Source organism: Aeromonas sp. 601039, from assembly GCF_049174415.1.
Taxonomy (GTDB): Bacteria; Pseudomonadota; Gammaproteobacteria; order Enterobacterales; family Aeromonadaceae; genus Aeromonas; species Aeromonas veronii_A.
The window spans coordinates 57,672-115,061 of record NZ_JAAKTL010000012.1 but is presented as its reverse complement, the minus strand read 5'-3'; the positions used below and the strand labels follow the sequence as shown (position 1 = coordinate 115,061).

Genomic DNA, 57,390 nt, shown 5'->3' with positions numbered 1-57,390 from the left:
TTGTCAGCAAAGATATCAATGAAGAGATTGTGATAGATAGCAATGGCAACCCTACTCCTGCCCCCGGTGGGAGCGGCGCCTGTATTGCTGACAGGGTGGGCAATAGCAATGGGCTCACATGCACCATTGCCTCATACAACCTAAGCTGGGTAGGAGTTCCGAATTCACCCTTAGAGCAGTATTTTTTTTCTGGGGTTCTCAAAGAACGCCTATATAGTAGCGATGAATTAATAGCCTTCAAATTTGGCCAACAAATCTGGTCGATTCTTTATCCTGGGAGCGAAACTATAGTTAACTCATTAAGGATTAACAACCAACGCGGGACAGAACAGATTAAAGTATTTTTCAATAATGCACTTCTCAAGAGAATGTACAAGCAAAATAAAGTACATTTTGATGACATCGCGGAACTGTATGCCACATATCAAACCGGTTACCTGTATGGTCTATCCATACCTTTTAGGGGAGGGTTTGAGTTTATACCGCGAGCACAGACAGTGAGCATCAAGTCGGCCGATGGTAACCCATCGCCTTATCAGACCGGTGAGGTGGGCAAGGACAATCTGGTGTTTAACTACGAGCTGTCGGAAACCGGTTATACCAATGCGGCCCGACTGGAGGTCAAAGTCACGCAAGATGTCGGTATTCCCCATCAGGGTCGGTGTACCTTCTACCCGGACGGACAAATCGAATCCTCCCGGGCAGTGCCTGTGCCTACCAGCATCATCTTCAGCTCTGTTGGTAACCAGCCGGTATCCACGCCCATAGAGTGTAATGGCCCTCCCATAGACCTGAGGTCCAGAAAGATTATTGAATCACGACCAGCGCAAGAATGGGATGAGGGTGGTATAGGTTATACCCGCTTCTATGACCTGGGCCTGCAATTTTCACTCACTGACAATATGACCAGAAAGACGGTGAGCGGTGATGACTGGGAAGGGCTCGTTCATCAGAGTGGAAAAGTCATTCTTACCGGTCTCTGGAATTGATGCTACCAATATATTAACCAAATTAATGCCTGGCTTTGCCAGGCTGAGATAACACAACAATTAATGAAAATGCCATGATGAATACTATTGCCTCGCGGTGCAGTATTCAATAAAAACAATACCACATCTGCAAACATGGCCTGTCGACTGAAATAAAACATGTCAAAGCATGACTACTTTGAAATATTTAAAACACCCTCGAGAAATTTATGAAAAACCTTGTAAAAATATTCACGCTACTGCTAAGTAGTTCCCAAGTGATGGCCAACACCCCGGTCCGTTATATCGAACGAGCGTCAGACATTGTAATCCTTAGCGTAGAGAACCATCCCGATTTCTTGGCTTATACCCCTGATATAACTTATGTTAACATCACTAATCTGGGCGGTACATCTGATGGTGTATTGGCCTTTAACAATGATGTTCCTTTTCTGCCATCAAGATTACTGGATGGCTACAAACTAGATGTATGGGAGGATGGCCCCATTCCCTTCCCGTATGTGGGTTTGCTGTGTGACAGTAATGGCTCTAATAAGCAGGGATGCATCGGCAAGAATACACGTGTGAGGCCCGCTCAGATAGACTCCAAAGGCTTCTATGGCTTCAGCGACCCTAGCAGTCGTACCGTTGGCTTGCTCAGCAAATTATCGCAAAGTGCATTCTGGTATCTGCGGGATATGCCAGTAGGCACATCGGTAGTGCGTGACCTCAACTATTGCATCTACCAAGATAAGAACAACTCCAATCGTTGCACCGCCCAAACCGGGCCAGTCGACTGGCGCGTGCGTAAATTAACCACCAATAAAGTCGGACACATCAAGCTTGTCAGCAAAGATATCAATGAAGAGATCGTGATAGATAGCAATGGCAATCCGCTCCCAGCCCCCGGTGGAAGCGGCTCCTGTGTTGCCGATACGGTTATTTACGCCAAGGGGATCTCGTGTACCGTTGCCTCATATCAGCTAGATTGGAACGGCACTAGCAGTTCGCCCTTAGCTCCTTTTTTCTTTTCTGCTCGCAAGATCACTCTTTATGATAAAGTGGCTTTTAAGTTTGCCAATGAGGACTGGGTTGGCTTGCAAGGTAGCAACTATTCAAGCTCTCAAAGAGTAAGGCAGCAGCGTGGCACATCACAGATAAAAATGTTTTTAAGTTCAAATTTAATAAAAAACATGGCAAATGACAAAAAATTAAATATAGATAACATAGCCCAACTTATCACTTCATATACTAACTCGCCTTTGGAAGGTTTACGCATACCATTTAAGGGCGGTTTTGAGTTTATACCGCGAGCACAGACAGTGAGCATCAAGTCGGCCGATGGTAACCCATCGCCTTATCAGACCGGTGAGGTGGGCAAGGACAATCTGGTGTTTAACTACGAGCTGTCGGAAACCGGTTATACCAATGCGGCCCGACTGGAGGTCAAAGTCACGCAAGATGTCGGTATTCCCCATCAGGGTCGGTGTACCTTCTACCCGGACGGACAAATCGAATCCTCCCGGGCAGTGCCTGTGCCTACCAGCATCATCTTCAGCTCTGCTGGTAACCAGCCGGTATCCACGCCCATAGAGTGTAATGGTCCTCCCATAGACCTGAGGTCCAGAAAGATTATTGAATCACGACCAGCACAAGAATGGGATGAGGGGGGTATAGGTTATACCCGCTTCTATGACCTGGGCCTGCAATTTTCACTCACTGACAATATGACCAGAAAAACAGTGAGCGGTGATGACTGGGAAGGGCTCGTTCATCAGAGTGGAAAAATCATTCTTACCGGTCTCTGGAATTGATGCTGCCAATATATTAACCAAATTAATACCTGGCTTTGCCAGGCTGAGATAACACAACAATTAAGGCAGATGCCATGATGAAATCATGGCATCTGCCTTAGTATAACATTACTACACATTCTTGTTCTGTATATTTATAAAACCACAGTTATAAATATCTCAAAACTGCGCACCACTCTAAATAAAAGGCAACTATACTATGCTTTTTATGCGTTTAAAAACTCATTTAAAAGTCATCAACATGACAACAACTTAATTGAATAGGCGAGAGTGGTAACATCGGCATAAAAACGCCCAATAGGGAGGGTAGCCTATGCAATAGGCTGAGACTGATTCAGTATAAAATGACGAAAACAATCGCAATATGGCTTTCAATTCATTATAGATTTTATTGTTTTTGCAACAGTAGTCCTTCCTTAAATAGCTGGCGGGCATGTTCAGCATCGATATGTTCAAACAATGCTGGATCAGGACAATGAAGAACCTGAGTACGTAACCGATGAATATCTTGCCCCGCAAAGGCGGGTTTATTTGTAAGAAATAATGCGTAAACATTTTGATAGACAGACGCACTATTTTTCTTTGCCAATTCAGATGCTGTATGCCACAAAGTATTACCCGCAGTATCGATCAGGCATTTCCCACCTTTGGAAAAAACCCGAACCGGCAATTTCAATGGCAACTCAGGGAGACGCTTGCACGACTGTGCCGGCACCTGACCCTTGATTAGTGGCCGTCCTGGCGATGACCAATAGATAGTTTGTTGCGAACTTAATAACTGACAGGATACTGGAATACGCAGGGTAAACAAATCTTCGATTATACCGCCTTGTAATGGCACCAATTTATCATCACCCCGTAAAAATAGCTCTCCCTGGACGCTGGGTGTGATTAGCATCATGCGCAAGAATCCATCCCGATAGCTTTGGAACTGAAATGACTCTGCAGCCCATGACCATTGAAAAATACATAACAACCCTATCACCCGAGCAATCATCTAATACCCCTTTTTCATAAGGGGCATATTTCATTGCACTCAGTTGAACAATAAAAGAGCTCGCCACACAAAAAGGAAAGTTCTTACATGAATAGGTATGGCAAGATCTCTGCACAGATTTTTCTTCCTATCAACAGAACTGGCCAGCCACCCAGCCGGAGGACCAGGCCCACTGGAAGTTGTAGCCACCCAGCCAGCCGGTCACATCCACCACTTCGCCGATGAAGTAGAGGCCGGGCACCTTGCGTGCCTCCATGGTCTTGGAGGAGAGCTCGTTGGTATCGACGCCACCCAAGGTCACTTCTGCGGTGCGATACCCCTCAGTGCCGTTGGGCAGGATCTGCCAGTCACCCAGCAGGTTGGCGATCGCTTCAAGTTCCCGCTCGTTGTACTGGCGCATCGGCTTGCTGACCAGCTGACCCAACTCCACCAGCTTGTCGACGAAACGCTTGGGCAGCTCGCGCCCCAGCACGGTTTTCAGCTCCTGCGCGGGGTGCGCTTGCGCCCATTCGCGCAGGGCGGCCGGAATATCCAGCTCCGGCAGCAGGTTGATGTGGATCTTCTCGCCAGCGTGCCAGTAGGAGGAGATCTGCAGGATGACGGGGCCGGAGAGGCCGCGATGGGTAAACAGCATCGCCTCCTTGAAGCGAGTGCCATCCTCGGCGGTGACCGCTACCGGCAGGCTGATGCCCGCCAGATCGGCAAACGCCTCTTTCTCCGCCTGATGGAGGGTAAAGGGCACCAGACCGGCGCGGGTCGGCAGCACGTTGAGGCCGAACTGCTCCGCCAGCTTGAAGCCATAAGGGGTCGCACCCAGCTTGGGCATGGAGAGACCGCCGGTCGCCACCACCAGCGAGTGACAGCCGATCTCACCCTTGCTGGTCGTCAACACAAAGCCTTCGTCCTGCTTGCTGACGGTGAGGATCTCGGTCTGGAACTGCAGGGTCACCCCGGCCCAGTCGCACTCAGTGAGCAGCACATCGACGATCTCCTTGGCACTCTCGAGACAGAACAGCTGCCCCAGGGTGCGCTCGTGATAGTTGACCCCGTGGCGATCCACCAGATCGATGAAGTCCTGCTGGGTATAGCGAGCCAGCGCCGACTTGCTGAAGTGGGGATTCTCCGACAGGTAGGCGTGAGCGCCCGCCTGATGGTTGGTGAAGTTGCAGCGACCACCGCCACTAATGAGGATCTTGCGGCCCGGCTTCTTGGCGTTATCGAGCACCAGCACGGAGCGGCCACGGTAGCCCGCCTGCGCCGCACACATCAATCCGGCCGCACCGGCCCCGATCACCACCACATCGACCTGCTTCATCATCACTCACTTATCAAAATAGAAACGGCACCTGGCCAGAACCGAGATTGCCTCTGGCTGACATCACAACGGTGACTGCCCACCAGAATAAACAACGGCCCTTAAAAGGGCCGTTATTGTACTGGCTGAACACTAAGTGTCCACGACTATCAGGCGTTGCTGTCCATGATGCTGGCAGGGGCGCCCTTGGCCAGTTCGGCCAGCTCCTTGTCGATGAAGTAGAGGCCCTTGCCATCTTCACCCACCAGACCCAGACGGTCGACGATGCTCTTGAACAGCTTCTCCTCTTCATGCTGCTCGGCCACATACCACTGCAGGAAATTGAAGGTGGAGTAGTCTTGGGTAGTGAAGGCTACGTGAGCCAGACCATTGATGCACTTGGTGATGTGGTACTCGTGCTCCAGGGTGGTACGGAACACGTCACCCAGCGACTTGAACTCGTGGGGAGGGGCATCGATGGCACCCAGCTTGGGCATGGCGCCGGTCTCGCTCACGTAGGTGAACAGACGCTCCATGTGCTGGCGCTCCTCGACCGCGTGCTGGCGCAGGAAGGTCGCCGCCCCTTCAAAGCCCTTGTCTTCGCACCAGGCGCTCATCTGCAGATAGAGATTGGAGGAGTAGAACTCCAGGTTAATCTGCTCGTTCAACTTCTCGATCATGGCTTGGGCCAGCATCTTGTTTCTCCTCAGTGATTTGGTATCGATTGTCGCCACACTCCCGCCGCGAATCAACCCGCCAACGAGAGGGAGATCCCGTTTCTTTCAGCTCAGGGGGTCAGCTCCCCAAGGGAGGCGACATCCACCGGCGCAGCATAATCGACGCCCGGCAGCTCGAAGCCGTTGAGCTGCATGAAGTCCTGCCGCAGCCCGGCAAAGTCCCCCAGCGCGTGGAAATTGTCCGGCGTCACCTTGGGCCAGAGCGCCGAGACGGCGGCCTGAATGGCCGGGTCGAGCTCGTGGTCATCCATCCGGATCAGCCGGTTACCATCGGCCACCACCCCATTGGCCCCGTACATCTTGGCGGCAAACAGTCGCTGCATCTGCTCGATGCAGCCTTCGTGCACACCGCGCTCCTTCATTACCCCCATCAGCAGGCCCAGATAAACCGGCAGCACAGGAATATAGGCGCTCGCCTTGGTTACCAGCGCCTTGCAGACCGACACCCAGGCATGGCCGCCAAGCTCGGCCAGTTGCAGGTTGATGGTCTCGGCGGTGGCGTGCAGATGCTCCTTGGCATAACCGATGGTGCCATCCCGATAGAGGGGATAGGTGGATTCGGGGCCGATGTAGGAGTAGGCCACGGTTAGCGCACCGGGGGCGAGACAATCCGCCTGCTGCAACGCCTGCATCCAGAGCTGCCAATCCTCGCCGCCCATCACGGCGACGGTGTCGCGGATCTCCTCCGGCGTGGCGGGCGCCAGCGACTGCTGCACCAAGGTATCGCGTTCCAGATCCAATCCCCAACCGCTGAACGGCTGGCCGGTGGTCTTGAGCACCGAACGCACCTGCGTGCCATCGGGTAGCACCCGGATGCCGCTCGCGAGCGAATAGATCACCAGATCCACCTGCCCCAGCTGCTGGCGGATAGTGTCGATGGCCTGCTGGCGCATGCCGTCGGAGAAGGCATCACCGATCAGGTTGATGGCGATACGCCCCTCCTGCTCCGCCTCCTTGCGAAACCAGATGTTGTTGTACCAACCGGCACTGCCCAGCCCCTTGTCAGAGGGGCCCCGCTCGAAGGAGATGCCGATAGTGTCGGCCCCCGCGCCGAAGGCGAGCGCAATGCGCGACGCCAGCCCGAAACCGGAGGAGGCCCCCAGCACCAGCACCCGCTTGGGCCCATTGAACGGGCCCGCAGTCTTGATGCGTTCAATCTGCTGCTGCACGGCGGCGCGACAGCCGATGGGGTGACAGTTGCGGGCAACACAACCTTGAATCTGGGGATGAATGATCATGGGAAGGCCTCCAAAGAAATTGGCTACAGCATAACCAAATCGAAAGAGATTAACTTGATGCCGGATCGTTATCAGTCAGAAAAGCCGCGGGAAATGAGGCGGATAAACAAAAGGGAGCACGTGGCTCCCCAAAGCGGTATTCAGATGCTTTTTGTTGTTTTGTGTTCATTGCGAAGCACGGGCCCATCCTATGCCTCTCCCCCCTGATCGGCAAGCCGGGGGGTGTGACCGGCGTCAAACTCCTGTTTAATTTATAGGCAAATGGTGGTTAATAACTGAGTGGCTGACCCTGTGTCACACGTCATTAAACTCATTTAAATCCCAAAACTGTGCCTGAGGCACCATTTTAGTTTCAGCAGAGATTGGTATAGTGGGCTGAAGGATCGGTAAGGAGAACCCCCATGAGTGGAACAACCTATTACAAGCATATTCTGGCCGCGATCGACCTCTCTGAAGACAACCGCAAGGTGATCGACAAAGCAGTCGACAGAGCCCGCTCCAACGGCGCCAAGCTGTCGGTTATCCATGTCGATGTGGACCTCAAGGATCTCTACACCGAGATGATCGATATCGATATCGACAACGTGCAGGATCAGGTGATCGCCGAAGCGAAAGAGAAGCTGGAGGCCTTCCTCGCTTCGGTGGACTACCCCATCGAGAAGAAGCTGGTGATCTGCGGCGATCTGAGCGAGCGGGTCAATCAGGCAGTCAAGGAGTACGAGATCGACCTGCTGGTGTGCGGCCATCGTCAGAGCTTCTGGAGCCTGCTCACCTCCAGCGCCCGTCAGCTGATGAATACGGTGCCCTGCGATCTGCTGGTCGTCCCCTTGCAGAAGTAATGAAACCGGCGTAGTTTGATTTGCTATGAACATGACCTCATTCAATCACAACTACTGGTGGTGCTGCTCCTAAACAGGCGGCACCGCGTTTCTATTGTAAATTTCCCAAAGAAAACACCGTGACCGCCGAGAGGCGGTCAACTGTTTTTATCCCTTTGTCGCCTCCCGGCTCACCCAACTGGAGAGAGTGACATGCACAACCCCGTAATCCTGACTGGCGATCGTCCCACCGGCAAACTGCACATCGGCCACTATGTCGGCTCCCTGCGCCAGCGCGTCGAAGCCCAGCACCACTACCGTCAATTCGTGATGATCGCCGACCTGCAGGCGCTGACCGACAACGGCCACAATCCGGCCAAGGTGACCGACAACGTGCTGGAGGTGATGGCCGACTATCTGGCGGTCGGCCTCGACCCAGCCAAGACAACCTTCTGTCTGCAAAGCGCCCTGCCCGCCCTCGCCGAACTCACCTGCTACTACCTCAATCTGGTCAGCGTCGCCCGGCTGGAGCGCAACCCCACCGTCAAGGCGGAGATCCAGCAGAAAGGGTTCGAACGCACGCTGCCGGCCGGTTTTCTGGTTTATCCGGTGAGTCAGGCAGCCGACATCACCGCCTTTCGCGCCAGCCATGTGCCGGTCGGGGAAGATCAGCTGCCGATGCTGGAGCAGACCAACGAGATCGTCCGCCGCTTCAACTCTCTGGTAGGCAAAGAGGTGCTGACCGAATGCCAGCCGATCCTGAGCGACACCGGCCGCCTGCCCGGCATCGACGGCAAGGCCAAGATGTCCAAATCCCTCGGCAATACCATAGAGCTCGGCATGTCGGCGGAAGAGATCAAACAGGCGGTGTTCGCCATGTATACCGACCCCAACCACCTCAAGGTGAGCGATCCCGGTCAGGTGGAGGGAAATACGGTGTTCGCCTATCTCGATGCTTTCCACCCCGACAAGGCGCTGGTCGCCGAGATGAAAGCCCACTACCGGCGCGGCGGACTGGGGGACATGCGCTGCAAACAGGTGCTCAATGACTGCCTGCAGACCCTGCTCGCCCCGATGCGGGAGCGCCGGGCCGCGGCCATTGCCGACAAGAAGATGCTGCTGGAACTGCTCTATCAGGGCACCGAGCAGGCCCGCATCATCACCGATGAGGTATTGGCGGAGGTGAAAAGCGCCATGGGGCTCGACTACTTCGCCAGCATCCGCTGAGCGGGAGTACCGAGCGCATCGTCGCCGTAGAGGTCGAACACCAGCTGGTGCAGCAGGCTCTTGAACCAGCCGATCGCCTCGTCATGGGCGGTCAGCGGGTGCCCCGCCATCAGGTAGACGATGGGGATGGCGGGGTCGAGTTGATGCATCCGCAGCGGGTAATAGCGGCAGAAGTGGCGCCCGATCATCTCGGGCACCACCACCAGATAGCGGCCGGTCGCCATCAGCGGCGGCACCGCCATAAAGCTCGGCAACCGCACGCCCAGCTCCCGCTCCACCCCGAAACGGGCCAGCCAGAGCTCCACCATCGCCTGACTGTGACCCCAGCTGGAGGTGTGGATGTGGGGACGGCTCACCAGCTCGACCGGAGTCAGCACATCGGGCAATTCGCTGCCGAGCGGCGACAGGCAAACCAGCGGGTTGTTGAACCACTCCTCCCGCCACAAACGGGGTGAGAGATGATTCGCCCCGGCGAAACCGATCACCAGATCCAGCTCCCCCTTCTCCAGCTCCCGCTCGTAGTTGCTGTCGGCCAGCTCGCACACCTCCAGCCGACAGTGAGGGGCCTGCCGATGGAGCCGATCCACCAGCACCGGCACCAGCCCGTGCTCCACCGAGCCCGGGGTGGCGATACGGAAAATCCGCCGCGCGGTGGCGGGATCAAACCCCTTGGCCTGCCGCAATCCCTGCTCCAGCATCGCCAGCGCCTGGCGAACCGGCCCGGCCAGCGCCTTGGCCCGCTCGGTCGGCATCATCTCGCGCCGACTCATCACGAACAGCGGGTCATCCAGCGCCACCCGCAGCCGCCCCAAGGCGTGACTGACGGTGGATTGGGAGAGATGCAGCCGTTCGGCGGCACGGGTGACGTTGCGCTCCTGCATCAGCATGTCGAATACGGCGAGCAGATTGAGGTCGAGACGGGCGAGCGAGCTATCCATCGATATTAGCCATAGCTAAATGCCAACAATTCATTTTTACCATAGTAACAGATTGCCTAGAATGCGCTGGCTTAATACATCGGAGATTCAAATGCGTAGCTATCTGTTATTGCTGGCCATTGGCCTGCTGTGGGGTTCCCAGTTCATTTTCATGCACCAGGCCGTCGCCGAGTTGCCCCCCATTCTGGTGGCTGCCGGTCGTGCCCTGTGCGGCAGCCTGACCCTGGGTCTGCTCTGCCTGTTCATGCGGCTCAAGAGTGAGCACACCCCGTGGCGCACCTATATGCTGATCGCCCTGCTGGATGCCACCATCCCCTTCATCATGGTCGCCTGGGGCCAACAGTATGTGGATAGCGCCATCGCTGCCGTGGTCATGGGTTGTATCCCGTTTGTGACCATTCTGGCTGCACCGCTGTTTATTTCTGGTGAAAGAATCACCAAAACCGGTCTGCTTTCCGTGATCATCGGCTTTGCCGGTGTACTCACCCTGTTCTGGCCGAAACTCTCCCAGGGCATGAACGCCGGCCTGCTCGGTGCCATGGCCATCCTGCTGGGTGCCAGCTGCTTCGCCATCGGCCTGCTGATGATCAAGCGCTTTGCCAAGGACCATCCGGTCGTGGTCGCCCGCAATATCCTGATCTCCTCGGCAATCCAGTTGCTGCTGGTCGCCCCATTCATGGTTGATCTCGGCAGGCTGACCCTGCCGAGCACCCAGGCCCTGAGCGCGATCACTGTACTGGGTACCCTCTGTACCGGTCTGGTCTACTTCCTCTACATGGCGCTGATCCAGAAGGCTGGCCCGACGTTCGCCTCCTTCAGCAACTATCTGGTACCGCTGTTCGGCGTGGTGCTGGGTGCCCTGTTCCTCGGCGAGCAGATCCACCCCACTACAGGTGTTGCTCTGGCACTGATCCTCGGCTCGGTAGCCATGAACCAGTGGGCGCAACAGCGTCGCATGCAGCGCGAGGTCTCCCTATGTCAGGCATCCTGACCACACTGTGCGGTGGTCTGGTACTGATTGCCGGCTGGCAATATCGCCAGCGACTGGCCGGGATCCTGGGCCTGCTGATGGTACTGCTGCCCTGGTTCTTCGATAGCAAGCTGCAAGCCATGCTTAGCTATGCCCTGAATGCCTGAAGTCCATCTCTGAATGTGTGACGAGAGTCTATCTCTCCTGTTTTTGGGACTGTTTTAAAAAACCTCCGATTTGTCCCCCGCTACCGGCGCTCTGCGCCGGTTTTTTTATGCCTGCCAGCCGGCGTCAGATCAGATAGCGATAGCTGAGTCGCTCGTTCTTGCGCGGCCCGGTGATCTGCCAGCTCAGCAGAAAACCGCCGTCGCTCTCGGTCAACTCGGCGCTGTAGTGATCCGCCCCGCATAGATGGGGTTCGGCGGTCAGCCAGCGGCCATCCCCCTGCGGCAGCAGCTCGAACAGTTCGACCGGCGCCTCATAACGCAGATGGGAGAGACGGATCCCCCGTTCACTGCGCTGCCACCAGAAGCGGTTATGCATGGCGAGTTCCCTGCCATGAGGCGTGATGTAACAGCCCTGCTCGTTAAATAGCCAGCCCCCCTGATGATCGGTCACCGCCACAACCCCCTCGCCGCGACCATTCCAGTCGGTCGCCGACCCCTCGCCATTGCTGGCGGTGAAGCCAAATGCTCCGACCTGTGGCAATCGTGCCCATAAACGCTGGATTGCAGCTTCCATCTCGGCCATCATAGCCCCCTTAAAATTGACAACTGACGATAAATCAAACACATGAACTACTTGATAGGGGTCACCCTGCTCTGGTCATTCTCCTTCAGCCTGATCGGGGTCTACCTCGCTGGCCAGGTGGATGCCTACTTCTCGGTGCTGACCCGCATCGCCCTCGCCAGTCTGGTGTTTCTGCCCTTCCTGCGCCGCCGCTGGCTGCGCCCCGATCTGGCGGCCAAGCTGATGGCGCTGGGCGCCATCCAGCTCGGCATCATGTATCTCTTCTACTACCACTCCTTTCTGCTGCTGACGGTGCCGGAAGTGCTGGTCTTTACCATCTTCACTCCCATCTACGTCACCCTGCTGCACGACCTGCTGGAAGGGCGCTTCAAGCCCACCTATCTGTGGGGCGCCCTGCTGGCAGTGATCGGGGCTGCCGTCATCCGTTTCGATGGCCTGACCGAAAGCTATGTGCTGGGATTTCTGGTGGTGCAGGGGGCCAACCTCTGTTTCGCCCTGGGTCAGGTGGGCTACAAGGTACTGCTGGCGCGGGAGGCGGAGCAACCGCCACAACTAGCGGTGTTCGGCTGCTTCTATCTGGGAGCGCTGGTGATCGCATTGCCCGCCTGGTGGCTGCTGGGCAAGCCGCAATATCCGACGTCAGGGTTGCAGTGGGGCATTCTGCTCTGGCTGGGGGTGGGTGCCTCCGGCCTCGGCTACTTCCTCTGGAACAAGGGGGCAACGCTGGTCACCAGTGGGGTGCTGGCCATCATGAACAATGCTCTCATTCCGGCCGGCTTGCTGGTCAATCTGCTGCTCTGGGGCAAGGATACCGACCTGACCCGGCTGACCATCGGCGGCCTGCTGATGCTGGCCTCGCTCTGGGTCTGCCAGCGTGACAAGCGCGGCCAACCCTGACCACACTCAGCCGACGACCGTGTTGTGCTCCCGTCTGGCCTGACTGTGACAGCTGGCCAGCCGGGCCAGCAGATGATCAAGCTGCTCGCCAGCCTGACTCTGCACCAGCCCGATGCTGACGGTGACCGGCCGCTGTGACAGCAGGCTGGCATCGGCAATCTCGAGGCGCAGCCGCTCGGCGATCTCCAGCGCACTCATCCGCTCGGTCTGGGAGAGCATCAGGATAAAACCATCCTGATCCCAGCGGGCGAAGGGATCTTCCCGCCGCAGCTCGTGGCGCACGATACGCGCCAACTTGGCCAGCATGGCATCGCAAGCTGCTTCGCCAAACAGTTGCTGGATTTTGGCCATGTGATCGACCGAGAACTGCAGCAGGCTGAAAGTCCCGCTCTCGGTCGCCAGCCGCTCCTCCAGCAGTTGCTCGAAACGGCCACGACTCTCCAGACCGGTCAGCGGATCGGTGCCGTGCCGCTCTTCCACCAGCACCACGGCGGGATCGAGATGGCGCACCACGCCAAATAGATGACCCCGCTCGTCACGACGCATCCGCTCTTCCAGCCGGATGTAGTGGCCGTGGTGGTGAAGAATGCGGTATTCGAGGCGCAGACCACTGCTGCGGCCGCTCTGGCAGGCGAGCAGGGCATCTTCCAGCCGGGCAACATCGTCGGGGTGAACCCGATCCAGCCAGCCGAGATCATCCGGCCAGCTCTCTCCCAATCCCAACAGGCGCAGGCAGGAGGGATCACGCTGCAGTCCATGTTGGGCTGACCAGCTCCAGATCCCCGCCTCCAGCAGCGCCATGGCATCAGACAGCAGACCCGGATCAAGCCGGGCAGTCACATCGACCAAAGGTGTCTTGAGCATTTCCATGGGGCGCCTCGAAACAGGATCTGAATACCTGCTCAATAAGTAACATTGGCGTTCACGCCGAGCAACAGGGTCAGAGCGCTTTTCCCTGATACCCGTTCATCAAGGTCTGCCAGTTCTCCGGTACGAAGTGGAAACTGGTATGCAGTTGAGACTCTTTATTGAATGAACGAAGCAAGCGTTCCAGATTGGCCTTCTGCCATTCGCCGGGGGAACGGATCGCACCCTTGTCAAAATCGATCACCCACACCTTGCCCTCTTTATCGAGCAGCAGGTTGTGGCTGTTGAGATCGGCGTGATAGACCCCGGCATCGTGCAGCTGGCGCACCGTCTGGCCTATCTTGTGCCACACCTCGGTCGCCACCGGCCCCTGCTTGAGCAGCGCCACCATATCCTTGGCACCGCAAATTCGCTCAATCAGGATATCGGCACGATAGAAGGGGCCCTGTTTGACCATGCGGGCACCAAACGGACGCGGCACCGGCAGCCCCAGCTCGCACAGCTTGGCCAGCAGGGTGTATTCGGCCATGGCGCGGCTCGACTCAACCCCTTCGAACCAAAAGCGATCCCGCACCACCTTGCCCACCATGCCGCCACGATAGTAATGGCGCAGCACCAGATGGCGGGACTCATCCTTAACGAACCAGGTCACTCCCCGTCCGATGGAGGTTCCCACCACCTGACGGTTGTTCTGCCACCAGGCAGGATCGAATAACTGGGGAGAAGGGTCGCGAAAGGCCCCTTCGGCATACCAGCAGATCTGGTTGTGTTCGGTCTGTACTCGCATCGTGGAGATCCCGCTCGGTGGGTCGTTGATCGCCCCTGTTTATGGGCGATGAGGCTGCGACTGTGGCATGCCCGCAACATGTGCCAGCCATGGCGGCTGCTATTCAGGTGGCAAAGCCCGGCTGACGATTGTGCGCAATTTTACAATCCAGAGGGGAGTTTGCATAATGCCATTCACCCTTTTTGCCAGCCGTGCGCCACAACATGCCGCTATTTCAAACGCCTCCCTCCTCCATCTGCATCCTGCGGCTCTCCGCCATCGGGGATTGCTGCCACGCACTGGCGCTGGTGCGCGTCATCCAGCGGGAGTGGCCACAGACCCGTATCACCTGGATCACCGGCAAAATCGAGGCAACCCTGTTTGCCGATCTGCCTGGGGTCGAGGTGATCCCCTTCGACAAGAGCAAGGGGTGGCGCGGCTATCGCGATCTCTGGCATACCCTCAAGGGGCGCAAATTCGATGCCCTGCTCCACCTGCAGGCGGCGATGCGGGCCAGCATCGCAACCCTCGGCATCAAGGCCAAGGTCAAACTCGGGTTTGATCGGGAGCGGGCCAACGACGGCCAGTGGCTGTTCACCAACCACAAGGTGCCATCCCCTGCCTCTCCCCACGTGCTGGACGGTTTCCTCGCCTTTGCCAAAGAGCTCGGCATCAAGGATCTGACCCCGGATTGGCAACTGCCCATCAGCGCCGAACACCAAGCCTGGGCAAAGGAGAAAACTGGCGGCAAACCGACCCTGCTGATCTGCGCCGCCGCCAGCAAGGCGTTCAAAAACTGGACGGCTGCGGGTTATGCCGCACTGGCGGATCACGCTGCCAGCAAGGGTTTTCAGGTCTATCTCTGTGGCGGGCCGGCCAAACTGGAGCGGGATCTGGCTGCCGAGATCCGGCAACTCAGCCAGAGCAAGCCGGTCGATCTGGTTGGCCAGACCAACCTCAAGCAGCTGTTGGCGCTGATTGGCGAGGCGAGTCTGGTACTGGCCCCCGATACCGGCCCAACCCATATGGCCACCATTGTCGGCACGCCGGTGATCGGTCTCTATGCCCACCACAATCCGGCGCGTACCGGCCCATATCTCTGCCGCGACTACGTGGTCAGCGTCTATCAGGAGCTGGTTGAGCAGGAGACCGGCAAGCCGCTGGCCGAATTGAGCTGGCGCACCCGTCTCAAGGACCCGGAGGCCATGCGAAAAATCACCAGCGAGCAGGTGACCGCCGCGTTCGATCGGCTCTGTGCAGATCGTCAACTGCCGTAGTGACAGGGCACCTCGGGAATTCCGAGCCATCAGGCAGGGATAACCTGATAGCCTCTGCCCTCAGCCAAAGGCACAATGCAGGCTGATGTGGGTTACGCTCCCGCAGCAAGCTACGAATACTTTGATCGGCTGGAATATGATTCCGGCCGTTTTTTTATTCGCCGCATTCTGGTAAAATTCGCCGCCTTTACATCCTCCTGACTCAAGAATTTTCCGCGTTTTGCGTTTGGCTGTCTCCCTTTCGGGCACAAGACGGCGGTCTCTGCTACAACCAAAACAGCGGTTTCGCTTAAAGGTAATAATATGGCGCAACAAGGCACTCTCTATATCATCTCTTCTCCGAGCGGCGCGGGTAAATCCAGTCTGCTCAATGCCTTGCTGACCCAACATAACGCTGCGGGCAAGATGCAGCTGTCGGTTTCCCACACCACTCGCGCCACCCGTCCTGGCGAAGAGCACGGCGTCCACTACCACTTCGTTCAGGTGGAAGAGTTCAAGGCGCTGATCGAGCGTGGTGATTTTCTGGAATGGGCCGAAGTGTTCGGCAACTACTACGGCACCTCCCGCGCCGCCATCGAAGCCTGTCTGGCCAAAGGGATCGACGTATTCCTCGACATCGACTGGCAGGGTGCCCGCCAGATCCGCGAGCAGATGCCGACCAAATCCATTTTCATCCTGCCCCCCAGCCGCGAAGAGCTGGAACGCCGCCTGATTGGGCGCGGTCAGGACAGCGCCGAAGTGATCGCCGGCCGGATGGCGAAAGCCATTGCCGAAATGGTGCACTACGACGAGTATGACTATGTCATTATCAATGAAGACTTCGAGCAGGCGCTGTTCCAGCTCAGGTCCATTATTGAGTGCCAACGGCTGGAGATGCGTCACCAGCAACAGGCTCAAAAAAACTTGCTGCAACAGCTACTGGCAGAGTAAGCCAAAAACAAGTAAACTTTTGCGTCATTTTTAAACACTGCTTTTCTAAATACAGAAAGCCCAAACACTGGAGTCCTGCATGGCACGCGTTACTGTAGAAGATGCTGTAAAACAGGTAGGTAACCGTTTTGACCTGGTGCTGGTCGCCGCGCGCCGCGCTCGTCAAATCGCGGTACAAGGCAAAGATCCCCTGGTCGACGAAGAGAACGACAAGCCGACTGTGATCGCCCTGCGTGAGATCGAGCTGGGTCTGGTGAACAATCAAGTGATGGACACCCAGGACCGCTACGAACAGCAAGAGCAGGAAGCCGCCGAGCTGGCTGCCGTTGCTGCCATCGCCGAAGGCCGCGGTTAAGTTATTTCTCCGGTTGGCACCCGCCCGGGTGCCGACTGTTCATCCCCATTTACAACCGCTCGAAAACCTCGCAAACTCAGGGCTATACCCTCAATTCCACGAATTGCCGTTTCACCGCTGCGGGGACTGTCTTGTATTTATTTGAAAACCTTAAAGAAATAGCCAGTTCCTACCTGCCGCCAGAGCAGGTTGAGAAGCTCAAGCAAGCCTATGTGGTGGCCCGTGATGCCCACCAGGGCCAGATGCGTTCCAGTGGCGAACCCTATATCACCCACCCTGTTGCCGTTGCCCGAATCTTGGGTGACATGCGCCTCGATCATGAAACCCTGATGGCCGCCGTACTGCACGACGTCATCGAAGACACCTCGGTCACCAAGGCCGATCTGGCCGAACAGTTTGGCAATGCGGTTGCAGAACTGGTGGCCGGGGTCTCCAAGCTCGACAAGCTGAAATTTCGCGATCGCAAAGAGGCGCAGGCCGAGAACTTCCGCAAGATGGTGATGGCAATGACCCAGGATATCCGGGTCATTCTGATCAAGCTGGCCGACCGCACCCACAACATGCGCACCCTGGGCTCCCTGCGCCCTGACAAACGCCGCCGCATCGCCCGGGAAACCCTCGAAATCTTCGCCCCCATCGCCAACCGCCTCGGTATTCACACCATGAAGAACGAGCTGGAAGAGCTGGGTTTCGAGGCGCTCTATCCCATGCGATCCCGCGTGTTGCGCGAATCAGTGCGCCGCGCCCGTGGCAATCGCCGCGAGATCATCGACTCCATCCAGAGCGAAATCAGCGGTCGTCTGAAAGAGGCGGGGATCGAGCATCAGGTCAGTGGCCGCGAGAAGAATCTCTTCTCCATCTACAACAAGATGGAGAAAAAAGAGCTGCAATTTCATGAGGTAATGGATATCTACGCCTTTCGGGTAAAGGTGAAGGACATAGATACCTGTTACCGGGTGCTGGGGCAGATGCACAGCCTCTACAAACCGCGCCCCGGCCGCTTCAAGGATTACATCGCCATCCCCAAGACCAACGGCTACCAGTCGCTGCACACCTCTCTGGTGGGGCCGCACGGGGTACCGGTCGAGGTGCAAATTCGCACCGAGTTCATGGATCAGATGGCCGACAAAGGGGTTGCCGCCCACTGGGCCTACAAGCAGGATGGCGACAGCTCGGGCACCACTGCCCAGATCCGCGCCCAGCGCTGGATGCAGAGCCTGCTGGAATTGCAGCAGAGCGCCGGCAGCTCGTTTGAATTTATCGAAGGGGTCAAAACCGACCTCTTCCCCGACGAGATCTACGTGTTCACGCCGGAAGGACGAATCATGGAGCTGCCCGCTGGCGCCACGCCGGTGGACTTTGCCTATACGGTGCACACCGACATCGGCCACGCCTGCGTCGGTTCGCGGGTCGACCGCCACCCCTACCCGCTCAGCAGCCCGCTGCACTCGGGCCAGACGGTGGAGATCATCACGGCGCCGGGGGCTCGCCCCAATGCAGCCTGGCTCAACTTCGTGGTGACCACCAAGGCTCGCTCCAAGATCCGCCAGTTCCTCAAGAACCTGCGCACCGAAGAGTCGGTGGTGCTGGGTCGCCGCCTGCTCAACCATGCACTAGGCGCCAAGAATATCGAAGATATTCCCGAGCCACGCATCAAGCAGGTGCTGGCCGATACCAAGCACGAAAATCTACAGGGGCTGCTGGCCGATGTGGGCCTCGGCAACGCCATGAGCGTCATGGTGGCGCGCCGCATGCTGGGGGATGAACTGCCGCCGGAAGAGCAGCCCAAAACCAGCAGCAAGAAGATGCCGATCAAGGGTGCCGACGGCATGCTGGTCACCTTCGCCAACTGCTGCCGTCCGATCCCGGGGGATGCCATTATCGCCCACATCAGCCCGGGCAAGGGTCTGGTGATCCACCAGGAAGCCTGCCGCAACATCAAGGGCTACAGCAAGGAGCCGGACAAGTACCTGCCGGTGCAGTGGGAAGTGGACAAGGAGCAGGAACAGGAGTTCCGCACCGGTATCAGCATCGAGATCGTCAACCATCAGGGTGCGCTGGCCGAGCTGGCCAACGTGATTGCCGCCACCGGCGCCAATATTCACGCCATCAGCACCGAAGAGAAGGATGGCCGGGTCTATCAGGTCAGCCTGCTCATCACCACCAAGAGCCGCATCCACCTGGCCAACATCATGCGCAAGATCCGCGTCATGCCCAACGTGCTCAAGGTGAGCCGACAGAAGAACTGAACACAGGCGGCGCAAGCCGCCTGCTGCTTTTATTGAGACAAGCCATGACCCCCGAACGCTTCAAGCGCATCACCGACATGCTGGCCCAGCGTCAGCTCGATTTGACCGTCTGTATGGAAGAGGTACACAAACCTCACAATCTGGCCGCCATCGTGCGTACCGCCGATGCCATCGGCATCCACCGGGTACACGCCGTCTGGCCCAAAACCTGGATCCACAAGCGCAAGGGCACCGCCCGCGGCAGCCAGAACTGGGTGGATGTAAAACTGCACCCGGATATCGGCACAGCCGTTGCCGAGCTGAAAGCTTCAGGCATGCAGATCCTGGCAACCCACCTCTCCGACAGCTCCGTCGATTTTCGCGCTATCGACTACACCAAACCGACCGCCATTCTGGTGGGTCAGGAGAAGCATGGCATCGGTGAGGAGGCGCTGGCACTGGCCGATCACCATATCGTCATCCCCATGGTGGGCATGGTGCAGTCCCTCAACGTCTCGGTGGCTGCTGCCGCCATCCTCTACGAAGCGCAGCGTCAGCGCGAGCTGGCCGGTTGCTATCAGCGCGGCTGCCCGCTCACTCCGGAGGAGCAGAACAGCATCCTGTTCGAGGGTGGATATCCCATCTATGCCCAGCTCTGCAAAGAGAAAGAGATGCCCTACCCCCAGCTCGGCCCGGCCGGTGAAATTCTGGCGGACGAAGAGTGGTGGCAACGGATGCAGCTGACCCGCAAAGGGTGGGCGCAGCAGAGCGAGCAGGACGATCCGCAGGAGGAGTGATGGAGAACCCTTTTGGCAGCTGGCTGGAATCGCAAATCATCCGGGATCACCTGACCAACCCGAACATAGAGGCCGGCGACTACAGCTACTACTCCGGCTACTACCACGGCAAGCCGTTCGAGGATCACTGCGTCCGTTACCTGCTCGGCGATGGCTCGACCCGCGACACCTGGGAGAGCGGCCTCTGGGGCGAGGTGGATCGGCTGATCATCGGCAAGTTCTGCTCCATCGGCTCGGGCGCCACCTTCATGCTGGCGGGCAATCAGGGCCACCGGCTGGATTGGGTCTCCACCTTCCCGTTCAATCCCGACACCTTTGGCGAAGGGGCCCGCAGCGGCTTTCTGCGCAAGGGGGACACCCGGATTGGCAACGATGTCTGGATCGGCTCGGAAGCGATGATCATGCCCGGCATCACCATAGGTGATGGCGCCGTCATCGCCACCCGCGCCGTGGTGACCAAAGATGTGGCCCCTTACACCATAGTCGGCGGCAACCCGGCCCAGCCGATCCGCCGCCGTTTCAGCGATGAGCAGATCCTCATGCTGCAAGAGATGCAGTGGTGGGACTGGCCCCTGCCTCGCTTGCAAGCCTGCATGGCGCTGCTCTGCTCGGAGGATATCGCTGCCCTTTATCACCATTGGCAACAGGAGTGTGCCTGATGAAACCCCTCTCTCTTTCCCTGTTGGCCCTGACCCTGTTTTCTGCCGGAGCCCTTGCCGTGACCAATCCTTATGCGCTGACCAGCGAAGCCGATGTGCCCACCCTCTACCAGCAAACCCTGCCCGACTTCTGGCGCCAGCATGCGGTTGAAGGGGAGTTCAAGGGCAAGGATGGGGTGACCATCCGCTATGCCGCGCTACGGCAAGCCAAGGTCGATCGCGCCATCCTGATCGTCAATGGCCGGGTCGAGAGCTACCTCAAGTATCAGGAGCTGGCGTGGGATCTCTGGCGTCAAGGCTACAGCCTCTATCTCATCGACCATCGCGGTCAGGGGATGTCCGATCGGATGCTGGATGACCCGCAGAAGGGATATGTCGACCAGTTCGACGATTATGTGGTCGATCTGAAGCAATTTCACGACCAGATCATCATGGCGGACCAGCCTGCCAAGCTGTTCCTGCTGGCCCACTCCATGGGCGGCGCCATCTCGGCCCGCTATCTGGAACGCTGGCCCGATGATATCAAGGCGGCCGTGCTCTCCTCCCCCATGCTGGGCATCAATCTCGGCGGTCTGCCCAAGTGGCTGGCCAAGGGATTGGCGAGCACCATAGGCACGGTCGGCGGCTGGCTTGGCGAGCCTCCCTACGGCCCCGGTCAGGGCGCCTATCAGGATCACGGCTTTGCCGATAACGAGCTGACTCACAGCCAGCCCCGCTATCAAGCCTTCCGCCAAATCTACGAGCAGCACCCGCAGATCAAGCTGGGTGGCGCGACTGCCCACTGGATTTATCAGGGGATCACCGGTGCCGATGCCGCCATCGCCGATGCGGGCGCCATCAAGACGCCGCTGCTGGTGCTGCAAGCTGGCAACGACAGCGTGGTGGACAATGCCGCGCAGGAACGCTTCTGCACCATTGCCAAGTGCGAAGGGGGCAAACCGCTGCGCATCGAGGGGGCCTGGCACGAACTGTTTATCGAATCCGATGACAAACGCCAGCCCGCCCTGACCGCGATGGTCGACTTTTTCGCCCGCTTCTGAGCTGGCTATTTTTTGTAACCCTAAATAAATGGGGTGACAGTGCGGGCTAAGGTAAACTGCCCCTGTTTTCAATCGATGCCGAGGTAATGATGTTCAAGGTAGTTGTATCCGATCTCGATGGCACTCTGCTCAACAAGCAGCACCAGATCTCTCCCCGTACCCGGGATACCCTGCACCGCCTGGTAGAACAAGGTGTGAAATTCGTGGTCGCCACCGGCCGTCATCACGTTGACGTTCGCAGCTTCCGCGATGCGCTGGGGATGGACATCTACCTCATTACCTCCAATGGCGCCGTGGTCCATGACAAACAGGACCAGCTGATTTTCAACCAGCCGCTGCCGACCGAGATCGCCGCCGAACTGATTGCACTGGAGCGAGATCCCTCTATCCACCTCAATGTCTATCAGGGTGATGATTGGGTGGTGGAAGAGGAGCTGCCCTGGTTGCTGCAGTTCCACGACGAGTCAGGGTTCACCTACCGTCTGGTCGATGACCTGAAACAGGAACCGAAAGAGCAGATCAACAAGGTGTTCTACATCGGTGACCACGAGAAGCTGCTGAAGATTGAGGCGCACCTCAACCAGCGCTATGGCGATCAGCTCAATGTAACCTTCTCCCTGCCGGACTGTCTCGAAGTGATGCACGCCGGGGTGCATAAGGGCAATGCGGTGCGTGCCGTGCTGGAGCAGAACGGGTTCGATATGTCGGAGGCGATCGCCTTCGGCGATGGCATGAACGACTTCGAGATGCTGACCATGGTGGGACGCGGCATCGTGATGGGCAACGCCCATGACCGCCTGAAAATGGCGCTGCCGGAGTATGAGCAGACCCTCACCTCCGATGAAGATGGCGTCGCCGTCTATCTGGAGAAGCTGTTCGAGCTGGAGAGCGTCAGCGCAGCCTGATCCTCTTCAGCCCGCCATCCGATTCAGCAAAGCCTCACCATGTGAGGCTTTGTTTTTTCAGGGTTTCCAGCCAGGGATTGGGCCGCTGCCAGCTGAAGCTCTGGTTCGCTCCGCCGTAGCATTCAGCCAGCCGCAGCGGCGTGCCGGGGGTATGGCGTCGCCCGGCCACATCGAGGCAGCGAGAGACCTTGCTGTTGAAAAGCCTGTCTTTCTGCCACTCCCACTGCGCCTGACCGTCACAGGGTGCCAGCATCACTTCGCTGTCGTTTTTGGCTTGCAAACAGAGATCCTGCAGACGCAACTCACCCAGATCCCACTCGAACAGTTGATCGTCTTTTCCGCTGCAAGGTTGTGCCAACACCTTCTGTTGGGACACCGCAACGCAAAAATCACCGCTGGTCAGCAAGGGGGAAAGCACCCGGTCCTCCGACGGTATCGAAGCGATTGAGTCCATCATTTCATCGGTTGATGGCGGCTTGATGGTACATCCTCCCAGCAACAAGGCGACCAGCAGGGCGGGAGAGCAAGCAAGGGAAATTTTGTTATTCATGGAAAATGCCTGAAATGGGCCGATGACATCCGTTTGTCAGTGACTCGAGGCTGAAGCATAACCGAAAGGTGGGGCGTTCTGCCCGGATAGAGTGTAAACAGACGTAACAGGGAAAGAACGCACGCGCAGCAAAGACCAGAATGCAAAAAACCCCGCCGAAGCGAGGTTTTTCTAAATGTGGTCGGTGATAAAGGATTCGAACCTTTGACCCTCTGGTCCCAAACCAGATGCGCTACCGGACTGCGCTAATCACCGAGGCTATTTCTTTCAAAATAGTTTACTTCAAAAAAACAAAGACGACCTGATGGTCATCCTCGTCATACAGCAAGTATGGTGCGAAGAGAGGGACTCGAACCCTCACACCCGGGGGGCACTAACACCTGAAGCTAGCGCGTCTACCAATTCCGCCACCTTCGCGTACCTGACAAGCTGTAAAATGGGGTGGCTGATGGGGCTCGAACCCACGACAACCGGAATCACAATCCGGGACTCTACCAACTGAGCTACAGCCACCACAGCTGTTTTCGTTCCACAACAACGCCCGTTTAACCGACGCACTTTTGATGGTGCGCCCGACAGGATTCGAACCTGTGACCTCTGCCTCCGGAGGGCAGCGCTCTATCCAGCTGAGCTACGGGCGCTACGCTGTCGAACGGGGCGCATTATTAATGATGGTTGCTGGTTTGTCTACACTTTTCTGTCACCGAAACACCGTTCGTTGTTTTTTCAAGCACATTGCGCACTTTTCTTCCACTATTCCCCTGCTGACAGCCAAAAAGGGGCAGATCGCAGTCGCAAATCGCCTTGCTGCCTTGACTTGATTTGATGCCCATCTAGAATGAATGAACGTTCATTCAATCGAAAGTCACACTGATGATTCTGGATAAAAAAGAGAGCATCTTCAACGCGGCCCATGAGGTGCTGGGTGAACGGGGTTTTCATGGTCTGTCGATTGCAGAAGTCGCCAAGAAGGCCAATGTTGCCACCGGCACCATCTATCGCTACTTCGGCGACAAGGATGATCTGATCCGGCAACTGCACCAGCACACTATCTTGCAGTGTGTGCCCATGGTCATGGCCGATGTAGCAATCGATAAAGTTTCATTTCAACAATTTCGCCAATTATGGCTCAATATTCATGCCATTTTTGTTAACGAACCCAACGCTATCCGGTGCAAATTGCAGTACGAGAGCTCTCCGCTAGGGGCAGAATTGGAGACCAATCCTGTCATTCTGGCCGCCTGGGAGCCTCTGGACCGATTTTTTGAACAGGGCGTTGAACAAGGATTGTTTATTGATTTACCGATACGGGCACTCCAGGTGTTGAGTCTGGACAGTGTCATGCATCTGGCCCTGCAGTGCAGGGTGCACAACATCACGCTGACCGAATCGCAGTTGGAAACCGCGATCCGGGCCAGCTGGAATGCCATTTTATCCCCCAATCTTTCCACCTCAGGAGCCTGTTCATGAAAAAGTGGATGGCCATTATGTTGCTGATAGCGATCGCCTTGTTTGGCAGCGTCATCGGCTTCAATTTGTTCAAACAGAAGATGATTGCCCAATATATGGCCAACCGGCCGGAACCCGAGTTCCCCGTCACCGCCATGGTGACCAAGGCGCAGGATTGGGTACCGACCATCGAAGCGATCGGCTTCATCGAGCCGAATCAGGGGGTGACCCTCTCCACCGAACTGGCCGGTACCATTGACGCCATCACCTTCGAGTCGGGCAAACCGGTCAAGGCTGACCAGCTGCTGCTGAGCCTGGACTCCACCGTGGAGCGGGCCAATCTGCGCGCCTCCCAGGCCAAGCTGCCGGCGGCAAAAGCCAAGTTCGATCGTTTCCAGAACCTCTACAAGACCAGCTCCATCTCCAAAGAGCAGCTGGATGAGGCGGAAGCGGCCTATCGCTCACTGGAAGCAGATATCGAGAGTCTGAAGGCGACCATTGCCCGTCGTGAAGTCCGTGCGCCCTTTAGCGGCGTGGTCGGCCTGCGCAATGTGTTCCTCGGTCAGTATCTGCAGCCGGGCACAGATATCGTGCGCCTGGAAGATACCAGCGTGATGCGCCTGCGCTTCACCGTGCCCCAGACCGATATCTCCAAAATCAAGCTGGGCCAGACCATCAAGATCAATGTGGATGCCTATCCGCAAACCCAGTTTGACGGTCATATCACCGCCATCGAGCCTGCGGTCAACTTCCAGAGCGGCCTGATCCAGGTACAGGCAGACATTCCGAACAACGACGGTCAGCTGCGTTCCGGTATGTTCGCCCGCGCCAGCATCATTCTGCCGACGGTGAAAGATCAGATCGTGATCCCGCAGACCGCTATCTCCTTCACCCTTTACGGTCAGAACGTCTACGTGCTCAAAGAGGGCGAAGAGACCGACAAAGAGGGTAACAAGGTGAAAGTGCTGCGAGCCAAGCAGGTTGTGGTCAAGGCCGGTGAGCGCCGTGGCAACGATGTGCATGTGCTCTCCGGCATCCAGGCCGGTGACCAGATCGTACTGTCGGGTCAGGTTCGCCTGAGCAACGACACCAAGGTGCATGTGGTCGAGAACGATGCCCTGGCCGTTCCGGCACAAACCCCGATGCTGTAAGCGCGGAGATCTGCGATGCGATTTACTGACATATTTATAAAACGGCCTGTGCTGGCGATCTCGCTCAGCTTCCTGATCGCCTTGCTGGGCTTTCAGGCCATCTTCAAGATGCAGGTACGGGAATACCCCGAGGTGACCAACACGGTGATCACCGTCAGCACTGGCTACTATGGCGCCAGTTCTGATCTGATCCAGGGGTTCATCACCCAGCCGCTGGAACAGGCGGTCGCGCAAGCCGACAACATCGACTTCATGACCTCCTCCAGCCAGCTGGGTAGCTCCACCATCACTGCATACATGAAGCTCAATACCGACCCCAACGCCGCGCTGTCCGATATACTGGCGAAGGTGAACTCGGTGCGCTCTCAGTTGCCGAAAGAGGCGGAAGACCCCTCGGTCACCTCCTCCACTGGTTCAACCACGGCGGTGCTCTACCTCGGCTTTACCAGCCCGGAGCTCAACTCCAGCCAGATCACCGACTATCTGGAGCGGGTTATCAAGCCACAGCTCTTTACTGTCGGCGGGGTCTCCAAGGTTGACCTCTACGGCGGTGTCGAGTTTGCCCTGCGGGTATGGCTGGATCCGGCCAAGATGGCGGCCTTCAACCTGACTGCCAGCGACGTGATGACGGTGCTCAACAGCAACAACTATCAGTCCGCGACAGGTCAGGCGACCGGTTACTTCACCCTGTTCAATGGCAATGCCGAGACCCAGGTCAAGGATGTCGACGAGCTGAAGCGACTGGTGGTGGCCACCCGCGACGGCAAGGTGATCCGTCTGGCGGACATCGCCAAGGTAACCCTCGAGAAGAGTCACGATGTCTATCGTGCCAGCGCCAATGGTCGCGAAGCCGTGGTCATGGCGGTCAACGCCGCCCCGACAGCCAACCCCATCAATATCGCCCGCGATGTGCTGGCACTGCTGCCGAGCCTTGAGCGCAATATGCCGAGCACCATGCGTCTCAACGTGATGTATGACTCCACCGTGGCGATCAACGAGTCCATCCACGAGGTTATCAAGACCATCCTGGAGGCAGCCGCCATCGTTCTAGTGGTCATCACCCTGTTCCTCGGCTCGTTCCGCGCGGTCATCATCCCGATCATCACCATTCCGCTCAGTCTTATCGGCGTGGTGATGATGATGGATATGTTCGGCTTCTCGATAAACCTGATGACCCTGCTGGCGATGGTGCTGGCGATCGGTCTGGTGGTGGATGACGCCATCGTGGTGCTGGAGAACGTCGACCGCCATATCAAAGAAGGTGAAGAGCCGTTCCGGGCCGCCATTATCGGTACCCGTGAAATTGCGGTGCCGGTCATCGCCATGACGGTTACCCTGGCTGCGGTATACGCGCCTATCGCCCTGATGGGGGGCATCACCGGCTCCCTGTTCAAGGAGTTTGCCCTGACCCTGGCTGGCGCCGTGTTCGTCTCGGGCATCATCGCCCTGACCCTGTCACCGATGATGTGTTCCAAGATGCTCAAAGCCAACGAGCAGCCGGGCAAATTCGAGAGCACGGTCCACCACCTGCTGGAACGGATGACCGATCGCTACGACAGCATGCTGCACGCCGTGATGAAAAAGCGCCCCGTCATCGTGGTGTTCGCCGTCATCGTGTTCGCCAGCCTGCCGTTGCTGTTCAAGTTCATCCCGAGCGAACTGGCACCGTCAGAGGACAAGGGGGTAATGGCCGTGCTGGGTACCGCACCGTCCAACGCCAACCTGGACTACATCGAAAACACCATGGCGGATGTGAACAAGATCCTGGACGAGCAGCCCGAGATCGCCTTCTCCCAGGTCTTCTCAGGGGTGTTCAACGCCAACCAGGCGTTCGGTATCGCCTCCATGGTGCCCTGGAGTCAGCGTGAAGCGAGCCAGAAAGAGGTGCTGGATCGGGTCGCCAATCTGGTGAAAGACATCCCGGGTATGGCCATCACCACCTTCCAGTTCCCGGAACTGCCGGGAGCATCGAGTGGTCTGCCGATCCAGTTCGTCATCACCACCCCGAACAGCTTCGAAAGCCTGTTCCTGGTGGCCGGTGAAATTCTGGCCGCGGCGCAGAGTAACGGTCAGTTCGTCTATTCGGATCTCGATCTGAACTACGACTCCGCCACCATGAAGATCCGCATCGACAAGGACAAGGCGGGTGCCTACGGCATCACCATGCAGGATATCGGTATCACCATGGGCACCATGATGGCGGACGGTTACGTCAACCGTATCGACCTGGATGGCCGCTCCTACGAGGTGATCCCGCAGGTCGAGCGCAAATACCGTCTCAATCCGGAGTCCATCAAGGGCTACTACGTGCGGGCCGCAGATGGCAAGTCGATCCCGCTCGGCAGCCTGATCACCATTGAAGTGGTTGGCGAGCCCCGCGCCCTGCCCCACTTCAACCAGCTGAACTCCGCCACTATCGGTGCCGTTCCGGCTCCGGGTGTGGCCATGGGTGATGCGATCAACTGGTTCCAGACCACCGCCGACGAGAAGCTGCCGCAAGGCTATCGTTACGACTTCATGGGTGAAGCCCGTCAGTTCGTCACCGAAGGCAATGCGCTCTATGCCACCTTCGCGCTGGCACTGGCGATCATCTTCCTGGTGCTGGCGATCCAGTTCGAGTCGGTGCGTGACCCGCTGGTCATCATGGTCTCTGTACCGCTCGCCATCAGCGGGGCCTTGATTGCCTTGGCTTGGGGACTGGCGACCATGAACATCTACTCCCAGGTGGGCCTCATCACCCTGGTGGGTCTGATTACCAAGCACGGCATCCTGATCTGTGAAGTAGCGAAGGAAGAGCAGCTGCTGCGCGGCATGAACCGGATGGAAGCCGTGATGCAAGCCGCCAAGGTGCGTCTGCGTCCGATCCTGATGACCACCGCCGCCATGATTGCCGGTCTGATCCCGCTGCTCTACGCCGCAGGCGCCGGTGCAGCACAACGATTCAGCATCGGTATCGTCATCGTGGCAGGCCTTGCCATCGGTACCCTGTTCACCCTGTTCGTACTGCCGGTGATCTACACCTATCTGGCTTCCGAGCACAAACCCTTGCCGGTATTCGATGAAACCATTCCGCCCAAGGCAAACGGCGGACACTGATCATCAATCACTTGCCAAGGCCCCGATACGGGGCCTTTTTTATGGTTCGCAGGAAAGACGACATAAGTCCATGAAGCAGTTAAACTAAAAAACACAACATCCAGACCGCAAGGACGCCATGTCAGGACTCATCTCCAAGACCGCCGAGGCCGTAGGCCGCAACGGACTCTCATACCGCCTGCTCTCCTATATTCTGGTGTGTAGTACCGTATTGGCGATGATCATTACGGTGCTGCAACTCGCCTGGGATTACCGCAAGGATGTCGCCGTCATCGAAGACAGCATCGGCCAGATCGAAGCCTCCTTTTTGCAACCTATTGCCGCCAGCTTGTGGAACCTCGATGAGGAGCAGGTCAAAGTGCAGATCGAAGGGATCATGAACCTGCCCAACATGCAGTTTGTGATGGTCAAGGAGATGCTCGGCAACTCCGAAGTGCCACTGTTGACCCAGGGAGTGGAACGGGAAAGCTATGACATCTCCCAGGAGTTCAATCTCACCTATCAGGGGGAAATTGTCGGCAAGCTGTTTGTCGCCGCGTCGCTGGAGCAGATTTACCAGCGTCTGATTGAGAAGTCAGTGCTGATCATGGTCAGCCAGACCATCAAGACCCTGGTGGTCTCATTTTGTATCCTGATCATCATTTACTATCTGGTGGTCAGGCACATCAACCGCATCGCCAACTACGCCCAGAAGTTCAACCTCGATCGGCTCGACATGGCGCTGGAGCTGGAAGGCCGCCCGCAGCCGCGCAAGAAACCCGACGAACTGGATACCCTGGTATCCACCCTCAACCAGATGCGCACCCGGCTACGTGACGAGCTGGTCGCTCGTCATCAGGCGGTGGAACAGCTGCAACAGGAGCGGGATTTCTCCGCCACCCTGATCAACTCCGCCAACATGGTCATCTGCTGCATGGAACCAGACTTGACCATCGCCAGCATCAACCCGGCAGCCATACTGCTGACCGGCTACCACCAGCAGGAGCTGTTGCAACACAACTGGCTGGATCTCTTTGTCAGCCCGGCGCAACGGGAAGAGCTGAACGATATTCTGGCGGCGGAAGGTTCACTGGCGGACAAAGAGGTCATCATGCATGACCAGCAGGCCCACGAGCTGGTGCTGCAGTGGACCTTCGTACCCTTCTATGAAGGGCCGAACCTCAAGTACCAGATCGGCTTCGGCTACGACATCACCCAGCTGAAAAAGGTCGAGCGGGAGATAATCCAGCTCAACGAGCAGCTGGAAGGAAAAGTGGTGGAGCGTACCCGCAGCCTGAGCGAAGCCAACAACCAGCTGGGCAAGGCGTACGACGACCTGAAACAAGCCCAGCAAACCCTGGTGGAGTCGGAGAAGATGGCCTCCCTCGGCTCGCTGGTGGCCGGGGTGGCACACGAGATCAATACCCCAATCGGCATCAGTGTGACCGCCTCCTCCTACCTGCAGGAACGGGTTGCCGATTTCAAATCTCATATAGAGTCAAAACAGCTGTCGCGTTCCTATCTCAACGAGTTCACCGTCAACCTCGACGAGTCGATGCAGCTGCTGCAGAGCAACCTGCGGCGCGCCTCCGAGCTGATTGCCAGCTTCAAGCAGGTGGCGGTCGACCAGTCATCGGAAGCACGCTACAACTTCAGCCTCGCCGACAACCTCCATCAGGTGGTGGTCTCGCTTGGCCACAAACTGAAGAAGAGCCAGTGCGAAGTGGATATCCAGTGCGATCCCAAGCTGTCTATATTCTCCTTCCCGGGCAGTTTTACCCAGATCTACTCGAACCTGATCCTCAACTCCATCAACCACGGGTTCGACAACTGGGACAAACCGAAGAAGATCACCATCAAGGTGGAACAGCAGGGAGAGGAGCTGTTTATCGACTATTCGGACAATGGCCGCGGCATCCCGCCCGAAATCTTGCCGCGCATCTTCGATCCCTTCGTCACCTCCAAGCGGGGTCAGGGTGGCAGCGGTCTGGGCACCCACATCATCTACAACCTGGTGGTGCAACTGCTGAAAGGCCGTATCAGCTGTGCCAGCGAACCGGGCCAGGGCGCCCAGTTCCATATTCGCCTGCCGATCCAACATAACTGAGTGCTGGCTCTTGTGAGCCAGCCGCTTTATCCCCATCATGCTGTGATTGCATTCTTAATGAGCGGAGAACCTCGCAATGGCACAGCATTTTGACTATATCGCCATCGGCGGCGGCAGCGGCGGTATTGCTTCTGCCAACCGGGCTGCCATGTACGGTAAGAAAGTTGCCCTGATTGAAGCCAAAGAGTTGGGTGGAACCTGCGTCAACGTAGGCTGCGTACCGAAGAAGGCTATGTGGTATGCAGGCCAGATCGCCGATGCCCTGAAATATGGCGCCGACTACGGCTTTGACACCACCCTCAACCACTTCAACTGGGCCAAGCTGGTCGAGTCCCGCCAGGCCTACATAGGCCGCATTCACCAGTCCTATCAGAACGTGCTGGGCAAGAACCAGATCACCGTCATCAAGGGCTTCGCCCGCTTCGTCAGCAGCAACACCATCGAGGTTAATGGCGAGCACTACACGGCCGATCATATCCTGATCGCTACCGGTGGCCGCCCGGAAATTCCGGCCATCCCGGGTGCCGAGCTGGGTATCGACTCCGACGGTTTCTTTGACCTGCAAAGCCAGCCCAAGCGGGTTGCCGTGGTTGGAGCTGGCTACATCGCAGTCGAGATCGCCGGGGTGATGCAGGCACTCGGCTCAGAGACCCATCTGGTGGTGCGCAAGCACGCACCGCTGCGCAACTTCGACCCCATGATCCACGAGACACTGGTCGAAATCATGGCGCAGGAAGGGCCCAAGCTGCACACCCACGCCATTCCCAAAGCCGTGCTCAAGAACGCTGACAACAGCCTGACCCTGCAACTGGAAGATGGCCGCCATCTCACCGTCGACTGCCTGATCTGGGCCATCGGCCGGGTACCGGCTACCGACAACCTCAATCTGGCTGCCGCTGGCATCACGCTGGACGAGAAGGGCTTTATCCCGACCGACAAGTTCCAGAACACCGCCGTCGCCAACATCTATGCAGTGGGTGACAACACGGGTCGCATCCAGCTCACCCCGGTGGCCGTCGCTGCGGGCCGTCGCCTCTCCGAACGGCTGTTCAACAACAAGCCGAACGAGCACCTCAACTACGATCTGGTACCGACCGTGGTGTTCAGCCACCCGCCCATCGGCACCATCGGCATGACCGAACCTGAAGCTATCGCCGAATACGGCGAGGACCAGGTGAAGGTCTACCGCAGCCAGTTCACCGCCATGTACTCGGCACTGACCCAGCATCGCCAGCCCACCCGGATGAAGCTGGTCTGTGTCGGCCCGGAAGAGAAGGTGGTCGGTCTGCATGGTATCGGCTTTGCCATGGACGAGATCCTGCAAGGCTTTGGCGTCGCCATGAAGATGGGGGCCACCAAGGCGGACTTCGACAACTGCGTTGCTATCCATCCGACCAGCGCGGAAGAGTTCGTCACTATGCGCTAAGGGCAGATGAAGTTGGCCTGTCACGAGCAGCCGGCGTCTACAGCCATGTAACCCCTTCACCCAAACCCGGCTCAGGCCGGGTTTTTTGATCACTCCTCGCCATTTCTCTCGCAAATCCGTCGTTCTTTACGCCGATTTTACGCCTGCCACATGGCGCTTTATGGCGCCTTTACGCCTGTTTTACATACCCTTTTCAGCGTCAATGACACCAACAGAGTCGATATGATCTTACATCGGCTCTCGCAGCTAATTATCTCAATGGAGTCGATATGAATTGGCTATATCTGCTGCTCGTCCTCGCCTTGATGGCCTATCTGATGCGCGCACTCACGCGCAGTCACGAGTGAGGGACTACCTATATGCAGCAAGAAATTATCTATCCGGTGGCCTTCGTGCTGCTGGTTCTGCTGCCGGCACCGCTGCTGGGCAACTACATCTACCGGGTATTTGAAGGCAAAATCCGCTGGCTGGCACCGGTCGAGCGCGCCACGCTGGCTTGCTGTGGCACCGATGGACGGGAGCAGGACTGGAAGTCCTACGCCCTCAGCCTGCTGGCCTTCAACGGCGCCGGTTTCGGTCTGCTGTTCCTGATCCTGATGGCGCAGGGGTTGCTGCCCCTCAACCCGCAACAACTGCCGGGTCTGAGCTGGCAACTCGCCTTCAACACCGCAGTCAGCTTTATGACCAACACCAACTGGCAAGCCTATTCCGGTGAGGCCAGCCTCTCCTACTTCAGCCAGATGGTGGGGCTGACCACCCAGAACTTCGTCTCCGCAGGGACGGGCGCTGCCGTCGCCATTGCCCTGTTCCGCGGTATCGCCCGTCAGCAGACCATCAACCTTGGCAACTTCTGGCAGGATCTGGTTCGTTTCTGCCTCTATGTGCTGCTACCCATCGCGCTGATCATGGCGCTGGTGCTGGTATGGCAAGGTGTTCCGCAAAGCCTCTCCGCCTATCTGCCGTTCCACGGTGTGGAGGGTCAGGAGCAGCTGCTGCCCCTCGGCCCGGCGGCCTCGCAGATCGCCATCAAGCAGCTTGGCTCCAACGGCGGCGGCTTCTTCGGCATCAACTCGGCACATCCGTTCGAGAACCCGACAGCCCTCTCCAACTGGCTGGAGATGGTCGCCCTGCTCACCATCGCCGCCGCCATGGTCTTTACTCTGGGCCGCTATGTGAAGGACATGGCCCACAGCCGCGCCATTCTCGGTGCCATGACCCTCATGCTGATGCTGGGGCTCTTCGTCTCCCTCTCACAGGAGCTGAAACCGGATCACACCCTCGCCCAACTCATCACTGACGCCAGCAACATGACTGGCAACTGGGAAGGCAAGGAGAGCCGCTTCGGCCCTGTGCTCTCCAGCATCTGGGAAGTGGCGACTACTGCCGCCTCCAACGGTGCCGTCAACGCCATGCACGACAGCTTTACTCCGCTCGGCGGCATGGTGGGCATGATCAACATGCTGCTGGGTGAGGTCATCTTCGGCGGGGTCGGCTCCGGTATCTACGGCATGATGCTGTTCGTGCTGCTGACCGTGTTCCTGTGCGGCCTGATGGTGGGACGTACCCCGACCTATCTGGGCAAACGGCTCGGTATCACCGAGATGAAGTGGGTGGTCGCCAGCATGCTGGTCATGCCGGTGGGTGTTTTGGTGATCGGTGGTGTCACCCTGCTGATGCCGGATGCCAGCACCATCATCGGCCATGATGGCCCGCACGGTCTGTCACGCCTCATCTATGCCTACGCCTCGGCTGCCGGCAACAACGGCTCCGCCTTCGCCGGTTTTGCCGCCGGTGACAACTGGCAGTGCATCGCCATCGGTCTGGCCATGCTGCTCGGTCGCTTCGGCTACATCATTCCGGTACTGGCCATCGCCGGTCAGCTGGCCCGTGCGCCCCGTCAGGAGACGAGCGAAGGGGACTTCCCCATCAGCGGCCCGCTGTTCGTTGCCCTGCTGATTATCACCGTCCTACTGATAGGTGGCCTCTCCTTCCTGCCGGTGCTGGCACTGGGCCCGGTGGCTGAACATCTGAGTCTGATCGGAGGTGCATTCTGATGAACCTGACCCTGTCGATCACCATCCGGATGCCAATGGCCAACTATCTGATGCTGGGAGCTTTCCAATGAGCAAGTCCACTGCAATGAGCACCGACACCATGTTGGTGAAGGGCAACAAACAGAAATCACAGATCATCCAGGCAATGGTTGAGGCCCTTTATCGCTTCAATCCCAAGGCGCTGTTTGGCAGTCCCATCCTGTTCACCCTCTGGCTGGCCGCAGTCATGGCGACCGTGGAGTCCCTGCTGGGGCAGCCCTTCTCGGGGGTTGCCCCCTCGCTGGCCTGGCAGCTGACCGCCTGGCTCTGGCTGACTCTCTGGTTTGCCAACTTCGCGGAAACCCTGGCCGAGGGGCGCGGCAAGGCCCGCGCCGACAGCCTGAAAGCTGGTATGAGCCAGCTCAAGGCCCGCCGGGTGGCGAATGCCAAAGATGGTCAGGGTGAATGGGTACCCGCCACCAGCCTGATGAAGGGTGATCTGGTGCTGGTACGCAGCGGCGAGATGATCCCTGCCGACGGTGAAGTAATCGCCGGCATCGCCTCGGTCAACGAAGCCGCCATCACTGGCGAATCCGCCCCCGTCATCCGCGAGTCGGGTACCGACCGCAGCGGCGTGACCGGCAACACGACGGTCGTCTCCGACGAGATCTGGGTGCGCGTCAGCAACAATCCGGGCGAGAGCACGCTGGATCGGATGATCGCACTGGTGGAAGGGGCCAAGCGCCAGAAGACCCCCAACGAGATGGCGCTCGACGCCCTGCTGGTGGGCCTGACCCTGATCTTCCTGCTGGTGGTCGCCACTCTGCCCTGGTTCCTCGACTACAACGGCACCCAGGTCCCGCGTCTCTACCTGATCGCTCTCTTTATCACCCTGATCCCGACCACCATCGGCGGCCTGCTCTCCGCCATCGGCATTGCCGGTATGGATCGACTGGTGAAGCTGAACGTCATCGCCAAGTCTGGCCGTGCCGTGGAAGCGGCCGGTGACGTGCGCACCCTGCTGTTGGACAAGACCGGCACCATCACCTTCGGCAACCGGATGGCCGACGAGTTGATCCCGGCACCGGGTGTCGACCCCGCCCTGCTGGCACAAGCCGCCATGCTGGCCTCGCTGGGTGACAACACCCCGGAGGGCAAATCTATCCTGACTCTGGCCAGCAAGAGCATGGCCAAGCCGAGTCAGCTGGAGAGCGACAAGGTGGTCCCCTTCAGCGCCGAAACCCGGCTGAGCGGACTGGATCGCAACGGTCATCAATATCGCAAGGGGGCGGTAGATGCCGTGCTGAACTACCTCAGCCTCGACCGCAAGGCGGTACCTGAGCTGGTGCTCAAGTCAGTCGACAGCATCGCCCGTCAGGGTGGGACTCCGCTGCTGGTCTGCACTCAGGAGAAACTGCTGGGGGTGGTCTACCTCAAGGACATCATCAAGCCCGGAATCAAAGCCCGCTTCCAGATCCTGCGCCATATGGGGATACGTACCGTGATGATCACCGGCGACAACCCGAAAACCGCCGCCGCCATCGCCGCCGAAGCCGGGGTGGATGACTTCATCGCCGAAGCGACGCCGGAGAAGAAGCTGGCCTATATCCGGCAGGAGCAGGCCGATGGTCGTCTGGTCGCCATGTGCGGTGACGGCGCCAACGATGCGCCCGCGCTGGCGCAAGCTGATGTGGGGCTGGCCATGAACGAGGGTACCCAGGCCGCCAAGGAGGCGGGCAATCTGGTGGATCTCGACTCCAACCCCACCAAGCTGCTGGATGTGGTGCTGGTCGGCAAACAGCTGCTGGTGACCCGTGGCGCCCTGACCACCTTCTCCATCGCCAACGACGTGGCCAAGTACTTTGCCATCCTGCCAGCCCTGTTCATCGCCGCCTACCCGCAACTGGGGGCTCTGAACCTGATGCAGCTGGGCAGCCCGCAGAGCGCCATCCTGTCGGCCATCATCTTCAACGCCCTGATCATTGTGGCGCTGGTGCCGCTGGCACTGCGTGGTGTCGACCTGAAAGGCTCGGCCGCCAGCCTGCTGCGCCGCAACCTGCTGATCTACGGTGTCGGTGGCCTGCTGGTGCCGTTTATCGGCATCAAGCTGATCGATCTGGTCATTACCGGCCTGGGTCTGGTGTAACGACATAATCGGGATGCGGGTCAGACCCGCATCCCCTGCCATCCATTTGGAGCAAGAGAATCATGATAGCAATCAGAACCCTGTTGACCCTGACCCTGCTGCTGGGAGTGGGTTATCCGCTGGCGGTGACCGGGCTGGCCCAACTGCTGTTCCCCTGGCAGGCCAACGGCAGCCAGCTGACCGACAGCAAACAACAGCTCATCGGCAGCGCCCTGCTGGGGCAGAAATTCGAGCGGGCTGACTATTTCCATCCCCGTCCCTCCGCCAGCGACTTCAACACCATAGGCGGCAGCGCCAGCAATCTGGGGATGAGCTCACCGCTGCGGGCCGAGTTTGCCGAACAGGCCGCCAAGGCACAGCCGGGAACCAGCTCCCCCGCCATGCTGACCCGCTCCGCCTCCGGCCTCGATCCCCACCTGCCACTGGATGCGGTGCTGGCTCAGGTCGACCGCGTCGCCAAAGAACGTGGACTGGATCCCGCCCAACTGACGGAGCAGGTCAAGTCGGCCACACAAGCTGGTATCCTTGGCCCGCAGGTGGTCAACATTCTCCAGCTGAATCTGCAACTGGATCATAAAAAGGGCGCCTTATGGCGCCCATTCCGGTTTGGTGATGACCTCGATTTTCGAAACGGGCGGTTGGCTCGATAGGGATAACAATGGCTGATGTAGCAAGCGCCGACGCCCTGCTGGCGAATCTGATGCAGGAGCATGGGGATGCGTGATGAGGTAAGGGCCGACGCCCTGCTGGCGAGCCTGGAACAGGAGCACAAGGGCAAGCTGAAGGTGTTTCTCGGGGCCGCTCCCGGCGTGGGCAAGACCTACGCCATGCTGCAGGCGGTGCGGGAACAGGCCAAAGAGGGGGTCGACATCCTGATCGGCGTGGTGGAGACCCATGGCCGGCAGGAGACCCTGGCCCTGCTCGACAAGCTCGCCATCATGCCGCGCAAGATCCACATGCACCGCCAGCAGCGACTGGAGGAGATGGATCTCGACGGCCTGCTCGCCCGCAAACCGGCCATCGCCGTGGTGGACGAGCTGGCCCACAGCAACGCCCCCGGCAGCCGCCACGAGAAGCGCTGGCAGGATGTGGAGGAGCTGCTGAACGCCGGGATCGACGTCTACACCACCCTCAACGTGCAGCATCTGGAGAGCCTCAACGATCTGGTGTGGCAGCTGACCGGGGTCAGGGTGAAAGAGACCCTGCCCGATCAGGTGCTGCTGGAAGCCGACAGTCTGGTGCTGATCGACCTGCCCCCCAAGGAGCTGCTCGGCCGCCTCAAGGAGGGCAAGGTCTATGTGCCCCATCAGGCCAAGGCTGCCCTGCAATCCTTCTTCTCCCTCAACAACCTCACCGCATTGCGGGAGCTGGCGATGCAGACCGCCGCCAGCCATGTGGAGGGCGATCTGCAACTGCAGTGGCAGGCTGCAGGCAAGAGCACCTTGCCGCTGCGGGGCAAGTTGATGGTTTGCCTCGGCGACCTGCACGGCTCGGCGCTGGTGCGCTACGGCCACCGCTTTGCCCAGCGCCGCCAACTCCCTTGGCTGGTAGTGCATGTCGACAGCAATGGCCGCCGCTCGGCCGATGTGGAGCAGGCGCTGGCGCTCGCCTCCCACCTCGGTGCCAAGGTGCTGACGCTATCCAGCCCGGCGGTCGCCAACACCCTGCTGGAGACCGCCGAACAGCAGCAGGTCTCCCAGCTTCTGCTCGGCAAACCTCACAAGGCGCCGTGGCGCCGCTCGCTGGTGCAACACCTGCTCAAACAGGCGCAGGGGCTCGAAATCACGCTGGTCGATACCGAGAAGCAGAAGCCCGAAGTGGGAATGCGCGTCCCGACCCCGAAGGATATTCACCACAGCCTGCTGGCAGTGGTGATCATGGGGATCACCTCGGCTGCCGCCTGGGGGCTCTCCTACTGGCTGCCCCCCGCAGCGTTGCCGCTCATCTTCGTGCTGGGGGTACTGGCGACCGCCCTCACCACCAGTCTGGTGCCCGCCACGCTGGCAGCGGTGCTGGGCTTTATCGCCCACAATCTGCTCTTCACCGCCCCCTACTTCTCCCTGAGCGTCGCCAACCACAGCGATCTGCTCACCCTGTTTGTGCTGCTTATCGTCGGCATGACCGCGGGACGGCTCGCCTCCCGCCAGCGGCAACAGCTGATCGGTCTGCGCGAGACCCAGCAGCTGGGCAATGCCCTGCTCTCCCTCAGTCAGGGGCTGGCCACCGCCAGCAGCCCGGAGGAGGTCCTAAGACAAGGGGCACAAGCGATCTCGCTGGCGCTCGGCCAGCCAACCGTGGTGATCGACAAGGAGTTCAACGATCGGCTCGGCAACGAGAAGCACAGGCCCGGCCAGACCGACAAGGCGGCCATCGACTGGTGTCTGGCCCAGAAGCAGAGCGCCGGAGCCCACACCGCCACCCTCAATGCCGCCGAGGCCCAGTATCACCACCTCAGCGATGATCTGGTGATCGGCATAACGCTGGCCAATCCACTCTCCTCCTCTGCCGAGCACCAGCTGCAGGCGCTGCTCACCGATATTCGCGCCGCACTGGCGCGGATCGACCTCAACGAGCGGCTGGCCGACAGCCAGCTACAGGCGGAGACCGACCGGATGCGCGCCGCCCTGCTCTCCTCGGTCTCCCACGATTTGAAGACGCCACTGGCGACCATCATGGGTGCCGGCAGCACTCTGCTGGAATATGGTGACCGGATCCCCGCCGAAGACCGCGACGAACTGCTCCACTCGGTGCAGGAGGAGGCGCGCCGCCTGCACAGCTATGTGCAGAATCTGCTGGATATGACCCGCATCGGCTCCCCCGACTTCCAGCTGAAACGGGACTGGGTCGATCTGGCGGATCTGGTGGAGAGCGCCCGCAAGCGACTCGACTCCTCCTGGCGCCAGCACAAGCTGCTGGTCCATTTCGATCAGCATGTGCCCCAGCTCTATGTCCATGGCGCCCTGATCGAGCAGGTGCTGGTCAACATCCTCGACAACGCCTCCCGCTACTCGCCGGCAGGCACCCCCATCGAGTTCAAGGTGATGATGGCTGAGCCCGACCTCATCATCGACATCATCGATATCGGGGTCGGTATCGCCGAGTCGGATCGGGAGAAGATCTTCAACCTCTTCTACACCCAGCCGGTTGGCGATTGCGGCAGCCGTGGCACCGGGCTTGGCCTCGCCATTTCCCGCGCTATGATAGAGGCCCACGGCGGCAAGATTTGGGCCTTCTCCGGTCCCAATGGCAACGGAACCTGCATGCGCATCTCCCTGCCGCTCGCTCTCAATTCACCGGAGGTCTGATGGCTGACCGCCAGCTCGGGTCACTCAGCCCCTCCCACCATTCGCCTCTGGAGGTTTGATGGCGCACATTCTGGTCATAGATGATGAAGCGGCGATCCGTCGCTTTCTGCGGATCAGCCTGATTGCCGAGGGGCATCAGGTGAGTGAGGCGGTGGGGGTCAATGAAGGGCTGGAGCAGTATCGCCACCTCAACCCCGATCTGGTGATCCTCGATCTCGGTCTGCCTGACGGCGATGGCATTCAGGTGTTGCAGGCCATTCGCGAACACCACCCCAATCCGGTGCTGGTGTTGTCGGCCCGCGATTCGGAGCAGGAGAAGGTGCGGCTGCTGGATGCCGGCGCCAACGACTACATGAGCAAGCCGTTCGGCATCGGCGAGATGATGGCCCGCATTCGCGTGCTCTTGCGCCAGCGAGCTGGCGTCAGCAGTGGAGAGCGGCGCCACTTCCCCCAATGCGGCCTGACGCTTGATGTCAGCAGCCACAGGGTGACCATGAAGGAGGAGGAGATCCCCCTCTCCCGCAAGGAGTTCGCCCTGTTGCAGGCGCTGGTGTGCCACCCCGGCAAGCTGGTGATGCAGACCCAGCTGCTTAATGACATCTGGGGGCCGAGCCACAAGGAAGACACCCACTACCTGCGCATCGTCATCGCCAGCCTGCGCAAAAAGCTGGGGGATAACCCCCAGCAACCGACGCTTATCGAGACCGAATCCGGTATCGGCTACCGCTTTATCGGCAACTGACGTTTCACGTGGAACGACGCCCGCTGCAAATCAGCGCCAGCAAACCGCAGCCACTCAGCAACAGGCCGAGATCCTGCAATACGGCCGCCACCGCCAACCCCAGACTAAGCAGCAGGTAGTAGCCAAGCCCGAACAGGGCACCAGCACTGCCCGCTACCTCGCGATAGGCCAGCAGCGCCTGACTCAGCACATTAGGAATCGCCAGCCCAAAAGCGACGACGACACCCATCATGGGCAACAGGAACCAGAGGCTGGCCTGAGTCGCCCAGACCAGCAGCCCAGCGACCAGCGCCAGAGCGCAAGCCAGTCTGACCAGAGATGACGGCAGCCACCCCCTCCCCAGCAGATGCTTGTTGAGCAGGCTGCCGAGCAGAGTCGCCAGCGCTAGCAAGATCCCCGAATAGCCAAACTCGCCGGTGCTCAATCCCAATCCGGCAAACAGGAACGGGGCCAGACTGTAGTAACCAAACAGCATGGTGTTGAACAGGGCGACCAGCATGGCACTGCGCCAGAGTCCGCCATCCTTCATCATCCGGCACGCCAGCGGCCAGAGCGCAACTCGCAGGCTGGTGGCCGGGCGGGTTTCCGGCAACTGCCAGCAGGTCACCAGCAGCAAACCTACCGCCAGTATCAGCAGACCGCTGAACACTCCGAGATAGCCAAACCCGCTCGCCAGCTGGCCGCCACTGAGCAACCCCAGCACCGGACTGAGTGAGAGCGCAATGCCCATCACCGAGAAGACCCACGCCAGATCGCTACCCTGATAGCTATCGCGCAGCATGGTCTGGGTCACCACGGATCCCACCGCGGCACCAAAGGCCGAGATAACCCGGGCCAGCAACAGGGTTTCAAACTGATCAGCCAGCAGCGCCAGCAGGGTGCCGACGCCATAGGTGAGCAGACCCGCCAGCATGGCGGGACGCCGCCCGATCAGATCGCAGAGCCGTCCCCAGCAGACCACGCCCACCGCAAACGCCAGAAAATAGACCGACAGGGTCTGGGATGCCTGCCCCTCGCTCACCCGAAACTGGGTGGCGATGTGGGTCAGGACCGGGCTGTAGATGGTCTCCACAATTTGGGGAAACATCATCAACCCCACCACCAGCCAGAGCGGTGGCAACTTGTTGTTCATGACAAACCTCCTTCACAAGAGGTCGCCATTCTAGAGAGATTCAGATTGTCCGATTACAATAAGCAGGACTATAAACATCAAAAATCGGACATATGGCCTTTATTCTTCCCGATCACCCTTTTGACCCCGACCAGCTGACGGGCAGCGTGATCGGCATTGCCTCCGCCCTCGGTTGGCACGACTCGGGTCTGCATCAACATCAACGCCATCAGCTGCTGTTCGCCCAATCCGGCTGCATGACCATGGAGCTGGAAGGTCGGGTTTGCCTGCTGCCACCCACCCGCGCCGCCTGGCTGCCTGCAGGCACCTCACACCGGATCTTGATGCGCGGTGTGGTGGCCTACCGCTCCCTCTACTTCCAGCCGCACCCCGAGTTGCCCGGCACGGTCGAAGTGCTGGCGGTCAATCCGCTGCTGCACGAACTGATCGAGCGGATGGCGCTCTGGCCGTGGGACAAACCGCAAGAGCAGCAGCAACGGACGGTTGCACTGTTTATGGAGGAGTTGGGGCAGGCGCCGCGGGAGTCGTGGCAGTTGCCGCTGCCGACCGATCCCAGACTGGGCGACTGGCTACAGCAGTTGAAACGGGGGGATGCCCTGCCCGATCGGCTCAACCGGCTGGCCGAGCGGGTGGGTGCCAGTGACAAGACCATTGGCCGCATCTTCATGCGGGAGACCGGCATGAGCTATCAGGCGTGGCGTCAGCAGTGGCGGCTGTTGCGCGCCATGGAGCTGCTGGCAGAAAGCGAGCCCATCAGCCGGATTGCCGCTGCGCTGGAGTTCTCCAGCGACAGCGCCTTCATCAGCTTCTTCAAACAACATACAGGACAGACCCCCCTGCGCTACCTCAACTCTCGGGGTGAGTCGCCACAGCCTGACTCGCCTCCACCACCAGGGTATCCAGCGCCAGCGGCTTGAGATTGTGCAACGCATCCTTCACCACGGCATGGGATGCCTGTTGCAACTCGCTCTGCACATCCTGCTCCAGCTGGGCACTCTCCAGCTCGGGCCGCGGGTTTTCGTTGGCCATCACGTTCAGGCTCAGGGCACTCACAATCAGGGTAGCGATCAGGCTTTTCATCTGGTTTGCTCCGGTATGGTTGAGATGACCAGATAGCTATTCCAATAGTTGTGCCAATCCTCACGCAATTCATAACATGATGATTTTGTTTAAATTAACTATATCTCGATACCAAATTGAGTCGCAAAATGCATCCCGCGCGGTCATTTTTAAACCAACAGTTGGTGCTTTTAACCACGCTTGATTTTTGCACCATGTTCCACGTGGAACGTCCCATCTTTTTGATCGACACCCGCTTTTAAACTGAGCTATGGTGCTACATCCCCGTAACTCAAATCTGGATCTGTCACTGAATGGAATTTTCCTTGTTCGGCGAGAAGTTCACTCGCCACGCCGGCATTACCCAACTCATGGATGACCTCAATCAGGGGCTGACCAATCCGGACGCCATCATGCTGGGTGGCGGCAATCCAGCCCCCATCCCCGCCATGCTGGAACGCTTTCAGGCCGAGGCCAAGAGCCTGCTCGACAACGGCGAGCTGGTCAAAGCGATGGCCAACTACGACGGCCCACAGGGCAAAGACAGGTTCACCAAAGCGCTGGCAGCCCTGCTCAGCAAGGAGCTGGGCTGGGATATCTCGGCTCGCAATATCGCCCTGACCAACGGCAGTCAGAATGCCTTCTTCTACCTGTTCAACCTGCTGGCCGGTGAATTTGCCGATGGCCGCAAGAAAAAGGTGCTGTTCCCGCTCGCCCCCGAATACATCGGCTATGCCGACTCGGCGCTGGCCGACGACTACTTCGTGGCTTACAAACCCACCATCGAGAAGCTGCCCGATGGCCAGTTCAAATACCATGTGGATTTCGAGAGTCTGCAGGTAGGTGACGATATCGGGGTGATCTGCGTCTCCCGCCCGACCAACCCGACAGGCAATGTGCTGACCGACGAAGAGATCGAACACCTCGATCAGATCGCCCGCGACAAGGGAATCCCGCTGCTGATCGACAACGCCTACGGCGTCCCCTTCCCGGGCATCATCTTCAGCGAAGCCAAGCCATTCTGGAACGCCAACACCATCCTTTGCATGAGCCTCTCCAAGCTGGGCCTGCCGGGCACCCGTTGCGGCATCGTCATCGCTGACGAGAAGATCATTCAGGCCATCACCAACCTGAGCGGCATCATCAATCTGGCGCCGGGCAGTCTGGGCCCCGCCATCACCATCCCGATGATCGAGAGCGGCGAGATCATCGCCCTCAGCGAACAGGTGGTGAAGCCCTTCTATCAGCAGAAGGCGGAGCTGGCGGTGCAGTTGCTGCGCGAAGCGATCCCTGACCCGCGCTTCCATATTCACAAACCGGAAGGTGCCCTCTTCCTCTGGCTCTGGTTTGAAGGCTTGCCGATCCACTGTCAGGAGCTGTACGAGCGACTGAAGGCGAAGAACCTGCTGATCGTGCCGGGTCACTACTTCTTCCCCGGCATCGACGACCCCGAGTGGCGCCACAGCCAGGAGTGCATTCGCCTCAACTACTCCCAGAGCGAGGAGCTGGTGCGTCGCGGCATCGCCATTCTGGCCGACGAGATCAACACCCTCTACGCCGGTTAATCCAATCCAGCGATACAAAAACACAAAGGCCTGCAGATGCAGGCCTTTATTGTTTATCGCGATCCGGTTTGCTTAGCCGGGCAACGCCAGCTGCTCGGGTTTACCGATGGGAATGGCCCGAGGCTTGAGCGCCTCCGGCAGTTCGCGCGCCAGCTCGATGGTCAGCAGACCATGCTCCAGCTTGGCGCCCTGCACTTCCACATGCTGGCTCAGCTTGAAGGCGAGCTCGAAGTCGCGCTCGGCGATCCCCTGATGGAGGAACTGACGCTCACCGGCCGCAGCCCCTTTGCACCCCTTCACCTTGAGGGTGCCGTTTTCGGTCTCCAGCTCCAGCTCTTCGCGCTCGAAGCCAGCCACGGCGACCGTAATGCGATAGCCATCCTGATCGCGCTTTTCAATGTTGTAAGGGGGGTAAGCCGCGGTCTTCTGCTCGAACAGACCTTCCAGCTCACGGGCCATCCGCTCGAAGCCGACGGCGTTGGAATAGAGATGAGAAAAATCGAGGTTACGCATATTCCTATCCTTCTAATAAGCAACAGGTTCAACTCTCCACAGGCCCGTCATCGGCACCCGGGAAATTTTAAAATTTCAGTGAATTCAGACTATCAGCCGTTAATCTCGATCTTGCGCGGCTTCATCGCCTCGGGCACTTCACGCACCAGATCGATGTGCAGCAAGCCGTTTTTCAGGTCGGCCCCTTTCACCCGTACATAGTCGGCCAGCTGGAAGCGGCGCTCAAAACCACGCTCGGCGATCCCCTGATAGAGATAGTTGCGCTCGGTATCGGCCTGCTTGTTGCCCTTCACCGTCAACAGATTTTCCTGGAAGCTCAGCTCCAGCTCTTCCTGGGTAAAGCCCGCTACCGCCATGCTGATGCGGTAGTCGTTGTCACCCAGTTGCTCGATGTTGTACGGGGGATAACCGGCATTGCCATTGCTGGCCGCAGATTCGATGAGATTGGCCAGACGATCGAAACCGATGGCAGAACGATAGAGCGGAGAAAAGTCGATAGAACGCATAGTATTACCCTCTTATGAGCGATAACGGATTGTTTGCCCTCCTTATGGACGGGCGCCTGGTCGAAACCTCTGTCGAGCGTTCCGGCCTTGTTACCTATATAGGGGCTCACTTTTTCCTTTCAAGGGGATTTTTTCAAATTTTTTAAATGGCCGCACCGACCTGTAGAACATCAACCTGTTGGCCCGATAGTGATGATAATCGACCCGTGGGCCACTGATGGCAATGCGCTCCGCACTCCATAATTGGTTGCATATCCACCAGCCAACATGGAGCCATCTCATGAAGATTACCCAGGTTCGTAACGCCACCTTGCTGCTCGACTATGCCGGCACCCGCTTTCTGATCGACCCCATGCTCTCGGCCAAGGGAGCCTTCCCCGGCTTTGAGGGCACCGCCAACAGCCATCTGCGCAATCCGCTGGTCGAGCTGCCGCTACCGATCGATGAGCTGGTCGATGTGGATGCCGTTATCGTCACCCACGACCATCCAGACCACTGGGATGATGCCGCCAGAGCCCTGATCCCCAAGCATCTGCCGCTCTTGGTGCAACATCAGAAAGATGCCGATGCCATTCGTGCCAGTGGCTTTGAGGATGTGAGGCTGCTGAGCGACCAGCCCGAGTTTGCTGGCATTCGCCTGCAGCAGACTGGTGGCCAGCACGGCAGCGACCAGTTGATGGCGGTACTGGGCGAGCGAATGGGAGAAGTGTGCGGCGTGGTCTTCTCCCACCCCGATGAACAGTGCCTCTATCTGGCCGGTGACACCATCTGGCATCCCCGGGTCGAGCAAGCCCTGCAACAGCATCAGCCCGAGGTCATCATCCTCAACTGTGGCGATGCACAGGTGCCCGGGCTCGGTTCCATCATCATGGGCAAGGAGGATGTCGCCGCCGTTTATCAGGCCGCACCGCAAGCCACGCTGATCGCCAGCCATATGGAGGCGGTCAACCACGCCGTGCTGTCACGCCTAGAGCTGCGCGACTATCTGGCGGAACGGGGCATGATGGATCGGGTACGGGTGCCAGAAGATGGCGAGGCGATATCGCTGTGACCCGCAGGAGGGCCATGCCAGAGATGGCCCTTCGGCTTTCACTACCGAACGATTATGATGAGTGGTCTGAGCGCAGAGAGGAGCCAACACCATGACCACCCCGATCGTTGCCGTGGTGACCTTCGATCACTTCAGCCCTTTTCACTGCGCCGTCCCCTGCCTCATCTTCGGTGATATCCTGCCGGGCCAGCCGCTGTTCGAGCTCAAGATCTGCTGCGGTGATGGCAACCCTCATTCACACTCGGCGCAAGGATTCACCATTCAGGCTCCTCATGGGCTGGAGGTGCTGGCCGAGGCGGAGATCATCGTCATCCCCTTCTGGCACGACCCGGCAGCACGGCCACCAGCAGCGCTGCTCGATGCCCTGATTGCCGCCAGAGCCAGAGGTGCCCGGCTGGTCGGGCTCTGCCTCGGTACCTATGTGCTCGCCTACGCCGGGCTGCTCAATGGTCGCAAGGCATCGACCCACTGGGAGTACGAGCAAGATTTCTGCCACCGCTTTCCCTGCGTGCAGCTCGATACCAACGCCCTCTATGTGGATGACGAAGGGCTTGTCACCTCGGCAGGCACTGCCGCCGGGCTGGACTGCTGCCTCTATCTGGTACGCCAGTACCACGGCTCGGCCATCGCCAACAAGGTGGCACGGCGGCTGGTGATCCCGCCCCACCGGGAAGGGGGTCAGGCCCAGTTTATCGAGCAGCCGGTGCCCGCCTCCACGCGCGATGTCCGGATGAACCAGTTGCTCGATCACCTGCGTGCCCATCTGGCCGAGCCTCACACCCTGGACTCTCTGGCGGCCCATACCCTGATGAGTCGGCGCACCTTTACCCGCCGTTTTCATCAGGCAACTGGTCTCTCGGTGGGTGAATGGCTGCTGGCGGAACGGCTCAGGCGCAGTCAGGAGCTGCTGGAGGTAAGCGGCCATTCCATCGATCGCATTGCCGAGCTGGTCGGCTTCAAGAGTGCCACCTCCCTGCGCAACCACTACCGCGCCCGCTTTTCCATCTCCCCCAGCGAGTGGCGACGATCTTTTCGTGGCCAAAACCCCTGATGTTTCACGTGGAACGTGCAACTTCTTTCGCCCAAAAACAAAAAGCCGCTCACAGGGAGCGGCTTTTTGCTGTCTGACTGCGTCGATTAAACGTCGAGGTTGGCCACGCGCAGGGCGTTGGTCTCGATAAAGTCACGACGGGGCTCAACGGCATCACCCATCAGGGTGGAGAAGAGCTGGTCGGCACCGACGGCGTCGTCGATGGTGACGCGCAGCATGCGACGGGCTTCCGGATCCATGGTGGTTTCCCACAGCTGGTCCGGGTTCATCTCACCTAGCCCTTTATAGCGCTGGATGTAGATGCCGCGCTTGCCTTCGCCCATCAGCCACTCGACGGCTTCTACGAAGTTGGCAACCGGTTTGACCTTCTCGCCACGCTTGATGAAACCACCTTCCTCGATCAGGTTGGCGATCTCCTTGCCCAGCGAGACCAGCTGACGGTACTCACCGGACTGCAGGAAGTCGTAGCTGAGCGGATATTCGCGGTCGACACCGTGCTGACGTACCACGGCGTGCGGCACGTACAGGCTGCGCTCTTCGTCACGACGAACCTGGATCTGGTACTGGATACCGTGGTTGCTCTCGTTGAGCACGGCTTCCATACCCTGACACCAGGCCAGCAGATCGCTCTCGCTGTTCAGCAGCGCTTCGTTCAACTCCGGCTGATAGATCAGCTGGGTCAGCACGGCTTCCGGCGCACGACGAGACATGCGGGTGATCAGGTGAGTCACCGAGCGGTGCTGGTTGACCAGGCGCTCCAGTGCCTCGCCACCGATAGCCGGAGCAGACTCGTTAACGTGCAGAGTGGCACCATCCAGCGCCATGGCGGTCTGGTACTGCAGCAGCGCGTCTTCGTCTTTCAGATACTGCTCCTGCTTGCCCTTCTTCACTTTGTAGAGCGGCGGCTGGGCAATGTAGACGTAGCCACGTTCGATAATTTCCGGCATCTGACGATAGAAGAAGGTCAGCAGCAAAGTTCGGATGTGCGCACCATCGACGTCCGCATCGGTCATGATGATGATGTTGTGATAACGCAGCTTGTCCGGGTTGTACTCGTCGCGACCGATACCGCAACCCAGTGCGGTGATCAGGGTGCCCACCTCTTGCGAGGAGATCATCTTGTCGAAACGGGCCTTCTCTACGTTCAGGATTTTACCCTTGAGCGGCAGGATGGCCTGGTTCTTACGGTTGCGACCCTGCTTGGCGGAACCGCCAGCAGAGTCCCCTTCCACTATGTAGAGTTCGGAGAGAGCCGGGTCTTTTTCCTGACAGTCAGCCAGCTTGCCGGGCAGACCTGCGATATCCAGCGCGCCTTTGCGGCGGGTCAGTTCGCGGGCCTTGCGGGCCGCTTCACGGGCACGTGCCGCATCGATGATCTTGTTGACCACGATCTTGGCATCGCCCGGGTTTTCCAGCAGGAAGTCAGCCAGCTTCTCACCCATCGCCTGTTCAACGGCGGTCTTCACTTCGGAAGAGACCAGCTTGTCTTTGGTCTGGGATGAGAACTTGGGATCCGGCACCTTGACGGAGATAACGGCAATCAGACCTTCACGCACGTCGTCGCCACTTGCGGCAGACTTGGCCTTCTTGCTGTAATCCTCTTTGTCCATATAGGAGTTCAGAGTACGGGTCAGCGCGGTACGGAAGCCAACGAGGTGAGTACCACCATCCCGCTGCGGGATGTTGTTGGTGAAGCAGTAGACCCCTTCCTGATAGGCGTCATTCCACTGCATCGCCACTTCAACGCCGATACCATCCTGCTCGGTGGTGAAATGGAACACCTTCGGGTGGATCGGGGTCTTGTTCTGGTTCAGGTATTCAACGAACGCCTTGATGCCACCTTCGTAGCAGAAATGCGCCTCACGGCCGTCACGCTCATCCATCAGACGGATGGAAACACCGGAGTTGAGGAAGGAGAGCTCGCGCAGGCGCTTGGCCAGGATCTCGTAGTGGAACAGGGTGTCGCTGAAGATGGTCGGGCTCGGCCAGAAGCGAACTTCAGTACCGGTGCCGGTGCTGTCGCCAATCTGCTTGAGCGGCGCCTGCGGCTCACCCAGATGATAGGTCTGCTCGTAGACGTGACCGTTACGACGAATGGTCAGCAACAGCTTGTCAGAGAGGGCGTTAACGACGGAGACGCCGACGCCGTGCAGACCACCGGAAACCTTGTAGGAGTTGTCATCGAACTTACCGCCAGCGTGCAGCACGGTCATGATGACTTCGGCAGCGGAGCGGCCCTCTTCCGGGTGAATATCGACCGGAATACCACGGCCGTTATCGCGCACGGAGACGGAGCCATCGGAATGGATCTTGACCTGAATATCGGAGCAGTAGCCAGCGAGCGCCTCGTCAATGGAGTTATCGACGACCTCGAACACCATGTGGTGCAGACCCGAGCCATCATCCGTATCGCCGATATACATCCCCGGGCGCTTGCGGACCGCATCCAGGCCCTTCAGCACCTTGATATTCGAGGAGTCGTAAGTATTTTCACTCATAGCTTACTCTCTGCCTTCTCTAACGTTTCGGAGATTTTACCCTGTTCCACGTGGAACAACTTACAGTCATTCGCATCCATCATGTCTGCGAGCTGACCGGTGTCGATGGCGGTGATAAACACCTGGGACGCGCACTGCTTCAGCCTTGCGGCCAGCAAGCGGCGCTTGTCGACATCCAGTTCAGAGGCAAAATCGTCAATTAAAAAAATACAGCCACGGCTGCTATGTTGATTCAAATAGAGCCCTTGGGCCAGTCGCATGGCGCAGACCAGCAACTTCAGCTGACCCCGGGACAAAATATCCTGAGCGGGCACCCCGTTCGCCTTGAGGCGCACATCGGCTTTCTGTGGACCGACACCGGTATAGCCCAGCGCCCGATCCCGCTCAAACCCCGCCTCCAGCAGATCGCCGAGGGGAGTATCTTTCTCCCAGCCCCGGTAAAAGCCGAGACTGATATCGAATTCCGGCAGAAAATCCGCCGTCATATCCTTGATCAGCGGCGTAATGGCCTGACAATAACTGGCGCGAAACTCGGCCAGCTCACCACCCAGCCGCACCAACTCCTGATCCCAGAACGCCAGCTGGCGGTATTGGGTGCTCTGGCGCAACAGCGCATTGCGCTGTTTCAGCAGCCGCCGCACTCGTCCCCACAGGGCAAAGAAGGTCGGCTCCTGATGGAAGACACCCCAATCGAGCCAGGCGCGGCGAGCCTGAGGCCCGCCCGTCAGCAGGTTGAAACCATCGGGATGGATCAACTGCACCGGCAACAGCTCCGCCAAATCGGCAAGCCGCTGGGCCTGTGCCCCGGCAATCTTGAGCTGGGTCTCGCCACTCTTGTCTTTGGCAAGACCGATCGGTACCTGACGCCCCTCCAGCTCGCAATGGGCAAACAGGGTAAAGGCCCTCTCCCCCTGGCGGATGACCCGCCCGGTCAAATGAGTGCGAAAGGAGCGCCCCAGACCAAGGTAGTGAATGGCTTCCAGCACACTGGTCTTGCCGCTGCCATTGCACCCGACCAGAATGTTGAGGCCGGGCGACAGCTTGAGACTGGCTTGCTGGATATTGCGAAAGTCGCTGAGCTGGAGTTTGACCAGGGACACGACTAGATCCGCATCGGCATCACCACGTACTGAGCATCCTGATGTTCAAAATCCTCAATAATGGCACTGCTGATGGAATCGCTCAGGCTAATCCGAATTTGGTCACATTTTAACGTATTCAGCACGTCGAGCACATAAGAGACGTTAAAGCCGATCTCCATCTCGCCAGCGGCATATTGTACGTCAAGCAGCTCTTCGGCTTCTTCCTGTTCCGGGTTGTTCGCGGTGATGCGCAGCAGGTTTTCCTGCAGATTGAGACGCACCCCACGGAATTTCTCGTTGGAGAGGATAGCGGCGCGGGCAAACGCCTGACGCAGATCCTCACGGCCAGCGATCAGGGCCTTGTCGCTGTTGCGCGGAATGACGCGGCGCCAGTCCGGGAAGCGGCCATCCACCAGCTTGGAGGTGAAGATGAAGCCGTCCAGCGCAGCACGCAGGTTGCTGCGACCGATCTGCAGCCGCACCGGCTTGTCTTCTGCTTCCAGCAGACGCACCAGCTCCAGTACCCCTTTGCGCGGCAGGATAACCTGATGATCGGGCAGCGATTCCCCTACTACCTCGCGGCGGCAGGTGGCCAGACGGTGACCGTCGGTCGCCACGGTGCGCAGACCGTGACCTTCGCTCTCGAACAGCATGCCGTTCAGGTAGTAACGCACGTCCTGGCTGGCCATGGAGAACTGGGTCGCATCGATCAGCTTCTTCAGCTCCAGCTGGCTGATATCGAACTCGAGCACGGATTCCCAATCCTCGATGTTCGGATACTCGGTCGCCGGCAGGGTCGAGAGATTGAAGCGGGAGCGACCGGACCGGATGATCAGGCGCTCGCCTTCGGTATTGAGACGGATCTCGGCGCTTTCCGGCAGACCACGGCAGATATCCAGCAGCTTGCGCGCCGGTACTGTGGTGCGGCCATCTTCGCTGGCCCCGTTCAGATAGACCTGACCGATCATCTCTACTTCGAGATCGGTGCCGGTCAGTGACAGCAGACCGTTGCTGACATCAAGCAGCACGTTGCCGAGGATCGGCAGGGTCGGTCGGCCGCCGAGGGCGCCGGACACCAGTTGCAGAGGACGTAACAGGGCCTCACGGCTAATTTCGAGCTGCATCTGTGCTCTCCGTTGTGATTAGGAGGAAAAGATTCGGATCAGGTTGGAATATTCGCGCTGCATCTGTCCACTCGATTCCGTTATCAGGAAGAAAGGGTACGGATCAGGTTGGAATAGTCCTCCTTGATGTCGTGACTCTCCTCCTTCAGCTGCTCGATCTTGCGGCAGGCATGAAGAACGGTAGTGTGGTCACGGCCACCAAAGGCATCACCTATCTCCGGCAAACTGTGGTTGGTCAGCTCCTTGGCCAGTGCCATCGCCAGTTGGCGCGGACGAGCAACAGAGCGGGAACGACGCTTGGAGAGCAGATCCGCCAGCTTGATCTTGTAGTACTCCGCCACCGTCTTCTGGATATTGTCGATGGTGACCAGCTTCTCCTGCAGTGCCAACAGGTCGCGCAGCGCTTCGCGCACGAAATCGATGTTGATGGCACGGCCGGTGAAGTTGGCGTTGGCGATCACCCGGTTGAGGGCGCCTTCCAATTCACGGACGTTGGATCGCAGACGTTTGGCAATGAAGAAGGCCACTTCGTCCGGCAGATGGATCTGGTTCTCGTCTGCCTTGCGCATCAGGATCGCGACACGGGTCTCCAGCTCCGGCGGCTCGATCGCCACGGTCAGGCCCCAGCCGAAGCGGGACTTGAGGCGATCCTCGACACCGTTGATCTCCTTCGGATAGCGATCCGAGGTCAGGATGATCTGCTGATTCCCTTCCAGCAAGGCATTGAAGGTATGGAAGAACTCCTCCTGGGAGCGCTCCTTGTTGGCGAAGAACTGGATGTCATCGATGAGCAGGGCATCGACGCTGCGGTAGTAACGCTTGAACTCTTCAATGGCGTTGTTTTGCAGCGCTTTCACCATGTCCTGAACAAACCGCTCGGAGTGCATATAGATGACTTTGGCATCTTTTTTACTCTCCTTGATGGCATTGCCAACGGCGTGCAGCAGGTGGGTTTTACCCAGGCCGGTGCCGCCATAGAGGAACAGCGGGTTGTAAGCACCACCCGGATTGTCCGCTACCTGACGGGCAGCCGCACGCGCCAACTGGTTGGACTTACCCTCGACGAAATTCTCGAAGGTATAGTTCACGTTGGTGTTGCTCTTGTGGTTCGGCTCGGGCTTGGCTTCAGCCTTGCTTTCCCAGCTCTTCTGCAAGTTATTCACAGGCGCGACACCCTGTACCGGCGCTCTGGCGACAGCAACAGGATGGGGACGATTGCCTATATCAAAACGCAGGGCGGGGCCGTCGACCCCGCAGAGTTCGTTGATGATGCCGTTAACCCGGATGAGATACTTGTCTCGTACCCAGTCCAGAACAAAGCGATTCGGTGCATACAGGGTCAGAGTATTGTCACTCAACTCCGCTTGAAGCGGCCGGATCCACATGCTGAATTCTGCCGAGGGCAACTCATCTTGCAGCCGGTTAAGGCACTGCTGCCATAGCGAAGCAGTCACTCTAAACTCCTGTCGATTGATTAACTAAAGACCGGCTATTCTACGTTTTTAGCCGCCGGATCTCCAGCCATCGCCCGGTGGATCCAGCAAATAAGATCCTTGACTTTCAAGGATCCAGCGCCTTTGGATCGGATTTCATCCCCAAAGTTACCCACAGCTTGATCCACCGTCCGGATTGGTCGATCCCGTGCTTCTCTCCTGTTATTTCATATAACCAAATGTCATTTATTTTTTAAATTTTATTCCAATAACATCAGGGCCAAACCAGTTATTACAACTACAAATACAAGACATTGAGAGAGAGAAACACCATGAAAACATCCATCAAACTGATTTCCGGCGCAGCCATCCTGCTCGCCACCCTGTCCGGTCAGGCCATCGCCCAGGAGACCATCAAGGTCGGCATGTCTGGCAAATATTTCCCGTTCACCTTCGTCAAGCAGGACAAGCTGCAAGGGTTTGAAGTGGATATGTGGAACCAGATCGGCGAGCGCACCGGCTACAAGGTCGAATTCGTGACCGCCAGCTTCTCCGGCCTGTTCGGCATGCTGGAAACCGGCCGCATCGACACCATCTCCAACCAGATCACCATCACCGACGAGCGCAAGGCGAAGTACGACTTCTCCCAGCCTTACGTCTATGACGGCGCCCAGATCGTGGTACGCAAGGGCAACAGCACCATTCATGGCATCAAGGATCTGGAAGGCAAGAAGGTGGCCGTGAACCTGGGTTCCAACTTTGAAGAGCTGCTGCGCAAGAACGACCCGAACAAGAAGATCGATATCCGCACCTATGACTCCGCCTTCGAGCAGGATGTCGCCCTGGGTCGCATCGACGCCTTCGTGATGGACCGCGTCTCCACCGCCCAGCTGATCAAAGAGTCCAAGCTGCCGCTGCAACAGGCTGGCGCACCGTTCGAGACTATCGAGAACGCCCTGCCCTTCCTGAAGACCCCGGAGAAACAGGCGCTGCTGAAGAAGGTCGACGAGGCCCTGACTGCCATGCGCAAGGATGGCTCCCTGCGTCAGATCTCCGAGAAATGGTTCGCTTCCGACATCACCGACAAATAAATGATGGAATTTGACCTCGAATACACGCTGGGGCTGTTTCCCATCCTGCTCAAATATCTGGGCACCACGATGGAGATGGCCCTGTGGGGATTCGTGCTGGCACTCGTACTCTCGCTGGCCCTGGCGATAGTACGGGTGTTTCGCGTCCCCGCGATTCACTGGCTGGCGATGCTCTATATCTCGTTCTTTCGGGGTACACCGCTACTCGTTCAGCTGTTCCTGCTCTACTACGGACTGCCGCAACTGTTCCCGATCTTCGTGGGGATGGATGCCTTTACCGCCGCCATCGTCGGTCTGACCCTGCACTTCGCCGCCTACATGGCCGAGTCGATCCGCGCAGCCATCCTCGGCATTCACAAAAGCCAGATGGAAGCGGCGCTCAGTATCGGCATGAGCCGTTATCAGGCGATGCAGCGGATCATTCTGCCGCAGGCTGCACGCATAGCCACTCCGTCGCTGATGAACTACTTCATCGACATGATCAAGAGCACCTCGCTGGCCTTTACCCTCGGCGTGGCCGAGATCATGGGCAAGGCGCAGATGGAAGCCTCCTCCTCCTTCAAGTTCTTCGAGAGCTTTATGGCGGTGGCGCTCATCTACTGGGTAGTGGTCATCTTCTTCACCCGCTTGCAGCATCTGCTGGAAGTACACCTCAACCGTGCCTATTAAAGGAGGGCTCCCATGATCAAGCTAACCGGCCTCTCCAAGGCATATAACGGCAATCAGGTGCTCAACGGCATCGATCTGGAGGTAAAGAAGGGGGAGATAGTGGTCATTATCGGCCCCTCCGGCACCGGCAAGTCGACTCTGCTGCGCTGCCTGAACCTGCTGGAGACCCCGGATGCGGGTTCGCTTGCCATCGACGATCTGCAGCTCAATCTGGCAAATGCCAGCGAGCAGCAGGCCATCGAGCTGCGCAAGCGCGCCTCCTTCGTGTTCCAGAACTACGCCCTGTTTGCCAACAAGACGGCACAAGACAACATCGCCGAAGGGCTGATCACCGTCTGGAAACAGCCAAAGGCGGAAGCCCGTGCTACCGCCCTTGGCATCCTTGAGGATATAGGTCTTGCCGACAAGAAGGACGCCTATCCGGCCTCCCTCTCCGGCGGCCAGCAGCAGCGGGTCGGCATCGGTCGGGCCATGGCGGCCCACTCCAAGGTGATCCTGTTTGACGAACCCACCTCGGCGCTCGATCCGGAATGGGTCGATGAAGTGCTCGGGCTGATGAAAAAGCTGGCTAGCCAGCACCAGACCATGGTGGTGGTGACCCACGAGATTGAATTCGCACGGGATGTGGCCGATCGGGTGATCTTCATGGAAGGTGGCCGGATCGTGGAGCAGGGCCCGCCGGATCAGATATTGGTCGATCCCAAGGATCCCCGTACCCGGGAGTTCTTGCGGAAAGTCCTTAAATAGCTCTCTCTTTGGCGGCCTGGCCGCCTTTTTTATTGAGGGATCCCTTGTTTAACACCGGGTTGCCAGTATAATCCGGTGCCCTCGATCCTCTGGATCCTCACGCTCGGCAGTGGCCTTTTCAAGACCACCGCAGGATGAGAGGGAACGGCGGATTGACTAAAAGCCGAACTCTGTTTAGAATTCGGCCTCTTTTGCTAGTCGTCACACGCTATAGCTGGCGCGTCGGCTAAGTGTGACAATCAAAACTGTACAGTAATACGGAATCGAATCATGAAACGTACTTTTCAACCGTCCAACCTGAAGCGCAAGCGCTCTCACGGTTTCCGCGCCCGCATGGCAACTGCCAACGGTCGTAAAGTTCTGGCCGCTCGTCGTGCCAAGGGTCGTGCCCGCCTGGTAGTCTAATGCCTACCCAGCACACCTTCTCTCGGGAGTTACGTCTGTTAACTCCCGAACACTTCAAACGCGTTTTCGCCGAGCCTGTCCGGGCCGCCTCTCCGCAGATTACTCTTCTCGCCTCTCCCAATTCGCTCGAACACCCTCGTCTTGGTCTCGCTGTGCCCAAAAAAGCACTCAAGCGTGCCGTTTGGCGTAACCGTGTCAAACGGGTGGTTCGGGAAAGTTTCCGCCTCAAACAACATCAGCTGCCCGCTATCGACATCGTGGTGATCGCCAAGGCCGGTGTGAAAGAGATGGATAACGAGGAACTGTTCAAGTTACTGGAAAAGCTATGGCGCACTCTGTCACGCCGTTGCAATGGGTAGCTATCAAACTGATACGTCTGTATCAGCTAATCATTAGTCCCCTGCTGGGGCCGCGCTGCCGTTTTACCCCGACTTGTTCCCAATTTGCGATAGAAGCAATCCGACTTCACGGTTTCATAAAAGGCGTTTGGTTAGCCAGCAAACGTCTATTAAAATGCCATCCCTTATCCGAGGGTGGTTATGACCCGGTTCCGCAACCAAAGCGAAGAAACTGAAAACTATGGAATCACAACGCAATCTACTCCTGATCGGTTTGCTGTTCGTGAGCTTTCTGCTCTGGCAACAGTGGGAGTCCGACAAGGCTCCGAAGCCGGCCCCGACTACCGTGGCCCAAACCGAACATTTCGTACCTGAAGCCGGTCAGACCGGTGATATTCCTCAGGTTTCCGAGCAAGCCAACGCGACTGCCGCACGCAAGCTGATCACCGTCTCCTCTGACGTACTCAAGCTGACCCTGGACACCCAGGGTGGCGACATCGTGTCTGCCGAACTGCTGTCTCACAAACTGGAAGAGGGCAAGGACCAACCGTTCGTGCTGCTGACCAGCAAGCCTGAGCACCTCTATATCGCCCAGAGCGGTCTGGTGGGTCGCAACGGTCCGGACAGTCAGGCCGAAGGTCGTCCTACCTATGAAGCCGCCCAGACCAGC

At 58.5% G+C, this 57,390-nt stretch carries 52 protein-coding genes, 4 tRNA genes and 1 pseudogene (2 of these 57 running past the window's edge); 36 read left to right on the top strand and 21 right to left on the bottom strand.

Going from position 1 to position 57,390, the window contains the following annotated elements:
* Together G5195_RS12025 and G5195_RS12020 are read left to right on the top strand one after the other, a co-directional pair.
* A protein-coding gene (locus tag G5195_RS12025) for a hypothetical protein (RefSeq protein WP_421236176.1) crosses the window boundary here: on the top strand, positions 1-989 show its 3' portion. The gene continues 610 nt to the left of window position 1, outside the view; 989 of the gene's 1,599 nt are visible here — the last part of the coding sequence; the start codon falls outside the window, past its left edge; it ends in the stop codon at positions 987-989.
* A gap of 209 nt (positions 990-1,198) precedes the next feature.
* Positions 1,199-2,782: a hypothetical protein gene (locus G5195_RS12020; protein ID WP_421236175.1), complete on the top strand. Its 1,584-nt coding sequence runs from the start codon at positions 1,199-1,201 to the stop codon at positions 2,780-2,782.
* 388 nt (positions 2,783-3,170) lie between these two features.
* Here G5195_RS12020 and G5195_RS12015 read toward each other — a convergent pair whose 3' ends face one another.
* The 4 genes from G5195_RS12015 to fabV form a co-directional block, all read right to left on the bottom strand.
* Complete coding sequence (locus G5195_RS12015; RefSeq protein ID WP_421236174.1) at positions 3,171-3,779, bottom strand: hypothetical protein; 609 nt, start codon at positions 3,777-3,779, stop codon at positions 3,171-3,173.
* 130 nt (positions 3,780-3,909) lie between these two features.
* Positions 3,910-5,094, bottom strand: a complete 1,185-nt coding sequence (locus tag G5195_RS12010; protein WP_421236173.1) for an NAD(P)/FAD-dependent oxidoreductase — start codon at positions 5,092-5,094, stop codon at positions 3,910-3,912.
* 149 nt (positions 5,095-5,243) lie between these two features.
* On the bottom strand, positions 5,244-5,768 hold the full coding sequence (ftnA, locus tag G5195_RS12005; RefSeq protein WP_005339225.1) for a non-heme ferritin: 525 nt from the start codon (positions 5,766-5,768) through the stop codon (positions 5,244-5,246).
* Positions 5,769-5,860: 92 nt separating this feature from the next.
* A complete protein-coding gene (gene fabV, locus G5195_RS12000) occupies positions 5,861-7,048 on the bottom strand; it encodes an enoyl-ACP reductase FabV (protein WP_421236172.1) in 1,188 nt (395 codons plus the stop codon).
* A 401-nt stretch (positions 7,049-7,449) separates the two neighbouring features.
* Here fabV and G5195_RS11995 point away from each other — a divergent pair, with 401 nt between their 5' ends.
* The gene (locus G5195_RS11995) at positions 7,450-7,887 is read left to right on the top strand and encodes a universal stress protein (RefSeq protein WP_005339229.1); all 438 of its coding nucleotides are present in this window, start codon (positions 7,450-7,452) and stop codon (positions 7,885-7,887) included.
* A gap of 192 nt (positions 7,888-8,079) precedes the next feature.
* Complete coding sequence (trpS, locus tag G5195_RS11990; RefSeq protein ID WP_069529120.1) at positions 8,080-9,093, top strand: tryptophan--tRNA ligase; 1,014 nt, start codon at positions 8,080-8,082, stop codon at positions 9,091-9,093.
* On the opposite strand, the gene G5195_RS11985 is transcribed toward trpS, so the two are convergent.
* A complete protein-coding gene (locus G5195_RS11985) occupies positions 9,072-10,031 on the bottom strand; it encodes a LysR family transcriptional regulator (RefSeq protein ID WP_042656845.1) in 960 nt (319 codons plus the stop codon). The genes trpS and G5195_RS11985 overlap by 22 nt on opposite strands.
* A gap of 91 nt (positions 10,032-10,122) precedes the next feature.
* Here G5195_RS11985 and G5195_RS11980 point away from each other — a divergent pair, with 91 nt between their 5' ends.
* Both G5195_RS11980 and G5195_RS11975 read left to right on the top strand, forming a co-directional pair.
* Complete coding sequence (locus tag G5195_RS11980; RefSeq protein ID WP_421236171.1) at positions 10,123-11,022, top strand: DMT family transporter; 900 nt, start codon at positions 10,123-10,125, stop codon at positions 11,020-11,022.
* Positions 11,007-11,168: a hypothetical protein gene (locus G5195_RS11975; RefSeq protein WP_005339236.1), complete on the top strand. Its 162-nt coding sequence runs from the start codon at positions 11,007-11,009 to the stop codon at positions 11,166-11,168. Before G5195_RS11980 ends, G5195_RS11975 begins: the two co-directional genes overlap by 16 nt.
* Positions 11,169-11,292: 124 nt before the next feature.
* Here the strand turns inward: G5195_RS11975 and G5195_RS11970 are convergent, their stop codons facing one another.
* The gene (locus tag G5195_RS11970) at positions 11,293-11,754 is read right to left on the bottom strand and encodes a DUF6314 family protein (protein WP_103252030.1); all 462 of its coding nucleotides are present in this window, start codon (positions 11,752-11,754) and stop codon (positions 11,293-11,295) included.
* Positions 11,755-11,793: 39 nt separating this feature from the next.
* On the opposite strand from G5195_RS11970, the gene G5195_RS11965 reads away from it, so the two are divergent.
* Positions 11,794-12,648, top strand: a complete 855-nt coding sequence (locus G5195_RS11965; RefSeq protein WP_103252031.1) for a carboxylate/amino acid/amine transporter — start codon at positions 11,794-11,796, stop codon at positions 12,646-12,648.
* A 6-nt stretch (positions 12,649-12,654) separates the two neighbouring features.
* Here the strand turns inward: G5195_RS11965 and G5195_RS11960 are convergent, their stop codons facing one another.
* Together G5195_RS11960 and G5195_RS11955 are read right to left on the bottom strand one after the other, a co-directional pair.
* The gene (locus G5195_RS11960) at positions 12,655-13,518 is read right to left on the bottom strand and encodes a GGDEF domain-containing protein (protein ID WP_421223495.1); all 864 of its coding nucleotides are present in this window, start codon (positions 13,516-13,518) and stop codon (positions 12,655-12,657) included.
* Positions 13,519-13,588: 70 nt separating this feature from the next.
* Positions 13,589-14,302 (bottom strand): 3-deoxy-D-manno-octulosonic acid kinase, encoded by a 714-nt coding sequence (locus G5195_RS11955; RefSeq protein WP_421223493.1) that lies wholly within the window; start codon positions 14,300-14,302, stop codon positions 13,589-13,591.
* Positions 14,303-14,505: 203 nt separating this feature from the next.
* Here G5195_RS11955 and G5195_RS11950 point away from each other — a divergent pair, with 203 nt between their 5' ends.
* From G5195_RS11950 to G5195_RS11915, 8 genes are all read left to right on the top strand, one after another.
* Positions 14,506-15,558, top strand: coding sequence for a glycosyltransferase family 9 protein (locus tag G5195_RS11950; protein WP_421223491.1), 1,053 nt, complete (start codon positions 14,506-14,508; stop codon positions 15,556-15,558).
* Between the two features lie 303 nt (positions 15,559-15,861).
* Entirely contained in the window at positions 15,862-16,488 is a 627-nt protein-coding gene (gmk, locus tag G5195_RS11945; protein WP_005357125.1) for a guanylate kinase, read from the top strand.
* A 79-nt stretch (positions 16,489-16,567) separates the two neighbouring features.
* Positions 16,568-16,843, top strand: coding sequence for a DNA-directed RNA polymerase subunit omega (rpoZ, locus tag G5195_RS11940; protein WP_005307060.1), 276 nt, complete (start codon positions 16,568-16,570; stop codon positions 16,841-16,843).
* A 131-nt stretch (positions 16,844-16,974) separates the two neighbouring features.
* A complete protein-coding gene (spoT, locus tag G5195_RS11935) occupies positions 16,975-19,092 on the top strand; it encodes a bifunctional GTP diphosphokinase/guanosine-3',5'-bis pyrophosphate 3'-pyrophosphohydrolase (RefSeq protein ID WP_005339255.1) in 2,118 nt (705 codons plus the stop codon).
* A 44-nt stretch (positions 19,093-19,136) separates the two neighbouring features.
* A complete protein-coding gene (gene trmH / locus G5195_RS11930) occupies positions 19,137-19,868 on the top strand; it encodes a tRNA (guanosine(18)-2'-O)-methyltransferase TrmH (RefSeq protein ID WP_159162642.1) in 732 nt (243 codons plus the stop codon).
* On the top strand, positions 19,868-20,527 hold the full coding sequence (locus G5195_RS11925; protein WP_319889846.1) for a CatB-related O-acetyltransferase: 660 nt from the start codon (positions 19,868-19,870) through the stop codon (positions 20,525-20,527). The genes trmH and G5195_RS11925 overlap by 1 nt, the downstream gene beginning before the upstream one ends.
* Positions 20,527-21,567, top strand: a complete 1,041-nt coding sequence (locus tag G5195_RS11920; protein WP_337073430.1) for an alpha/beta fold hydrolase — start codon at positions 20,527-20,529, stop codon at positions 21,565-21,567. Before G5195_RS11925 ends, G5195_RS11920 begins: the two co-directional genes overlap by 1 nt.
* Positions 21,568-21,656: 89 nt before the next feature.
* Entirely contained in the window at positions 21,657-22,472 is an 816-nt protein-coding gene (locus G5195_RS11915) for a Cof-type HAD-IIB family hydrolase (RefSeq protein ID WP_005339262.1), read from the top strand.
* A gap of 34 nt (positions 22,473-22,506) precedes the next feature.
* Here the strand turns inward: G5195_RS11915 and G5195_RS11910 are convergent, their stop codons facing one another.
* The 5 genes from G5195_RS11910 to G5195_RS11890 all read right to left on the bottom strand — a co-directional run bounded on the left by G5195_RS11910 (position 22,507) and on the right by G5195_RS11890 (position 23,663).
* On the bottom strand, positions 22,507-23,022 hold the full coding sequence (locus G5195_RS11910) for a ricin-type beta-trefoil lectin domain protein (protein WP_216979787.1): 516 nt from the start codon (positions 23,020-23,022) through the stop codon (positions 22,507-22,509).
* A 178-nt stretch (positions 23,023-23,200) separates the two neighbouring features.
* Positions 23,201-23,277: transfer RNA gene (locus tag G5195_RS11905), tRNA-Pro, on the bottom strand.
* Positions 23,278-23,353: 76 nt separating this feature from the next.
* Positions 23,354-23,439, bottom strand: a tRNA-Leu gene (locus G5195_RS11900).
* Positions 23,440-23,459: 20 nt separating this feature from the next.
* Positions 23,460-23,535 (bottom strand) — tRNA-His (locus tag G5195_RS11895).
* A gap of 51 nt (positions 23,536-23,586) precedes the next feature.
* Positions 23,587-23,663, bottom strand: a tRNA-Arg gene (locus G5195_RS11890).
* 232 nt (positions 23,664-23,895) lie between these two features.
* Here G5195_RS11890 and G5195_RS11885 point away from each other — a divergent pair.
* The 10 genes and pseudogenes from G5195_RS11885 (at position 23,896) to G5195_RS11840 (ending at position 40,456) form a co-directional block, all read left to right on the top strand.
* Entirely contained in the window at positions 23,896-24,492 is a 597-nt protein-coding gene (locus G5195_RS11885) for a TetR/AcrR family transcriptional regulator (protein WP_005339267.1), read from the top strand.
* Positions 24,489-25,622, top strand: coding sequence for an efflux RND transporter periplasmic adaptor subunit (locus G5195_RS11880; protein WP_005355753.1), 1,134 nt, complete (start codon positions 24,489-24,491; stop codon positions 25,620-25,622). Before G5195_RS11885 ends, G5195_RS11880 begins: the two co-directional genes overlap by 4 nt.
* Positions 25,623-25,637: 15 nt before the next feature.
* On the top strand, positions 25,638-28,718 hold the full coding sequence (locus tag G5195_RS11875; RefSeq protein ID WP_216952542.1) for a multidrug efflux RND transporter permease subunit: 3,081 nt from the start codon (positions 25,638-25,640) through the stop codon (positions 28,716-28,718).
* Positions 28,719-28,836: 118 nt separating this feature from the next.
* Entirely contained in the window at positions 28,837-30,804 is a 1,968-nt protein-coding gene (locus tag G5195_RS11870; protein WP_245148451.1) for an ATP-binding protein, read from the top strand.
* Positions 30,805-30,880: 76 nt separating this feature from the next.
* Complete coding sequence (gorA, locus tag G5195_RS11865; RefSeq protein WP_100652171.1) at positions 30,881-32,230, top strand: glutathione-disulfide reductase; 1,350 nt, start codon at positions 30,881-30,883, stop codon at positions 32,228-32,230.
* Between the two features lie 359 nt (positions 32,231-32,589).
* The gene (kdpA, locus tag G5195_RS11860) at positions 32,590-34,284 is read left to right on the top strand and encodes a potassium-transporting ATPase subunit KdpA (protein WP_421236170.1); all 1,695 of its coding nucleotides are present in this window, start codon (positions 32,590-32,592) and stop codon (positions 34,282-34,284) included.
* A gap of 67 nt (positions 34,285-34,351) precedes the next feature.
* The gene (kdpB, locus tag G5195_RS11855) at positions 34,352-36,409 is read left to right on the top strand and encodes a potassium-transporting ATPase subunit KdpB (RefSeq protein WP_421236169.1); all 2,058 of its coding nucleotides are present in this window, start codon (positions 34,352-34,354) and stop codon (positions 36,407-36,409) included.
* Positions 36,410-36,471: 62 nt separating this feature from the next.
* Positions 36,472-36,996 (top strand): annotated as a pseudogene (locus G5195_RS11850) (potassium-transporting ATPase subunit C); the annotation flags it as partial.
* Positions 36,997-37,125: 129 nt separating this feature from the next.
* On the top strand, positions 37,126-39,714 hold the full coding sequence (locus G5195_RS11845; RefSeq protein ID WP_167557068.1) for a sensor histidine kinase: 2,589 nt from the start codon (positions 37,126-37,128) through the stop codon (positions 39,712-39,714).
* A 58-nt stretch (positions 39,715-39,772) separates the two neighbouring features.
* Positions 39,773-40,456, top strand: a complete 684-nt coding sequence (locus G5195_RS11840; RefSeq protein ID WP_163129607.1) for a response regulator — start codon at positions 39,773-39,775, stop codon at positions 40,454-40,456.
* A gap of 4 nt (positions 40,457-40,460) precedes the next feature.
* Here the strand turns inward: G5195_RS11840 and G5195_RS11835 are convergent, their stop codons facing one another.
* On the bottom strand, positions 40,461-41,588 hold the full coding sequence (locus tag G5195_RS11835) for a multidrug effflux MFS transporter (RefSeq protein ID WP_421236168.1): 1,128 nt from the start codon (positions 41,586-41,588) through the stop codon (positions 40,461-40,463).
* A gap of 92 nt (positions 41,589-41,680) precedes the next feature.
* Between G5195_RS11835 and G5195_RS11830 the strand changes: the two genes are divergently transcribed.
* The gene (locus tag G5195_RS11830; protein ID WP_108614335.1) at positions 41,681-42,505 is read left to right on the top strand and encodes an AraC family transcriptional regulator; all 825 of its coding nucleotides are present in this window, start codon (positions 41,681-41,683) and stop codon (positions 42,503-42,505) included.
* On the opposite strand, the gene G5195_RS11825 is transcribed toward G5195_RS11830, so the two are convergent.
* Entirely contained in the window at positions 42,435-42,668 is a 234-nt protein-coding gene (locus G5195_RS11825) for a hypothetical protein (RefSeq protein WP_100652158.1), read from the bottom strand. The two genes, G5195_RS11830 and G5195_RS11825, sit on opposite strands and share 71 nt — an antisense overlap.
* 293 nt (positions 42,669-42,961) lie before the next feature.
* Here G5195_RS11825 and G5195_RS11820 point away from each other — a divergent pair, with 293 nt between their 5' ends.
* The gene (locus tag G5195_RS11820) at positions 42,962-44,212 is read left to right on the top strand and encodes a valine--pyruvate transaminase (RefSeq protein WP_127007973.1); all 1,251 of its coding nucleotides are present in this window, start codon (positions 42,962-42,964) and stop codon (positions 44,210-44,212) included.
* A 72-nt stretch (positions 44,213-44,284) separates the two neighbouring features.
* Here G5195_RS11820 and G5195_RS11815 read toward each other — a convergent pair whose 3' ends face one another.
* The gene (locus G5195_RS11815) at positions 44,285-44,725 is read right to left on the bottom strand and encodes an Hsp20 family protein (RefSeq protein WP_100644735.1); all 441 of its coding nucleotides are present in this window, start codon (positions 44,723-44,725) and stop codon (positions 44,285-44,287) included.
* Between the two features lie 92 nt (positions 44,726-44,817).
* Complete coding sequence (locus G5195_RS11810; protein ID WP_005307125.1) at positions 44,818-45,231, bottom strand: Hsp20 family protein; 414 nt, start codon at positions 45,229-45,231, stop codon at positions 44,818-44,820.
* A 280-nt stretch (positions 45,232-45,511) separates the two neighbouring features.
* On the opposite strand from G5195_RS11810, the gene G5195_RS11805 reads away from it, so the two are divergent.
* Together G5195_RS11805 and G5195_RS11800 are read left to right on the top strand one after the other, a co-directional pair.
* Positions 45,512-46,282, top strand: coding sequence for an MBL fold metallo-hydrolase (locus G5195_RS11805; protein ID WP_139402826.1), 771 nt, complete (start codon positions 45,512-45,514; stop codon positions 46,280-46,282).
* A 91-nt stretch (positions 46,283-46,373) separates the two neighbouring features.
* A complete protein-coding gene (locus G5195_RS11800; RefSeq protein ID WP_421223482.1) occupies positions 46,374-47,333 on the top strand; it encodes a helix-turn-helix domain-containing protein in 960 nt (319 codons plus the stop codon).
* An 86-nt stretch (positions 47,334-47,419) separates the two neighbouring features.
* Here the strand turns inward: G5195_RS11800 and gyrB are convergent, their stop codons facing one another.
* The 4 genes from gyrB to dnaA all read right to left on the bottom strand — a co-directional run bounded on the left by gyrB (position 47,420) and on the right by dnaA (position 53,491).
* On the bottom strand, positions 47,420-49,831 hold the full coding sequence (gene gyrB / locus G5195_RS11795; protein WP_076494165.1) for a DNA topoisomerase (ATP-hydrolyzing) subunit B: 2,412 nt from the start codon (positions 49,829-49,831) through the stop codon (positions 47,420-47,422).
* Positions 49,828-50,931: a DNA replication/repair protein RecF gene (gene recF, locus G5195_RS11790; protein WP_421223560.1), complete on the bottom strand. Its 1,104-nt coding sequence runs from the start codon at positions 50,929-50,931 to the stop codon at positions 49,828-49,830. Before recF ends, gyrB begins: the two co-directional genes overlap by 4 nt.
* 2 nt (positions 50,932-50,933) lie before the next feature.
* Entirely contained in the window at positions 50,934-52,037 is a 1,104-nt protein-coding gene (gene dnaN / locus G5195_RS11785) for a DNA polymerase III subunit beta (RefSeq protein WP_421236167.1), read from the bottom strand.
* Between the two features lie 83 nt (positions 52,038-52,120).
* Positions 52,121-53,491 carry a chromosomal replication initiator protein DnaA gene (gene dnaA, locus G5195_RS11780; RefSeq protein WP_421236166.1) on the bottom strand — a complete coding sequence of 457 codons (1,371 nt, stop codon included), beginning with the start codon at positions 53,489-53,491 and terminating at the stop codon, positions 52,121-52,123.
* A gap of 311 nt (positions 53,492-53,802) precedes the next feature.
* Between dnaA and G5195_RS11775 the strand changes: the two genes are divergently transcribed.
* The 7 genes from G5195_RS11775 to yidC all read left to right on the top strand — a co-directional run.
* Positions 53,803-54,561 (top strand): amino acid ABC transporter substrate-binding protein, encoded by a 759-nt coding sequence (locus G5195_RS11775; protein WP_005339308.1) that lies wholly within the window; start codon positions 53,803-53,805, stop codon positions 54,559-54,561.
* Complete coding sequence (locus G5195_RS11770; protein WP_201959065.1) at positions 54,562-55,230, top strand: amino acid ABC transporter permease; 669 nt, start codon at positions 54,562-54,564, stop codon at positions 55,228-55,230. It begins immediately after the preceding gene.
* 12 nt (positions 55,231-55,242) lie between these two features.
* Positions 55,243-55,977, top strand: coding sequence for an amino acid ABC transporter ATP-binding protein (locus G5195_RS11765; RefSeq protein ID WP_041210479.1), 735 nt, complete (start codon positions 55,243-55,245; stop codon positions 55,975-55,977).
* 270 nt (positions 55,978-56,247) lie between these two features.
* Positions 56,248-56,382 (top strand): 50S ribosomal protein L34, encoded by a 135-nt coding sequence (rpmH, locus tag G5195_RS11760; RefSeq protein WP_005307156.1) that lies wholly within the window; start codon positions 56,248-56,250, stop codon positions 56,380-56,382.
* Positions 56,382-56,741, top strand: coding sequence for a ribonuclease P protein component (gene rnpA / locus G5195_RS11755; RefSeq protein WP_005342318.1), 360 nt, complete (start codon positions 56,382-56,384; stop codon positions 56,739-56,741). Before rpmH ends, rnpA begins: the two co-directional genes overlap by 1 nt.
* Positions 56,708-56,956: a membrane protein insertion efficiency factor YidD gene (gene yidD, locus G5195_RS11750; RefSeq protein ID WP_010672280.1), complete on the top strand. Its 249-nt coding sequence runs from the start codon at positions 56,708-56,710 to the stop codon at positions 56,954-56,956. The genes rnpA and yidD overlap by 34 nt, the downstream gene beginning before the upstream one ends.
* A gap of 5 nt (positions 56,957-56,961) precedes the next feature.
* On the top strand, positions 56,962-57,390 hold the 5' end (the start) of the coding sequence (yidC, locus tag G5195_RS11745; RefSeq protein WP_421223556.1) for a membrane protein insertase YidC. Its footprint extends 1,218 nt past the window's final position; only the first 429 of its 1,647 coding nucleotides appear in the window; its start codon is at positions 56,962-56,964; its stop codon lies beyond the right edge, outside the window.

Excerpts from the sequence above, each read along its gene's own strand:
- G5195_RS12020 (WP_421236175.1), top strand. The coding sequence starts at position 1,199 with ATGAAAAACCTTGTAAAAATATTCACGCTACTGCTAAGTAGTTCCCAA.
- G5195_RS12015 (WP_421236174.1), bottom strand. The coding sequence starts at position 3,779 with ATGATTGCTCGGGTGATAGGGTTGTTATGTATTTTTCAATGGTCATGG.
- G5195_RS12010 (WP_421236173.1), bottom strand. The coding sequence starts at position 5,094 with ATGAAGCAGGTCGATGTGGTGGTGATCGGGGCCGGTGCGGCCGGATTG.
- ftnA (WP_005339225.1), bottom strand. The coding sequence starts at position 5,768 with ATGCTGGCCCAAGCCATGATCGAGAAGTTGAACGAGCAGATTAACCTG.
- fabV (WP_421236172.1), bottom strand. The coding sequence starts at position 7,048 with ATGATCATTCATCCCCAGATTCAAGGTTGTGTTGCCCGCAACTGTCAC.
- G5195_RS11995 (WP_005339229.1), top strand. The coding sequence starts at position 7,450 with ATGAGTGGAACAACCTATTACAAGCATATTCTGGCCGCGATCGACCTC.
- trpS (WP_069529120.1), top strand. The coding sequence starts at position 8,080 with ATGCACAACCCCGTAATCCTGACTGGCGATCGTCCCACCGGCAAACTG.
- G5195_RS11985 (WP_042656845.1), bottom strand. The coding sequence starts at position 10,031 with ATGGATAGCTCGCTCGCCCGTCTCGACCTCAATCTGCTCGCCGTATTC.
- G5195_RS11980 (WP_421236171.1), top strand. The coding sequence starts at position 10,123 with ATGCGTAGCTATCTGTTATTGCTGGCCATTGGCCTGCTGTGGGGTTCC.
- G5195_RS11975 (WP_005339236.1), top strand. The coding sequence starts at position 11,007 with ATGTCAGGCATCCTGACCACACTGTGCGGTGGTCTGGTACTGATTGCC.
- G5195_RS11970 (WP_103252030.1), bottom strand. The coding sequence starts at position 11,754 with ATGATGGCCGAGATGGAAGCTGCAATCCAGCGTTTATGGGCACGATTG.
- G5195_RS11965 (WP_103252031.1), top strand. The coding sequence starts at position 11,794 with ATGAACTACTTGATAGGGGTCACCCTGCTCTGGTCATTCTCCTTCAGC.
- G5195_RS11960 (WP_421223495.1), bottom strand. The coding sequence starts at position 13,518 with ATGGAAATGCTCAAGACACCTTTGGTCGATGTGACTGCCCGGCTTGAT.
- G5195_RS11955 (WP_421223493.1), bottom strand. The coding sequence starts at position 14,302 with ATGCGAGTACAGACCGAACACAACCAGATCTGCTGGTATGCCGAAGGG.
- G5195_RS11950 (WP_421223491.1), top strand. The coding sequence starts at position 14,506 with ATGCCGCTATTTCAAACGCCTCCCTCCTCCATCTGCATCCTGCGGCTC.
- gmk (WP_005357125.1), top strand. The coding sequence starts at position 15,862 with ATGGCGCAACAAGGCACTCTCTATATCATCTCTTCTCCGAGCGGCGCG.
- rpoZ (WP_005307060.1), top strand. The coding sequence starts at position 16,568 with ATGGCACGCGTTACTGTAGAAGATGCTGTAAAACAGGTAGGTAACCGT.
- trmH (WP_159162642.1), top strand. The coding sequence starts at position 19,137 with ATGACCCCCGAACGCTTCAAGCGCATCACCGACATGCTGGCCCAGCGT.
- G5195_RS11925 (WP_319889846.1), top strand. The coding sequence starts at position 19,868 with ATGGAGAACCCTTTTGGCAGCTGGCTGGAATCGCAAATCATCCGGGAT.
- G5195_RS11920 (WP_337073430.1), top strand. The coding sequence starts at position 20,527 with ATGAAACCCCTCTCTCTTTCCCTGTTGGCCCTGACCCTGTTTTCTGCC.
- G5195_RS11915 (WP_005339262.1), top strand. The coding sequence starts at position 21,657 with ATGTTCAAGGTAGTTGTATCCGATCTCGATGGCACTCTGCTCAACAAG.
- G5195_RS11910 (WP_216979787.1), bottom strand. The coding sequence starts at position 23,022 with ATGAATAACAAAATTTCCCTTGCTTGCTCTCCCGCCCTGCTGGTCGCC.
- G5195_RS11885 (WP_005339267.1), top strand. The coding sequence starts at position 23,896 with ATGATTCTGGATAAAAAAGAGAGCATCTTCAACGCGGCCCATGAGGTG.
- G5195_RS11880 (WP_005355753.1), top strand. The coding sequence starts at position 24,489 with ATGAAAAAGTGGATGGCCATTATGTTGCTGATAGCGATCGCCTTGTTT.
- G5195_RS11875 (WP_216952542.1), top strand. The coding sequence starts at position 25,638 with ATGCGATTTACTGACATATTTATAAAACGGCCTGTGCTGGCGATCTCG.
- G5195_RS11870 (WP_245148451.1), top strand. The coding sequence starts at position 28,837 with ATGTCAGGACTCATCTCCAAGACCGCCGAGGCCGTAGGCCGCAACGGA.
- gorA (WP_100652171.1), top strand. The coding sequence starts at position 30,881 with ATGGCACAGCATTTTGACTATATCGCCATCGGCGGCGGCAGCGGCGGT.
- kdpA (WP_421236170.1), top strand. The coding sequence starts at position 32,590 with ATGCAGCAAGAAATTATCTATCCGGTGGCCTTCGTGCTGCTGGTTCTG.
- kdpB (WP_421236169.1), top strand. The coding sequence starts at position 34,352 with ATGAGCAAGTCCACTGCAATGAGCACCGACACCATGTTGGTGAAGGGC.
- G5195_RS11845 (WP_167557068.1), top strand. The coding sequence starts at position 37,126 with ATGCGTGATGAGGTAAGGGCCGACGCCCTGCTGGCGAGCCTGGAACAG.
- G5195_RS11840 (WP_163129607.1), top strand. The coding sequence starts at position 39,773 with ATGGCGCACATTCTGGTCATAGATGATGAAGCGGCGATCCGTCGCTTT.
- G5195_RS11835 (WP_421236168.1), bottom strand. The coding sequence starts at position 41,588 with ATGAACAACAAGTTGCCACCGCTCTGGCTGGTGGTGGGGTTGATGATG.
- G5195_RS11830 (WP_108614335.1), top strand. The coding sequence starts at position 41,681 with ATGGCCTTTATTCTTCCCGATCACCCTTTTGACCCCGACCAGCTGACG.
- G5195_RS11825 (WP_100652158.1), bottom strand. The coding sequence starts at position 42,668 with ATGAAAAGCCTGATCGCTACCCTGATTGTGAGTGCCCTGAGCCTGAAC.
- G5195_RS11820 (WP_127007973.1), top strand. The coding sequence starts at position 42,962 with ATGGAATTTTCCTTGTTCGGCGAGAAGTTCACTCGCCACGCCGGCATT.
- G5195_RS11815 (WP_100644735.1), bottom strand. The coding sequence starts at position 44,725 with ATGCGTAACCTCGATTTTTCTCATCTCTATTCCAACGCCGTCGGCTTC.
- G5195_RS11810 (WP_005307125.1), bottom strand. The coding sequence starts at position 45,231 with ATGCGTTCTATCGACTTTTCTCCGCTCTATCGTTCTGCCATCGGTTTC.
- G5195_RS11805 (WP_139402826.1), top strand. The coding sequence starts at position 45,512 with ATGAAGATTACCCAGGTTCGTAACGCCACCTTGCTGCTCGACTATGCC.
- G5195_RS11800 (WP_421223482.1), top strand. The coding sequence starts at position 46,374 with ATGACCACCCCGATCGTTGCCGTGGTGACCTTCGATCACTTCAGCCCT.
- gyrB (WP_076494165.1), bottom strand. The coding sequence starts at position 49,831 with ATGAGTGAAAATACTTACGACTCCTCGAATATCAAGGTGCTGAAGGGC.
- dnaN (WP_421236167.1), bottom strand. The coding sequence starts at position 52,037 with ATGCAGCTCGAAATTAGCCGTGAGGCCCTGTTACGTCCTCTGCAACTG.
- G5195_RS11775 (WP_005339308.1), top strand. The coding sequence starts at position 53,803 with ATGAAAACATCCATCAAACTGATTTCCGGCGCAGCCATCCTGCTCGCC.
- G5195_RS11770 (WP_201959065.1), top strand. The coding sequence starts at position 54,562 with ATGATGGAATTTGACCTCGAATACACGCTGGGGCTGTTTCCCATCCTG.
- G5195_RS11765 (WP_041210479.1), top strand. The coding sequence starts at position 55,243 with ATGATCAAGCTAACCGGCCTCTCCAAGGCATATAACGGCAATCAGGTG.
- rpmH (WP_005307156.1), top strand. The coding sequence starts at position 56,248 with ATGAAACGTACTTTTCAACCGTCCAACCTGAAGCGCAAGCGCTCTCAC.
- rnpA (WP_005342318.1), top strand. The coding sequence starts at position 56,382 with ATGCCTACCCAGCACACCTTCTCTCGGGAGTTACGTCTGTTAACTCCC.
- yidD (WP_010672280.1), top strand. The coding sequence starts at position 56,708 with ATGGCGCACTCTGTCACGCCGTTGCAATGGGTAGCTATCAAACTGATA.